This is a genomic window from Patescibacteria group bacterium (genome assembly GCA_041661505.1).
Classification (GTDB): Bacteria; Patescibacteriota; Patescibacteriia; order Patescibacteriales; family JBAZCA01; genus JBAZCA01.
This window is the reverse complement of sequence record JBAZUF010000002.1, coordinates 57,672-115,342: the sequence shown is the minus strand read 5'-3', so window position 1 is coordinate 115,342 and position 57,671 is coordinate 57,672. Positions and strand designations below refer to the sequence as shown.

The following is a 57,671-nucleotide window of genomic DNA, read 5'->3' as shown; positions in this document are numbered from 1 at the left end:
GAGGGGGTATTAAACCGCCTAATCGCTTACCACGAATTCAACAACACCAAGCCGACAGTTGATTCAACTAAGCAAATTCTAGGCGATATTATCACTGTTTCCGCCCGGCCGACTTCAACTAAAAGAATTCTAGAAGCGGTTTCCGGATTTTATGAGACCGAAGTTAAAGACATTATTGGTAAAAGCCGAAAAAAAGACCTGGTAAAGCCCCGGCAGATTGTTATGTATTTACTTCGTTCCGAATTAAATATTTCTTACCCGACTATTGGGGATGAATTGGGCGGCCGCGACCACACCACTGCCATGCACGCCTTTAGCAAAGTTAGTAAAGAGATAGAAGATAATAGCCGGATTAAGCAGGAAATTGAAGCGATTAAGCAGTTAATTAAGGATGGATAAGCTGGGGAGATAGGGGTGTATAACTCCTTAGTTGATAACAGGTTATACCCGGCGATTTCAGAATGCCGGGTTATCCACTTTTCTTCAACAAGCTAGATTAAGAGGTTTTCCCGGGATTATTAAGGCGGGATTAAGGCTAAGATTAAGATTAAATTAAGATTATTAACAGTTATCAACACCGCTTATTACTATTACTATCTTATATTATATTAATTTATTAATTTTTTGCCGCTGGGTTAAAGCCGTAATTTAAACTCACAAGCGATCTCAAATTCATATATGAAAATTTCAATACTGGAAAAAAACTTTAAGCGGGGATTGGGTTTGGTTGGCAATATTACCAGTAAAAATATTAACCTGCCGATTTTAAACAACGTTTTAATTAAGGCTGAAAAGGGAATGATTACTTTAGTTTCGACCAACCTTGAGATAGGAGTAACCCATTCAATTCGGGGGAAGATTGAAAAAGAGGGCGGCTTTACGGTCGACGCTAAAATTTTAACTAATTATATCGGCCTCCTGCCTAACGAAAAAGTTGACTTAGAACAAAAAGACAACCATATTGCCGTGGCCTGCGGCAAATATAAAACTAAAATAAACGGACAGCCGTCAGACGACTTTCCTTTAATTCCCAGCGTGGAAAAAAATACTTATTACGCTATCGCCAGCGCCGAGGAATTAAAAAGCGCCCTTTCACAAGTAATATTCGCGGCTTCAGGGAATGAGTCCCGCCTTGAATTATCCGGAGTGTTTTTTACTTTTAACCGAGAAAAATTAACTTTAGCCGCCACTGATAGTTATCGGCTGGCCGAGAAAAAAATTATCGTAAAAAGCAACGCCGATAAAGATATTGAAGACAGAAAAATAATCGTTCCAGCGAGGACGGTCCAAGAAGTAATTAGAATTTTAAGCAATATTGGCGAAGAAGATGAGATGCTGGACGGGGAAAAAGACGTAAAATGCTACATATCGGAAAACCAGATATTGTTTAAGTTTGGATCAACTGAATTGGTTTCGCGCCTGATTGAAGGCCAATTTCCCGACTATACACAGATTATCCCCAAGGCAAAAAAGACTGAAATTTTAATCAGCCGGCAGGAGTTATTGCGGGCCACCAAGACCTCTTCGATATTCTCCCGAAGCGAAGTGAATGATATTAACATGGACATTCCCGAGGGAAAGAATAAAATTATTATCTCTTCATGTTCGGATTATATTGGAGAAAATTTGGCCGAGATCGAAGCCGCCACCAAAGGATTGGATAATGCCCTGGTTTTGAATTATCGGTATCTTTTAGACGGGCTAAATAACATAAAGAGCGATATGGTTAGGCTGGAAGTGGTAGATAATAATTCGCCCTGCCTCTTAAAGCCCGAAGGGGACCCGGATTATTTATATATAATCATGCCGATAAAAAGATAGGTGGGTGAAGCGTAAAAAAATGTTTTCAAAAAAGAGTCTGGTAAAACACCAGACTCTTTTATATTGGCTCGTTCTATAGGCTATTTAATAAACACGTTTCTTTCGTCTGATTTTTTGACCGCGCCGTTTTTGGAGTGGATAATGGCGTAAACTTTATAATCACCCGATCCGGTCGTCGGCGGCTGGGCCCAGGAAGCGTTTATAATGCTGTTTTGGGGGGATGTAACCGATCCTATCAGGGTTGGCGAAGAACCATCAGCTTTAGCAAAATAAAAATTAACCTTTTTTATGTCTTTATAGTCATCGGATTTTAAGGCTAGATTAATAGGAAAGTCATTTACGCTCAATACCGCCCCGTTAGCCGGCTCAATCCATTTTAAGCTAAATTTTTGAGTTTGATTGCTTAAATTAATATTTAAATTTAATTCGCTTTCCGCGCAGTTGTTCGCGTCGTCGCAAACCCGAACTTTTAATTTATGGAAGCCGTTAGAAAGGAAGTCAATCTCCTGGTTAAAGTTAAAAGGAAATTGGGTGTTAGTAAAAGCCAATGATCCGTCAAAATAATATTCCGCCTTGGCGATCCCGCGCGGCGCTTGGGCATTAATAGAAATATCGAGTAAAGAGGAAGTAATGGTTTGTCCGTCTTCAAGGTTGGTAATGAAAAGCGCGGGCTTGTTTTCAGGCAAGTGGATATTGTCCTTTTCGGTCGGAGGCGTCGAGGTGGCAACAACACCCGTTCTCTTAGCCCAAGACTGCACAGCGCCCTCCCACAGGCTAAATTGGGGGTCGTCAGCGGGACTTTTGGGGTAAGCGCCTCTTGGGTCGTTCTTGTTGACATAGTAAAGGATGCAATGCGGGTCTTGAAAGGTTTTTTCGATCACTTGGTCTGGCGGCGTATTTTCCGTGGCTAAAAGGCCGGAATACTTGTCGATTTTTACCACCTGTCCGGCACTGCCATCCAAAACCGGCTTGCCGGTTCTAACCGGGTCCGGCGCTTTAAAATATTCAACCGGCGTATCGCCTAAAACTCTTTTCATATAGGCATTCCAGATGGGCGCCGCTACCACTGATCCGTCCGCGCCGCGCTTCATCGGCGAATTATTATTATTGCCGACCCAAACCCCGGTTACTATAGACGGGGTGAACCCGAGCGTCCAGGCATCGCGGTAGTCGTTGGTAGTTCCAGTCTTGGCCGCGACCGGCCGGCCGCCTAAAGTAAGGTAATTACTCGGACTAAAGATGTATGAGCGGGCGTTATTATCGGACAGAATGCTGTTTATTTGCCGGGCAACCTGGGGATTTAAAACTGTGCTTTCCTGGTTTTTATACTCTTCCAGGACATTGCCGTTTTTATCCTCTACTTTTAAAATCAGCGAAACCGGATGATAGACTCCGTCCCGGGCAAAAACTCCGTAAGCGTTAGTATGCTCCAGAAGCTTTACTTCGCCTCCGCCTAAAACCAAAGATAACCCAAACCGGTCTTTATCTTTTAGGGTGGTATAGCCCAGGTCATTAACTACGTCAATAACATTTCCGATTCCGGCCAGATAAATCGTTTTTACCGCCGGAACGTTTAAGGAGCCGGCCAGCGCCCGGCGCATGGAAATCGGCCCGTACTCTTTTAAATTGTAATTATGCGGTTCATAAGGATTGGACGGGTCAGTCGAAAAATTAGTAACCACGTCATAAAGGATGGTGTCCGGAGTATAGCCTCTTAAAAAGGCGGTGGCATATACGGCTGGTTTAAGGGACGAGCCGGGCTGGCGCAGGCGCAAGGCTACATTGTCATTAGGCTCAAATTTGCAGCTCTTTCCGGAAACGCAATTAGCCGGCTGTGATTCCCCAAAAAAGTCTTTGGAGCCGACCATGGCCAATACTTGGCCGGTTTTAGGGTCAATCGAGACCAGGCTCGCGTTCCAGGCGTCGTACTTAGACTGGTTAGCCGGCGCTTTTTCCGCGATCACTTCTTCGGCCGCTTTCTGCTTATAGAGGTCTAATGTGGTATAAATTTTTAAACCGCCCTGTTCAACCATTTTTTCCCCATACTTATCCGATAAAAGCGCTTTAATATACATGACAAAATGCGGGGCTAGAATATTATTGTCTTGTTCCTTGAAGACAATTTTTTCATTTTTGGCAGTTTCGGCCTGGTCTTTTGAAATGTATCCTTGCTCGGCCATTAAACCCAAAATATATTTTTGGCGGTCAAAAAGCCTGTCCAGATTCGGGCCGTAAGGCGAGTAAAAACTGGGGGCCTGGGGCAGGGCGGCTAAAATTGCCGCTTCGCCCAGGGTTGCGTTTTTTACCGGTTTGCCAAAATATTTTTGCGAGGCGGCTTCGACTCCGTAAGCCGTAGAGCCATAGGGAATTTCATTAAAATACATCTGGAGAATTTCGTTTTTGGTGAATTTTTTTTCCGCCCGGTAAGCCAAAATCAACTCCTTTAGTTTTCTGGTAACGGTTTTTTCGTTGGTTAAGACCGCGTTTTTTATGAATTGCTGGGTCAGGGTTGAGCCGCCGGCTTTTTTCCCGAATAAAACGTCCGTAACCGCGGTCCTAAATATCGCCCACAAGCTAAATCCTCCGTGCTTGTAAAAATCCTTGTCTTCAACGGCGATAGTCGCGTTCTTCACGTAATCCGGAATGTCATTCAGGTTGACTAAAGTTCGCTTTTCGTCTCCATATACTTCATAGAGCACGGTTTGTCCGGTGCGGTCGTAAATTTTTGTGCTTTGGGCAACTTCGCGGGTCATCAAGCGTTTGGGATCAGGCAGGCCGCTGGACAAAACGGCGATAGATATTAGGATAAATAAGGCTGTTCCCGCAAACAAGTAAAAATAGGCCTTGAACATTCTCCGGGAAAGAAGAAGGGATAATATAGAGGTCTTTTTACGCCGCCCGCCACCGCCCGGCCCTTTGACGTAGTATTTTTTAGAATCTCTCCAGTTTTGATTGGTTCTGGTTTTATTGGCCAAATGTCTGAAAGTCATAAAATATGGATAAATGGGCAACGCAGGCTGGAATGAAAATTAATTGCTATTAAAAAATAATTGCCGATTTAAGTAAAGTATATCAGCAATTAACATTCTTTTCAATTTCAGCCTTATTGTTTATCAAAGGCGTTTATTTTTGATAGAATTCGGCGGCTTTTTCCGGAGAAACAGAATTAATTACCAGCCCCGAACCGAGTTCAACGCCTCCCCAGATATTTTTGTCGCGGGGCTGGACTTTAATATAGAAATGCTGGTCTTTTTGCGAAACAACCTGGTGAAGGAAAAAATTATAATCAATGCCGGCGGAATTAAGTTTCTCTAGTATCAGCTTCAGGCATTGAGCCAAAGATTCTTTTTCTCCGGCGGTTGTTTGGGAAATATTATCTACGTGCCGCTTGGTAAAAATCCAGGCTTCGTAATGGTATTCGGGCGCGAAGGGCGCGAAAGCTCCGGCTAGCCTGTCTTCGTAAATTTTTCTCGGGCCGGATAGCTCTTTTTTTAGAATATCGCAATAAGGGCAGGCGTTGTGCTCAATTTTATAATTTTGCGCGAGTTTTAATTCTTCTAAAATATCCGGCGGCAGGATGTTAGTGGCGAAAATTTGGGAATGTTCGTGCTTAATCGAAGCGCCGGCTTTAGAGCCGTGGTTTTTAAACTCTAAAACATATTCAATTTTTTTGTCTTTGGAGATTTCTTTTAGCCGGTCGGCTAACACCTCAAAATAAAGAGTGAGATGTTCGATATCGAGGCTGGAGAATTGTTTTTCATGGATCGGAGTTTCGACGATTATTTCTTGGACGCCGTAAGCCTTATCGTTTTTTAATTCAACTGCCGGAAATTTATTTGACAAGACTGCCAGGCTCCAGGGCTTTTCTTTCCCGTAAGTTTTTATCAATTCGCTTTTTTCAATCGCTTCGGGGCAGAACTCGCACTTAAAATTAGAAACTTCCAGGCTTTGTTCCAATATTTCATGCGGGCGCTTAGCCCGTCCCGGGGTAATTAAAACATACTTGTTTAAAAAATATTGCTTGCGGTATTCAGAAGTCATAAGTTTATAGTTACGGAATTAACGCGCTCAATTTATTTTAATCCTTAGAAATATCCGTTGTTAAAAACAACTGCTTGCGATTAAACATGCCATTAGCCTGAATTCATTATATCGCAGTGGGGCGCAGGGTCAAGAAAAGAAAACACCCCGCGTTTGTGCGAGGTGTTTTGATATGCGCAATAAATATTTAGAATCTTCTCGGAGGTCTCGAACCGCGATCACGGTCTCCGCCGCGTCCGCCGCCGCCAAAAGCCCGGCGGGGGCGGTGCTCGCCGCCATTTCCAAAGCCGTTGCCTTCCTGTTTTCCTTTTTCTCCGACCCAGAGGGCTTCGTTTTCCGGAATTTTCATTGTCAGGTTAACCCGGCCCTGGTCGTCGATTTCTTTTATTTTAACCGAAACAGTTTGGCCAATCTCTAAAAAGTCAGAAGGCTTGCCAACCCGGTAAGGGGCCATTTCCGAGACATGCACCATGCCGTCGCGGTTCGGGAGAATTTCAACGAAAGCGCCGAAGTCTAACATTCTGACAACTTTTCCGGTAAAGATTTCTCCGGGTTCGACTTCGCGGACAATGTTATTCACCCATTCGTAAGCTTCTTTGGCTTTCTCGGCGTCCGTGCCGCAGATCATTACTAATCCGTCGTCGTCGATATCGATCGATACGCCGGTCGCGGCAATAATCGCGTTAATGATTTTTCCGCCGGTGCCGATAACCTCGCGGATTTTATCCGGATGAATGCGCAAGGTAGTAATGCGCGGAGCGTATTTTGACAATTCCGGACGCGGTTCGGAAATTTCCTTTTCCATAACATCTAAAATTTTCATTCTTGCCTTTTTTCCCTGCTCCAGCGTCTTTTTTATTATATCTTTATCCAGCCCAATGGTTTTTGTATCAAGCTGGATAGCCGTAATTCCTTCGCGGGTGCCGGCGATCTTAAAGTCCATGCCGCCTTTACCGTCTTCCAAGTCCTGGATATCGGTTAGGACTTCCCATTTTGACATGTCTGGAATTGAAGCCAGGCCCATAGCGATTCCGGCTACGGCTTTTTTAATCGGTACGCCGGCGTCCATCAAAGCTAAAGAAGAACCGCAGACCGAAGCCTGGGAGGATGAGCCGTTTGAGCCTAAAGTTTCCGAAACTACGCGGATAGTATAGGGGAAAGTTTCTTTATCCGGAATCATGCCGGCTAGAGCTTTTTCGGCCAAAGCGCCGTGGCCGATTTCCCGGCGTCCGGTTGAGCCGATAAATTTAACTTCGCCGACCGAATAAGGCGGGAAAGTATAATGGTGCATGAACCTTTTAGTGCCAACGCCTTCAATGCCTTCCAAAGATTGTTCCAGTCCCGGCGCGCCTAAAGTTACGACCGACAAAACTTGGGTCTCGCCGCGGTTAAAGAGGCCGGAGCCGTGGTTTCTCGGCAAGATACTGGTCGAGGCTTCAAGTAAGCGGATTTCATCCAGCTTTCTTCCATCCACCCGCTGTTTTTTTTCTAAGATGCCGCGAGTCACTTCGGCTTCAATCGCCGGCTCGACTAATTCTTTAATAGCTTTATGTCTTAAGTCCTTATGCACTTTTTCGTTTAAGAGATATTCTTCCAGACTTTCTTTAATGGCGGCAACAGCTAATTTTCTTTCGCCCTTAGTATAGTGCTCTTTGTCAAAAAGAATTTTTTGGACATTTTTTTCCAGCCATTTGCGCGCTAATTCAAAAGCGGCGTCTTTTTCCGCTTCCTTTTTCATTTCCTCTTCGTCCAAAACTTTTTTCTTTTCCCGGGCTTCGTAAGTCTTGCCAATTTTTTTCTTTAATTCCTCAATCAGCTTGATTGAGCCCAGTAATTCTTTTTGTCCGGCTAAGATGGCTTCGTAGATTTCTTCTTCTTTTACTTCCGAAGCTCCGGCTTCAATCATGATTACTCTTTCCTTTGTGCCGGCGACAATTAAATCCAAATCGCTTTTTTCCCTTTCTTCGTAAGTCGGGTTAAATACGAATTTACCTTCAACGCGTCCGACCCGGACTCCGCCTAAGGGGCCGTGCCAGTTCAATCCGGAAATGGATAGGGCGGCCGAAGCGGCGTTTAAGGCGACGATATCATGGTCGTTTTCCCGGTCAGCGGAAAGGATGGTTAAAATAACCTGCACGTCCTTTTTTGATGCTTCGTCAAACAAAGGACGGATTGAACGGTCAATCATCCGGCCGGCTAAAACCGCGTCGTCAGTCGGGCGGCCTTCTCTTTTAACCCAGCGGGAACCTTTAATTACCCCGGCGGCGTAAAGCCTTTCTTCAAAATCCACCATTAAAGGGAAGTAATCAATCCCTTCCTTAGCCTGTTTGGCTTCGACTACGGTAGCCAAAACCACGGTCTCTCCGTATTGGACCGTTACGGCGGCGTGCGCTTGTTTCGCGAGCCGGCCGGTTTTAATTGTTAGAGGGCGGCCAAGCCACTCCATCTCGAAAACTTGCTCTTTTCCTTGCATAGTTTTTTGCCTGGCCGACAGATTGGAGACTATGAGATTATCTCACGAGCCTTTGTATCCGGCGGCCAAGTTATTTAGTTAACCTGCCAACGGCAGGATTTAATTGTTAATAAACGACTTTAAATGATTTTTTTATTTATGTAAACTGGTTCTTTAAAAGATTGCGGGCCAATGGTTGCGCCCGCTACAAAATGAGCTTATTCGCACTATTGTTTTGTAGTGTTCTCCGCCTTCATTCTGTTTTTTTGACCAGCTCCTTCAGGCGCGCCATGACATGGTCGAATAAGACATTGGCTTTGTAGCCACAGATTACTTCCACGTAGAGCGCTACGGGGAGATTGATTTCGGCCAGTCCAACTTTTTCCGGCCCTGGCCGTCCTTTCTCTTCTTCAATCCATATTTCATCCGCAATGTGTACTGCCAGACTGTTTCCGCTTTCCTGGGGAATGACAAGAATATTCAGTCCGGTTCTCATACCACAGACATCAGTCGCCAAAAAAGCCTTTTTGCTCATCTGTTTCCCTCCTTTGTTTTTGTAGCGGGCAAACCCGCCACGCGTTGTTGTCAAATGAACGATGAAAATATGTGAATCTATCGCTTACTTGTAATTGCCTTGATTCAGTAAAAATTTCTTGCTCTCGCTTAAATTGGTAAAATCGTCGGCGGCTTCTATGAGTTTGGATGAAGTAGTCTGGCGGAAAGCCATTACTTCAACGATACAGCCCATGGTGTTTTGCAGATAATTTACCAAGGGAATATAATCGCCGTCGCCGGAAACTAAGACGATAACATCCAGCTTGTTGCCTAATTTAATCGCGTCAATCGCGATACCGACGTCCCAATCGGCTTTTTTTATTCCGCCGGCGAAAATCTGCAGGTCTTTCATTTCAACTTCAAAGCCTTGCTGGCTTAAAGCTTCAAAAAAATGCGCTTCTTCTTCGGTTTCGGTGCGGATAACATAAGCTACCGCCCGGATTAATTTCCGGCCGGCCACGCCCGCTTTTAATATTTCCCCGAAGTTTACCCGTTTTTTATAGAGATTCTTAGCCGAGTGGTACATGTTGGAAACATCCACTAATACTCCCACCCGCTGTTCCTTGTGTTTAATCATGAATTTAAATTACTTTTTCTCTTTTTCTTCAGTCTGGGTTTCGACAGCCGTTTCTTCGGTTTCAACCTTGGGCCCCAGCTCTTCTTCCAGCCGTTTTCTTTCCTCTTCTTCGTCTTCAATCATTTTTTTGGCGATTTTCAGCTTGAGCTTTTTGGCCAATTCGCGGAAGGCCTCTTCACTCTCCTTTTGGAGATATTTTAAAAGTTTTCTTCTCTCGCCGACTTTCTTTAAGAGTCCCCGGCGGGAAGAATGGTCGTGTTTATGCGATTTTAAATGGTCAGTTAGGCGTTTGATTTCTTCGGTCAAAATTGCGATTTGAACCTGGGAAGATCCGGTGTCAGTCTCGTGGACTTTGAACTTGTTAATGATTCTTTGCTTAGTGTCTTTGTCTAGCATAGGTTTTTCCATTTTCCCAGGAGTGGCGTTAGTCCGCGCCTAAACCCGAGAAAGGGATAGAATTAATTTTTAAGATTACCCAAAGCATAACATAGATTAGGGGGAAAATCAAGGATCGTCCGCCCGGCGGAATGGGGCCGGAAATCGAGCCCCAGGTTGACTATTTTTCAAAAAGTAGTATAATTCTTCTATGTTTAATGCATAGTTTGATGCATATCCTGCTATTGGCGGGATTATTTTTGATTAACCTTGCGATTTTAATAAAATTTCATTAATTTTCGATTATGACCGCTACAAAAATAAAGGAAACAACCGAAAAAAAATCCGTTAAACTTTTTGACTTAAAACCGGGCATGACGGTCCGCATCCACCAAAAAATAAAAGAACTTTCAGTTAAAGGCGAGGAAAAGGAAAGGGTCCAGTATTTTGAGGGTATGGTGATCGCCTGCCGCCACGGAAAAGAACCGGGCGGAACCGTTACGGTCCGGAAAATGTCCGACGGAGTGGAGGTGGAAAAAATTTTTCCGGTCCATTTGCCGACCATCACCAAGGTGGACATAAAAAGGCAAGCTAAAGTCGGACGCGCTAAACTCTACTTCTTAAAACGCGGCTACAAAAAGAAACTTAAGGAGAAAAAGGTTAAATAATATGCCGGCGATAAAGGCCGCAGTGCTGAAACCGGTAGACAGGCCAGCTTGAGGGGCTGGTGCTCTCAAGAGCGTAAGGGTTCGAGTCCCTTCTGCGGCACATATAGCAGGCAATTGAGGTTCCCTGCCTGCCGGCAGGCAGGGAGTCCTCTCCCGCCCACTGTCGGGACAATTAGCTCAATTGGCTAGAGCACCTCGTTTACACCGAGGGGGTTATAGGTTCGAGTCCTATATTGTCCACACTAAAAACATCCTTTATAGGGTGTTTTTATGTTAGCAAGCTATCCTCATCAATATTTAATGAATGTGTTAGAATATTTATATTATGAATAGCTTCAAAAAAATTTTCTCCGGCATATCGCGGAATGTAATAATCCTCGGTGTAGTTAGCCTTTTGACTGACTTAAGCGGGCAGATGGTTTTTCCTTTACTGCCTTTGTTCGTGACGTCAGTTTTAGGCGGTGGCGCGGTGGCGGTTGGCGTAATAGAAGGGGCGGCGGAAGCGACCGCCTCATTATTAAAAGTAGTTTCCGGCTTTTGGTCAGACAAAATAAAAAAGCGGAAACCGTTTGTATTTTTCGGCTATACTTTATCGGCAATAATGAAGCCGGTTTTAGCTTTTGCCGCCAACTGGGGCGCGGTATTAGGAATCCGGATTCTGGATCGGGTAGGAAAGGGCCTCCGGGACGCGCCGCGCGACGCTATCATCGCCGAATCAAACGAACAAAAAACCATGGGCAAAGCTTACGGCTTTCATCGCGCCATGGACGGCGCCGGTTCGGTCGGCGGAGCCGTAGCCGCCGCTTTACTTCTCCCGATTTTTGGGTTTATCAGCCTGTTTAAGCTCGCGATTATTCCCGGCCTTATTTCCGTAGCCGTAATATTTTTTGTTAAAGAGCCAAAGCGCGCGGCGGCGGTTGAGAGAAAAAAAGTTTCCCTTAGGGTGGGATTTAAAGAGTTAACCCGGGAGCTAAAAATTTTTATTTTAATCGCGACAATTTTTACTTTGGGAAATTACAATTACGCTTTTTTAATGCTCCGGGCGAAAAATGACGGACTCGGAAATGAGAAAGTTATTATGCTCTACGCCCTTTTTTATTTAATTTACACTTTGCTTTCCATGAAAGCCGGTTCCTGGTCGGATAAAATCGGAAGAAAGCCCGTGCTTCTAGCCGGCTACGGCATGTTTACCGTCCTTTCCTTCGGGCTTTTTCTTTTTAGCGGAATGGTTTATACGATAATTTCTTTTATCCTTTTCGGGATATTTTTTGCTTTGGTGGACGGCGTCCAGCGCGCCTTTGTCTCCGATCTCGCGCCGGCCGATATCAAAGGTACGGCTCTCGGGACTTTCCATACCTTTACCGGCTTGGCGGCTCTTCCGGCCGGATATATTGCCGGCATGCTTTGGAGTAAAATAAATCCGGAAGCGACATTTTTATTCGGCACGGCCATCGGAGTAATCTCAATATTAGCTTTTAGCCTGGCTTTAAGAAAAGTAAAAGCTTGAAAACGCACCAGCCTAGTAAATTGGTTAAACTTAAAAAAAACGTCCCAGGCAAGGGGCGCTTTTTTGTTGATGATGAAAAATGGCATGGATGGGCTAATTATATGACGGCCCAGATATTAGAATTTCTTTTTGATTTTTTCTTCTTTGTAGAATTGCAGAATGTCGCCGGCCACGATTACCGGATCGCCTTCGTATTCAATTCCGCATTCCTGGCCTTCAGAACAATCCGGCACTTCCTGCTTTTGGATTTGTAGCTTTAATAATTTGCCCCGGGTTTTTATTTCATCGCCCTGGACGACTTCAATAAGCGAATCTTTTTCGATTTTTCCGTCAATAACTTTTCCGCCGACAACTTGCCGCGCCTTTTCGGTTTTAAATATTGCGAGCACTTTTAATTTTCCTAAATCCGTCCGCTTGATTACTGGTTCAAACAAATCCTCCATCTGCGACTTAATGTCATTAATCAAATTGTAGATGATGCTATACAAAGTTATTTTTACGTTTTTCTCGCGGGCCAATTCGATAAGCGCGGCTGGCACTTTTACGTTGAACCCTAAAATTTGCGCGCCGGTCGCTTCGGCCCGGGTGATATCTGATTCGGAAACATTCCCCAAACCCTTGAAGATGACATCAATTTTTACTTCCGGGTTGGAAATTTTTTGCAAGGATTCGTCAATAGCTTCGGCCGATCCTAAAACATCGCTTTTAACTACGACGTTTATCGTTTTGGCGGCCGACAATCCTTCAGCCGGTTTTTCCTTTCCGGCGCCCATTTTCTTCGGCAAGCGCAGATCGCGCATTACCGCTCTTTTCCCTTCGCCGACCTGCAGGATATCACCGACTGCCGGCGCGGCTTTCAAGCCGATGATTTTAGCCGGGTTGGACGGTCCGGCGGATTCGATATTTTCTCCCAAATAATTTTTTAAGGCCCGAACTTTCCCGAAGATCACTCCGTCTTTGGTAAGCTGATTGCCGACTTTTAGGCGGCCGTTTTGGACTAAAATCGTCGCGACCGGCCCTTCGCCTTTGTCGATATGCGATTCGATAATCGTTCCTACCGCGTCCGTGTCCGGATTGGCTTTAATCTTTTCCGGGTCAAGATCGGCGGTAAGCAGTATGATGTCTAGCAATTCTTCAATGCCGGTTCCGACTTTCGCTGAAACCGGAACAACGACGGTTTTTCCTCCCCAGTCTTCGGGCGTGATATTTAACTTTGTCGAAAGCTCCTGTTTGGTTTTGTTGATATCGGCTTCCGGTTTGTCGATTTTGTTGATGGCGACGACAAACGGCACTCCGGCGGCTTTGATAATTTGGAACGCCTCGGTTGTTTGGGGCATAACCCCGTCGTCGGCGGCAACAACCAAAATGGCAATGTCCGCCACTTTAGCGCCGCGCGAACGCATGGCTGTAAAAGCTTCATGGCCGGGGGTATCGATAAAAGTAATTTTTCGCTCTTTCCTTTCCACCTGATAAGCGCCGATATGCTGGGTGATTCCTCCGGCTTCCTTGTCGACGACGTTAGTGCGCCGGATGGCATCGAGTAATTTGGTTTTTCCGTGGTCAACATGCCCCATAACGACGATTACCGGCGGCCGGGGCTTTAAGTCTCCGACCACTTCTTTTTTTATCAAATCATCAATGGATATTTTGTCTTTCGCGGCATGGGCCTCGGTTTCAGGGAGCGCCTCAATTTCCAGACCAAGATCGGCGCCGATTACAGCGGCCGTATCAAAATCTATTTCTTCGTTCAAGGAAACAAAAACCCCGTTTTTCATGAGCTCGGCCAGTACTTTAGAAACCGGCAGTTGCGCCAAATCAGCAAACTCCCGGACTTTAATTTGCCGCGGAATCAAAACCTTCTTTTTCTCCGCGCTCTGGGCTTGGGCCTTATCCATTTCACCGGGCAGAATTGATTGGTTTAGCCTCCTCATTAGCTGGGGCCATTCGCGGATGATCCTTTGGGCCGTATGATCGTCTATTTTAATGGCTTTTAGTCCAATATGAATCCCGAGCAGAGGCAGTTTTTCCCTTAGCTCGACTGGGTTGATTCGGAGTCTTCTGGCTAGCTCGGAGATATTCATGGTTGATATTTTAGCCCCGGACATGCATAAAAGCAGACCCATGAGCGCTTAATTTTATTTAAGTTTACGGGAAAAAGAGGGTTTAGTCAACTCGCTTGATTTTCAAGCTTGCCAAGAAGCGGGCGATATGGTAGCTTTTAAGTAGTAATTTATTATTGTTCTGTTTTTAGAGGAAAATTCGGAATCGGGTATGAAATTATTTGAGAATTATAAAGCTATAATTAGCCAAATCTTCAAAACTTTAGCCAAAATGCTAATTACCGCGCCCGAACGTGCCGTTCGGTACGGGCGGGTCTATCAAAATCTCCTTTCGGGCAAAGCCAATTTGCTTAATTTTGCTTTGGCCAAAAAGTAATTCTCAAAAGTTGAAAACTGAATCAAACAACTGTTAATAAACAGTTCACACCAAACCTCTAAACGCGGAATTAAAGACTATGGAATATTTAATCGGATTAATTCTGGCTGTTGGCGGTTTTTTTGTTGGCTATTTTGCCATGAAAAAGCGGCAGGCCATGAGAACCAAAGGGGCTGAAGACAAAGCGGAAAAGATTTTAACCGAAGCCAAATCCAAACACACGGAAGTTTTACTCAAAGCCCAGGACAAGGCTTTAAAAATCATTGAAGAAGCCAAGCGGGATGAAGAAAGGCGCCGGCAGGAATTAAAAGGCCTGCAATCGCGTTTAGAAAAACGGGAAAGCACTTTTTCCCAGAAGCTTTTGGAACTGCAGGAAAAACAGCAGGCTTTGTACGACAAAGTTAACCGGGTGGAAGAAGTTAAGGCCAAAGTGAAAGAGATTATGGAGGCGCAAACCAAAAAACTTGAGGAAATTGCCGGAATGAATAAAGAAGAAGCCCGCGAAGTGCTGTATAAAAAAATTGAGGAAGAATCAAAAGAGGACTTAATGATTCGGATTAAGAAATTAGAATGCGAAGCGACAGAAATTTGGGAAGAAAAAGCCCGGTGCATAATGGCCGAATCGATGCAAAGGCTCGTTTCCTCCTATACTCCGGAAGTAACGACGACGGTCGTTGATTTGCCGTCAGACGAAATGAAGGGCCGGATTATCGGGCGCGAAGGCCGGAATATAAAAACTATCGAAAAATTGACCGGAACCGAAATAATCGTTGACGATACGCCAAACGCCATTACGGTTTCCGGATTTTCCGCGATTAGGAGGCATATTGCCAAAAGGACATTAGACAAGCTAATTTTAGACGGCCGGATTCATCCGACTAAAATTGAAGACGCGATTGAAGAATCAAAGCGGGAGCTGGCGATTGATATTAAAAAGGCCGGCGAAGAAGCTATGTTTGACGTCGGCGTAACCGGCTTTGATCCTAAATTAGTGCAAATTTTAGGAAGGCTCAAGTATCGGACCAGCTATGGCCAAAACGCTTTGCACCACTCGGTAGAAGTAGCGCATTTGGCAACGCTTTTAGCTTCGGAACTCGGAGCCGACGTAACTTTAGCGAAAAAGAGCGGACTTTTGCACGACATCGGCAAAGCCGTTGACCATGAAGTTAAGGGCACTCATCCGGAAATCGGCCGGGATATTGCCCGTAAATTCAACCTGCCCCAAGAAATTATCGATCCGATTGAAACCCATCATGACGACCGGCCTAAAGGCTTGGTGGCGGTGATTGTAAAGGTGGCGGATGCCATTTCGGCTTCAAGGCCGGGCGCCCGGTCGGATACTTATGAGCGCTACATCCAGCGGTTAGAAGAACTGGAGCGGATTGCCACCTCGTTTGAAGGGGTGGAAAAAGCTTTTGCAATACAAGCCGGACGGGAAGTCCGAATCTTCGTTACCCCAGAAACCGTATCCGACGTCGAATCCTATAATATGGCAAGAAACATCGCCAAAAAAATCGAGGAAGAATTAAAATATCCGGGTGAAATAAAAGTGAACGTCATCCGCGAGATGCGGGTAACCGAATATGCGAGATAATCAATTATAAATTTCCAATGATCAATTGAAAATTTATAATTGATAATTGTTAATCTATGTTAAAGGTTCTCTTTATCGGCGACGTGTCGGGCAGAGTCGGGCGGGAAGCCATTGCCAAACTTTTGCCGAAAATAAAAAAAGAAAATAAAATCGATTTGGTAATCGCCAATGCCGACAATATTGCGCATGGCAAAGGCGTTACCGAAGCAACGATTAAAGAGTTGATGGATTCTGGAATCGATTTTTTTACCGGCGGCGATCACGCCTTTGACCGGGAAAAAAGTTTGGAGAATGTATATCCGTCTGACTTACCGATTTTACGGCCGGCTAATTGGCCGCAATCGGCGCCGGGAAAAGGATTCTTTGTTTTGAAAAAAAACAAATTTAAAGTTCTGATTATAAATTTAATCGGCCGGGTTTTCTTCAAAACTCCATACGATTGCCCCTTCCGCGAGGTAGATAGAATTTTAGCTAATCCTAGCTTGCCTGCTAAAAACCTTTCTGCTATAATTATTGATATCCACGCTGAAGCCACTTCGGAAAAAGTTGCTTTGAAAAATTACCTTGACGGAAGGGTTTCGGCAGTGATAGGGACGCATACTCATGTCCAAACCGCGGACGAAGAAATTACGAAAAATAAAACGGCGTATATTACGGATGCCGGAATGGCTGGGTTCGCCGACGGGATAATTGGAGTGGAAAAAGAAAAAGTTTTGGAGACCTATTTGGATGGCATCAGCCGCGCCCACGTTATTCCGGATAGGGGGCGGGCGATATTCAACGCGGTGGTAATTGCGATTGACGAGAAAACCAGAAAAGCCAAGTCTATAAAAAGGATAACGGAGTTCGTAGAAATAAAGTAATTCAATATATCAATGATATAATTTTATTCGCTCGTCCGCACGCTGTCAGCGTGCGGACCCGCTCATATCAATTATGAACAAAGCCCAACTAATCGAAAAAATCGCAGCTGAAGCCCCGGCAACAAGAAAACAGGCCGAGTCCATGCTTGAAGCCTTGGTGACAATCATCATCAGCGAACTCAAGGCCGGAAATGAAGTCCGCATCGCCGGCTTCGGAACTTTTATTCCGAGAAAGCGCCATTCCCGCGGCGGAGTTAATCCGCAAAAGCCTAACGAAAGGATTCAGATTCCGGAAGTGACGGTCGCCAAGTTTAAAACCGGTAAAACCTTGAAGGACGCTTTAAAAGGGAGATAAAAGTGCGGAAAAAGAGAATCGCTTAAAAAAGCAGCTAGATTTGACTTTTTGAGAGATTTTGTTCTAATATCAAAATAGTCCCGGTATCGGGGCTATTTATAAATGACGAGTTTGTGTTAATAAGTATTGCGCGAACATTTCCCGCAAAGCGCGCCCGTAGCTCAATGGATAGAGTGCTTGGCTTCGGACCAAGTGGTGTGGGTTCGACTCCTGCCGGGCGCACAAAGAAAATTAAATATGGCTGGGTAGCTCAGCTGGTTAGAGCGTAGCACTCATAACGCTAAGGTCGAGGGTTCGATCCCCTCCCCAGCCACACACTTAATCTAAGATAGCTCAGCTGGTTACCCGCCCGAACGTACCGTTCGGTACGGGCGGGGAGCGTGGCACTCATAACGCCAAGGTCGAGAGTTCGAGCCTCTCCCCAGCCACAAAAAAATCCCCTCATTTTTTGAGGGGTTTTTGGTACGTAAGATTTTAAATTCAAACCGCGAAGGCAGGTTATAATTTTCTATTTTTGGTATCTTTCTGGCCAGGTAAAAGTTTGATAAAATTTTTACCCTCCTCATCCTGCACCATTAAATAATGCGGGCACAGAGCGCAAGTTTCTCTCTTCTTGGCAAAGGTTCCCTGGACAACGCCCCCGCAAAAGGTTCCGGCTACGGCCCAGCAAATCCGGCCCCGGTTTTGGCCGCCGTTAATTCCCTCGCCAATCCCGTCCTGGGCCACTGGACAATAGCCAAGCTCATGGACTTTTAAGCCGCCCGGCTCGCGGCCGCATTGTAAAAGTTCCCAGCAGTTAGTTTTGTTCATAGTACTGCTTGCCCGTTAAGTGAAATTAATAAATTAGAGGATGGCCAATAAAAATAATATGGCAATGGCAATCCGGTAAATTCCAAAAGCGATAAAACTGTGTTTTTGGATATAACTCATTAAGAATTTTATGGCAAGTAAGGCGGTGATGAATGACGCGACAAAACCGATAGCCAGGGAGTTGAATTGGGAAGCGGAAAAAGCGCTGGCATTTTTTAATAAGTCGTAGCCGGTGGCGGCGAGGACAGTCGGGACGGCTAAAAGAAAAGAAAATTCCACGATATTTTTCCGGCTAAAGCCCAAACCCAGTCCGCCGATAATCGTGGCGGCTGAGCGGGATACGCCCGGGATCATGGAAACCGACTGGATAACGCCAACCAGAAAATATTTGGCGTAAGAGATGTCTTCTAACTTTTGTTCCGAAACCTCTGGCCTTTTTTTATGCCAAAGTTCAAAAATGATAAGAAGGATTCCGCCGATAAGAAGCGTCCAAGGGACAATAGAAATATTGGAAAGTAAATTTTTTACGGTCTTATAAACGAAAAATCCGATAATTCCGGTCGGGATGAAAGCCATCGCAATCCGCTTCATCACTTCCCAGTTGGTAAGGAGACGGCGCCAGTAAAGGACGACTACCGAAAGGATAGCGCCTAATTGGATAGAGATTTCAAAGGTTTTTAAAAAGTCAGTTTGGGTAAGGCCCAAAACTATGGAAGTAAGCATTAGATGGCCGGTCGAAGAAATTGGCAAGAACTCGGTAATGCCTTCGACTAAACCGAAGATAAGGGCGTGAAGAGTGCTCATGGCATGATTCTGTTATTAATAACGCGCTCGGATATTTTAACCGCGGATTATTCTCAATACCTCGTCCCGCTTATTTTCCATCAGCTCTATTGACCTAGCCTCAAGATTTAAGCGGATGACTGGCTCGGTGTTAGACCCGCGGACATTAAACCACCAGTCGTCGTATTCAATAGTAACACCGTCCAGCTCATTAATCCGCGCGTCTTTATAAAGCTCCTTTATTTTTTCCAAAACCGCCGGAACGCTCGCCACTTTAGAATTAATTTCAGTCGAATGGAAATATCTTTTAAAGGGTCTTATATATTCGGACAGTGGCCGGTCAAAATCAGACAATTCTTTTAAGATTAGCAGGGTGGCAATGAGCGGAGTGTCGAAAAAGCCAAATTCCATTTTGGTGTAATAGTGCCCGGAAGATTCGCCGGCAAAAACCGCGTTCTCTTTTATTCCCTGTTCCTTAATTAACGAATGGCCGACTTTGGTGACAACGGGCACGCCGCCGTTTTCCGTGATTGTGTCTTGCGTGATACGGCCCGGCCGGATGTCGTAGCAAATTTTCGCGCCCGGATTATCCCGTAAAAATATTTTTGAAAGTATTGCCCGGACAATTCCCGGTTCGACGGTTACTCCCTGGTCGTCAATAAAAAATATCCGGTCGCCGTCGCCGTCGGTGGCGATGCCTAAATCGGCTTTTTCTTCAACTATTTTTTTAGAAATTTGGATAAGGTTTTCCTCCTTATAGGGGTCGGCTTCATGGGCCGGAAAAGATCCGTCTAATTCCCAGTTTATGCGGACCAAATTAGTATCAATATACTTAAATAATTCGTCAAAGTACTGCGCGCCCATTGAATTGGCCGGATCAATCATTATTTTAAAACGCTTGATTTTCGGCGAGCGGCAAAAAGCTAAATCATGCTTAACCTGATCGGCTAAAACTTCATTTTTTAAAACCACCTTGCCCTTATTCTCCTCTAGGACGCTTTCAACCGGATTATCGGCCGACGCCATTATTTTATCTCTTAATTCATATATCCCGGAATCGCCGGAAACCGGAATCGCCCTTTCACGTACCATTTTAAAGCCGTTATATTCGGCCGGGTTGTGCGAAGCCGAAACTAAAATTCCGCCGTCATAGCCGTAATTAGCTACGGCAAAATAAAAGGTCGGAGTGGAAGCGAGGCCAATATCAATAACGTCCGCCCCGGCGCCGATAATGCCCTGGATCAGCTTTTCTTTAATCGCCGGAGAAGAAATCCGCATGTCCATGCCGACAACGATCTGGAGCTTTTCTTTCCTAAGCTCTTTTTTCCTCATTTGGACAAATTGCGCGCCCAGTCTTAGCCCGAGCTCCTCGTCAAAATCTTTTCCGTAAACGCCGCGGATATCGTAAGCTTTGAAAATTCCCGGATTGATTTTCATACGAATATAGTTAACTTCAATATTCTAAATTTACACGAATAAAAGGCTAAATGCAAATCCCCGCCCGTCCGCCCGAGCTTCGGGCGGAGGACGGGGATTTTATGAACTAAATTTCTAAGCTCGGGATTTTCTATAGGCGATTAGCATACCGCCAAAGGCCCAGCAGACGGCGATGAAAGCCAAGAGCCAGCCGATAAACGGAATAATGGCAATCAGGGTAAAGATGAGGATACCGATAATCATCTGCCAGGTTAGGGAATCCTTTTTCGCCGGCCAATATTTTTGGATTAAGATCCGGCCGATGAAAATTCCGGCCATTACTTTACTGACCGCCAACGAGATAAGCCAAAGGGCCAGCAAAATTAAAGCCAAGGGGATGCCGACCACTGTTAGGGCAAGAAGGATTAACGCGATTGGACCTAAAATTATAGTCAAAAAACCTATGCCGATTGAAGAAGAGATTTTTTCCTGCATCACGCCGCTTATTGTTATAACCGGTTTTTTAAATAAGCCGATTAAGACCAAGCCGATGAGGATGGCCGAGAAGATGGAGAATAAAAGACCCCAGACGACGATTCGGCCAACGGCCCTCCCTTGCCAGTCGCCTTTATTATATTCCTTTCTCTCTGTTTTGCCGGCGACTTTAGCCTTGGAAGAAATAGACGCGTCTTTTTGCGCTTTATAGGTAAGGTTTCCTTTAATTTCCGCATTGTCGCCCAAGGTTAGGCTGGAATTCTTTTCACCCAAAGCTAAATTGACGTTTTTCCCGACTTTGCCGTTAATAATTACGTTAGCTCCGCCGCCGTGCAGATCTTTACCGATTTGGCCGTCTATATTAGCGCCCGCGGCGCCGATTAGCATATCCCAGCCGACTTTGGCGTTACTTCCCAAATTAACAGCCGCGCCAAAAACATCAACGTTTTGGCCGACTATGCTATTAATATTAACCGTATTGCCGGCAACGCGGACTGAACCGGAAACCGGGCCGTCCAGGTTAATCGACTGCCCGGCGCAAAAAACCGAGCCTTCAACCGGCCCCTTGATATTAATGTTTTGGCCGACGCAAAAGACGTCTCCCCGGATCCGGCCTTCAATCGTAATGCTTGACCCGGCGACGTAAAGGTTGTCGTTTATAATCTGGTCTTTAGGGATGGTAACCGCGTCCCCTTTCTTTAATTCATAGGCCGAGGCCTTAATCGGCAGGACAAGAAAAAAGGCAAAAAACAGAGTTAGCGCTAATATTGATTTTCTCATAATTTTATGGTTTAATTATAAGAATATTTAAAGAAGTTAAGATGCTGTTTTCCCGGCTGGGCCAGGAATGGCCGTCAGGAAAAGCATGAGCTTATTTGCCTTTATCTTAGCAATAAGCAGATTAAAAATCAATGAAAAAAAGAAGACCGGGCTTTGAGGTGCCCGGCCTATGACGTGATTCCTTGCGTTATGCAAGGGCGGCGGCTTTTTCAGCGTCTGGGGAAAGACAGAGTGTGCTGTTTTCCCCTTCGATACGCCAGAAGCAGAATTTCCTGCCCTTTTTGTAGTGATCAGCGTGAACGCAGGAGCCTATGAAACCAGGCTCTGTAGCCAAACAGTTATTTACCGCTGGCGTCCCCCTTTTTCTGCAAAAATTTTCCTTTCTCCTTGCCAAGAAACTCACCCCCTTTCATTTAAAATAGCAACGGTTTTAAGTAATTATGGGCATTAATTTAGGATATGTCAAAGGCAGAGACCAATAAAAAGGAAATCGTAAAATATCTACTGGATAATTCTGATATAAAAAATCAGGCGGATTTAATGCTGGCTAAAAGGAAAATTTCCAAAATGTTCGGAATGCCGATACTAAAAAATTCCGATATATTAAATGAGTTGCGAAATAGCGGAGTCAAACATGTCATGTTAAAACGCCTGCTGCGTAAACGGGCGGTAAGGACCATGTCCGGGATCGCGCCAGTAGCGGTTCTAACTATGCCTTATCCTTGTCCGGGTAAATGCGCCTATTGCCCGACGGAAAAAAACGTCCCCCAAAGCTATCTATCGAATGAACCAGCCGTAATGCGGGCGATCCGGTGCGACTATAATCCTTATCTGCAAGTTCAGCTGCGCCTACGCGCTTTGGAAGCCAACGGACATAATCCAACTAAAATTGAGATCATTGTTATCGGCGGAACCTGGAGCGTATTGCCCGTAAACTACAAATATTGGTATACCAAAGAGTGCTTCAGGGCGGCGAATGAATATAGCGGACAGAAGACGTTAAATAAAACAGAAAAAAAATTCAATTCAAAACTTCAGTTATCTAGGCTGAAAGCCGATCTGGAAAAAGAGCAAAAGAAAAACGAGAAAGCTGGATATAATATTATCGGGCTGACCCTAGAAACCCGGCCAGATTATATAAATGAAAAAGAGTTATGGGAGATGCGCGCACTCGGATGCACCCGGGTGGAGCTTGGCGTCCAGGCGATTGATGATAAAATTTTAAAACAAAATAAGCGCGGCCATGGCGTCGCGGAAATAGCTAAAGCGACAAAGCTACTAAAAGATTTTGGCTTTAAAGTAACTTATCATTTAATGCCCGGGCTTCCTGGATCGACCGCTAAAAAAGATTTAGCAATGTTCAAGAGGCTGTTTTGCGACGCGCGATTCCAGCCAGACCAGATTAAATTTTACCCGACCGTGGTAACGCGCGGCAGTTTATTATATAAATGGTGGAAACAGGGAAAATACAAACCCTATTCGGATAAAGTTTTGCGCCAGCTGATCATTGACTGCAAAAAAGCTGTTCCGCCTTACGTGCGTATTATCCGCCTGATCCGCGACATTCCAGGGGAATCAATCATGGCTGGCAATAAAATTACTAATTTGCGGCAGATTATGAAAGACTTAGGCGTGGAGTGCCATTGCATCCGCTGTCGGGAAGCTAAAGAGCGGCCGGCAAAAGCCTGGAAATTAAATGTTATTAAATACAAGGCTTCGGGCGGAGAAGAATATTTTTTAAGCGCTGATTCAAAAGACAAAAAAACGCTTTATGGGTTTTGCCGGTTAAGATTGTCGGGCGAGAATAATGGAATTTTTAATTCGGCCATGATCCGCGAATTACATGTCTACGGCGAATTAACCCAAATCGGCAAAGAAGGCCAGGTACAGCATGCCGGCTTAGGAAAGAAATTGTTAATGGAAGCGGAAAAAATCGCTCGGAATTGTGGGTTCAAAAAAATGATGATAATTTCCGGGGTAGGGGTGAGGGGGTATTATAAAAGGCAAGGGTACAGGCTGAAAGATAGTTATATGGTTAAGCAATTAAGATAAATTTTTGGATTCGCCCAATCTCTTAAGTTCGTCTTTTAGAAAAATAAGCGTTTCAGATTTTAAGTTTTTTCTAATTTTAATGAATTTATCGTAAGGCAGTAAAACGTTTAAATCCTGATCAATAATCGTAAGACTGATATTTTTTTCTACAAAGCTTATGAGTGAGGAAAAAAATTGTTTAATCCCGGTTTTTCTTCTTTCCGCGATAACTTTATCGTTATAACGGAAACCGCGGAGAAAAAAATAATGGATATCATATAAATCACGGCCGGCAATAGAGTTATTTTTTTCAAAGCGGTCCATTAAGGCCACAAGCTTATTAGCAAACATTGTCTCTACGGTCTGGCAATTCATTATCCGGTCAATATCGTTAAGCCGGACTGGCTCATACTTATTACTTTCCGGCGGATCGGTAGTTATGTCTATTTTAAGAGTATTTCTCTCCTCGGCGCCGGCCGGATATCTTAAGAAGTATTGCGGAACATTTCGGCTTTTATCTTTTATTTCCAGCCCGAGATTAAGAAAAATTTTTTCCAGATTTTTTCTTACTTTTACCGCCTCATCTCCCCGCGCCAGTAAATCAAAATCCAGGTCAATGGAAAAACGGTCCAAGAGCCCGCGCATAGCCGCGCAAGTTCCGCCCTTAAAATATAAAGCCCCGGTTAAAAAGCTATCTTCGGCTATGGCCGAAAGCAGGCGGTAAAGCCAGGCTTTATGGACTGCGTCTTTGGAGCTCGGTAAAATCATATTTTTTAAGCGGCATGAAGGCCGTTATTAAAATCTCTAATACCGCTTTGAGGTTGGCGGATAGCCGATTTCTTTCTGGAGATTTTTAACTTTTTTCCAGTCAATCATTATTTTTCCGTCAAAATGAAAGCGGGGGTTAAAGTAAAGAAGATCGGCGACCGCCCTTTCCAGAGCCGCGGATTTTACTCCAGCCTTTTCTAGAAGCCCGGCCGGATTAAATAAGAATTTATCGTCGAGCTTCCTTGAATAGTAGTTGCGGCCGGCCAGGGAAAAGCGTCTTGACTGGCTGCTTATTAAAGTTATTTTATCAAGATTTTGGCTGATAATTCCCTCTTTAGCCAGTATTGTTTCCGTGCTTACATAACCATAACCGTGCAAAGCTTTTATTCCTAATAAATAAGGGTCAATTTTATCAAGCGGTTTAAGGGAATAAAAACCCCGGTAAATCCTATACAAAAGCTCCTGATCGACATATCTTTTAAGAGTAGTGTGGAGAGTATTTTTTTCTCTAATGTTCCATAAATTTTGTAAGTCATCAATATGAAAAATCTCCTCATTCAGACGGGCGAGCAAGGCAAATCGGTTTTGTTTTACGTTTATTTTTACTGTACTCATATGTACAGCATAACAAAACGTAATATAAATGTCAAGCGCAAAGAATTAGATTATTCCATTTCCTTTAGAAGCCACCTAACGCTGTCTTTGTAGACTTTAATTACTTGCCAGTGCCATTTATTTTTTTTTCCTTCGTCAGCCTGGCTTAAAGCGCTAAAATAAGATTGCCGGTTTTGGTATAAAAAGAGAATTGGCGGATAGCCGTACCGCAGTAAGATATAATTAAAGATTAATCGTCCGGCCCGGCCATTGCCGTCGGAAAAGGGATGAATAAGCTCAAAGCGCTGATGAAAGTCCGCGGCCAGGGCCAAGGGGTGTTGCCGGCTTTTTTTATTTTTTTTCCACCAGCTTAAAAGCTCGCTCATTTCCGATCTGACCCGGCCTGTTCCCGCCGCATCCGCTGCACATTTTTATCTTAAAGGTATTCGCGATGTTTTTGGTGTCCACGGAAGCGTCGGTGAACGCGATGACGACATCGGACCGCCGCATGAGTTTGGTGGGTTTGAGAGTGTCGTGATCGGTCGCGCTATGGCCCAGCTGTAGGCTCTGGCGTGTCTTTCCGGGCATGTTGGGGACGCACAGCATTGGCGGCGTCACCAGCAAGTCGATTTGGAATGCACAAGGCATTCCCCAGAACGTTTTCATAGGTCATCTCCATCTCTTTGGTAGGCGGGGGCTGGCTCAAAATAATCCAGCCCCCTAAATCCGTGAAACACAAAAGCCCCGCAAAAACCCCGGGCCTCCACCTGGAGGCCTTGTTACGCCTTATCGCCATCGCCTATTCGTCGGTGGTAATTCCAAGTCCGCTCCTATCTCCTCCTTTCAAGGTGAGCGTTGGGCGATCAGCGACAAGGGCAAACTGCCGAAAAGATCCGGCAGGTAATGCCAAAAGTAAGAATATATATAATTTGAATGAACGCTATAAAATTGCTATAAAAAAATCAGCTGATAAAATAGCTGCCACTTCAAGCTGTACTATTAATATAAACCAAAATGATTTTTTTTGCAATTCTTAGTACAATTTTTCGACAGTTTTGACAAGTAGCCGCAGGTGAGGTAAAGTCTTAAAAGAAGAATGTTTAGGTTTTTTGCGTATTTACTGGGACAGTTAATTTGTTTTTAATAATCTAAAGCTAAGATAATCTTAAGAAAAAATTATGCCATTAATACCAACCGTAATCGAAAAATCAACCCATGGCGAACGAGCCTATGATATCTATTCCCGGCTTTTAAAAGACCGGATAATTTTCTTAGGCGAGCCGATTAACGACCATGTCGCTAATATCGTAATCGCCCAGCTTTTATTTTTAGCCGCCCAAGACCAGGAAAAGGAAATTAAATTCTATATTAACTCTCCGGGCGGTTCGGTTTCGTCAGGACTCGCGATTTACGACACTATGCAATATATCAAGCCGGATGTCTCGACGATCTGTGTCGGCTTAGCCGCTTCGATGGGTGCGTTTCTACTCGCCGCCGGAGCTAAAGGAAAAAGATTTGCCCTGCCTAATTCGGAAATTATGATCCACCAAATCATGGGCGGAATTGAGGGGCAGGCCACGGATATCAAGATCGGAGCGGAACGGATTTTAAGATTAAAAGACCGCTTGAATAATATTTTAGCTACCCATACCGGCCAAAAACTCGCGACGATTGAAAAGGATACGGACCGGGATAATTTTATGAACGTGGAAGAAGCGAAGAAGTACGGGCTGATTGATAAAGTGATAACTAAATAATAGATTAGATAGAAAAAACGAGGGTGATAAATCCTCGTTTTGTATTGGGTTTTTTGCTGATACGGTCGGTCAAGAAGCTGGCATCAAAAGCCACTTTATGTCGTCAGAAGTTTCGACTTCAATTTCGGGTGGAATTTCAAATGTAATTACCGGCAGACCTTTTGGCAGATAGCGGCGGATTCCCCGGAACTTGACCTCAATTACAAAGCTCTCGATGGGGCTCTCTATAATTCCTAGCTCTTTACTTGCGGCGTGGACTATCGTTCCCTCGCCGGTCGCAATACCGACGTGTCCTATCCGGTGTCCGTCATTGCCGTTGTTATAGTTTTTTATGCCGGTTGTAAAAATCAGGTCATTGGCGACTATGTATTTGAGCTCGATAGGAAATCCAAAGTCCCTCTGCTGGACTGAACGCCGCGGCAGCCAAATGCCTAGGTGAGCATAAAGCCATTTGGTAAAACTGGCGCAATCAATGATTTCCGGCGCCAGGCACATCTTCGCGCCCCGGACGAATTGGCTTTTGCCAATACATTGCCGGGCCAGGCTTATAAGGTCCACTTCCACTTTTTTGAAGCCTTTTAAGCGAAGCTGTTCCAGGGCTTCGCTGTCAGAGAGATGAAGACCCAGGCATCCGAGAATAACCGCGCACCGATTACCGACCGCCCTGAATATTTTATAAGTCATGGCAACTCCTTTTTTTAAAGACCGGAGAAGGATCAAGAAAAGAAAATAATAGTGGACAATGGAGGGCTCGAACCTCCGGCCTCACGCGTGTGAAGCGTGCGCTCTAACCAACTGAGCTAATTGTCCTTCGTTTCTATTCTCTTAAATCTTCGACAATTTTTTCGCCAGCCCGAGATAATTTTCCGGCCGGATTTTTTTTAATTCAATTTTGACCTCGCCGGATATTTCGAGGCCGTCTATGAATTCTTGAAAATCTTTCAAGGCCACTTCTTTTCCCCGGGTCAAAGCTTTTAATTTTTCATAAGGCATGCTCGCCCCTTCGCGCCGAAGTATGGTTTGGATCGCTTCGGCAATCACTTCCGGGTGGCTATCCAAATCAGCCAAGGCCTTATCCTTATTTATGACAATCCGTTCCAGTTGACGGCCTAAGTATTTATAACCGATAAGGCAGTGCCCAAAGGCCGCGCCGATATTCCGAAGCACTGTGGAGTCGGAAAGGTCTCTTTGCAGGCGCGAAATCGGGAGCTTCATGGAAAAAAAATCAAGCATTGCGTTAGCCATTCCTAAATTGCCTTCGCTATTTTCAACAAAAATAGGATTGATTTTATGGGGCATAGTGGATGAGCCGATTTCTCCGGCCACTTGTTTTTGCCCAAGCCAGCCGTCAGAAATATAGCGCCAAATATCCTGGTCCAGATCAATTAATATCGTATTCACCCTCCGCACCATATTGAAAAGCTCGGCATAACTGTCATGCGATTCGATTTGGGTAGTAAATAAATTTACTACCAGGTTAGTTTTTCTTTGCTTATTTAGCTTCCCGATAAAATTCCGCGAAAATTTAATCCAGTCGATTTTCGGGAAAGCCGCTACCAGGGCATTATAGTTTCCGGTCGCGCCGTTTAATTTAGACATTACCCGCTGACTCTTTATTTTATCGAACACGCTTTTAAGGCGCGCCTCGAAAACTTTAAACTCTTTCCCAAAGGTAGTCGGCGATGCCGGCTGGCCGTGCGTCCGGGCGAGGATCGGAGCGTCTTTGCCGGCCCTAACCAATCCCTTAATCTCTATAATCACTTTTTCCAAAGCCGGAATCATCACCTCTTTCAGACTCTCGCTAATCATTAAGCCGTAAGCGATATTATTCGCGTCTTCCGAAGTCAAACCAAAATGAATCCATTCGAGCGAATCTTTCAGGCTGGTCTTCCCCAGTTTTTCTTTTAGAAAATACTCAATGGCTTTAAAGTCGTGGTTAGTAGCTTTAATATTTTTATAGCCTTTTAGCTCGATGTCATTGATAATTTGGGCGTCTTCCAGACTAAAATCATTATAGAGCTTTCTTATGAGCGCTTTTTCGCTCCCGGAAAAGGCGCGCATTTTTATTCCCGGCGTCTCCGACAAAGCGATTAAATATTCGCACTCCATCAGTACTTTATATTTTGATAAGGCGTATTCGCTGAAATACGGCGCAAGAGCTTCCGTGTATTTCTTGTAGCGTCCGTCAACCGGTGAAATATTTTGCAAAGATTTCATAAATTTAATAATGCGCTTAGAGGCGCTAGATTATGTTAGTGAAGAAATTCAAATTCTGTAGGCGGAAAGATTCTTTTCTATTCTTTCTAAAATCGGGGTCTTTATATCGGTTTTATACTGCTCTCCGCTAATCTGCTCGTAAATTTGTATATAGCGGGAAGAAATTTCCGCTACTAACTCATCCGGCGCCTTAGGCAGAACCGGATCATTATACGGATCGCAATTGGCTTTAAACCAAAGCCTTAAAAACTCCTTGTCAAAATATTCCGGTTCAAGGCCGGCGCTGAACCTTTCATTATAAGTATTAAGTTTCCAATACCTGGACGAGTCCGGCGTATGGATTTCATCAATTAGCATAACATTTCCCTCCTCATCCATGCCGAATTCATATTTGGTATCAACCAGTATTAACCCTCTTTCGTTAGCCAGCTTAAGGCCGCGCTCATACAGCTTAACGGACGCCGAGGATATTTTTTTCCACACTTCTTCGCTAACAATCCCTTCATCAAAAATTTCTTTGGCCGAAATCGGCCGGTCGTGCTCTTCTGATTTAGTGGTTGGGGTTAAAACCGGATTTTCCAGTTTTTGGTTTTTGACCATTCCGTCCGACAAAATAAAATCTCCGAAATCCCTTTTGCCTTTTTGGTAGTGCGTCCAGAGAGAAGTGTCGGTCACTCCGCAAATATAGCCGCGGACAACCATTTCTAAAGGTATAACCCGGCATTTTTTGGCTACTACCACTCTTGGATCGGGAAAATCAATAACATGATTAGGCACGATGTCAGCCGTCCGCTCAAACCACCAGCGGCTGGTTTGAGTTAAGACCTCGCCTTTAAAGGGGATAAGAGCCAGATTCCGGTAATCAAAGGCTGAATAGCGGTCAGTGGCAATTAATATTATCTTATCCGGCTGGGTGTAAATATCCCTCGCTTTTCCCTGCCGCCTTTCGCCTAAATTTTTAAAATCGGTTTGGTCCAATACCTTGTTTAAATTTTTTTCGATTACGCTTTTATCCATAGCCAATATTTATAATAAAATTATTCTCCCGGCGGCGCTAAAGTTATATTTTCCGGTTCAAAAATTACCTGCCTTTTTCCTTCTTCAACTACTCCGACATCAGCTAATTCGTATCCGGCTTCTTTTCCGATTTCCAAAATCTGTTTTATCTGATCAGGTGAGGCATAAATATAATAGCCCGCTCCCCAATTAAAAGTTTTTAGGCAATCTTTCATCGGCACACCCAGAGTTTCCCGAAAATATTGCATCAAAGGAGGAATCGATAGCCAGGAATGGAGACGATAAGTTAAGGGGCGCTTATCAAAGGCGATTTTCCCGACGCCGTCGCCAGTGCCCGGAAGCAGGGCGTTTATTTTTACTTTGTTTTCCAGTAAAGTTTCAATTAGCTTAACGTAAGAGCGGGTTGGAATCAAAGCTTCCTCGCCAAGGGTTTTTCCATTAGGCAGTTTGGTTAAAAATTGTTCCGGCATTTCCAGAGCCTTTCTTATGACCAGGGAAATTCCGTTGGCGTGCAGGCCCGAAGAGGCAACGGCAATAATATGGTCTCCGGCCCCTAAGTCCCGGCCGGTTATTAAATTTTCCCTGGGCGCGATTATTCCGGTCACTGAACCGGATAAAGTCGCAATTTCCTTAACCGGAGGAGTGGGGTTGATTAAATATTTACAGCTGGCTGATTCGCCGGCCGGTAAAGCCATCCCGACTTCTTCGCAGATTTTTAGTAATCCGGCGGCAAAATCCTTAGCCCGTTTCTCGTCGCCATACCATTCGCTTCCCGACGCTTCGAGCTGGTCATTAAAAACTACCGGCATAGCGCCCTGGGCAATTACGTCGTTTACGACGATGAGAGCTGTGTCAATCGCGATCGAATCGTAATAAGTTTTACCGGTGTTTTGATACATCCACTCGGCAATCCAGTTCTTATTGCCTAAGTCTTCCTGGGTTTTGCACCAGATCGGCTGGTCTTTTCCCCGGTATTCGAAAACCGCGCCGTGGGCGTGGATAGCGTCTTTCACGATATATACTCCCCGCTTCTCGGGAAAGTGCAAGGTTTTTTTTCCGGTTTCAATCATAGCCATCTTAAACGGCTCCATAACGGTATAATCCACTCCTGATTTCGCGTATTCGGATTTTTGCATAAATTATTATTTAATCTTTTTTTTCAAATTTTTGGCCTTCATGTCTACCGCGTCCGCCATTTTCTTTTTGTATTCCACCAGCTTTTTTGTCAGTCCATCATCTGAAGTGGCTAAAATCTCCACCGCCAGTATCCCCGCGTTTTTCGCGCCGTCGATCGCTACGGTCGCGACCGGAATGCCGGACGGCATTTGCAGTGTTGAAAGTAAGGAATCAAGGCCATCCAATTTTGAATGGATCGGCACGCCAATAACTGGCAACACTGTTGAAGCCGCAATCACTCCAGCTAAGTGCGCCGCTCCTCCGGCTCCGGCAATAATAACTTTCAGACCGCGGGCATGAGCTGTCGCGGCATACTGATGCGCCCGGTCCGGCGTCCTATGGGCCGAACAGACCGTTATTTCATAACCCACGCCGAATTCTTTCAGTACTTTTGCCGCTTCCTGCATCACGCCCAAGTCAGAATCAGACCCCATTAATATACCGACAAGTGGTTTCATAATATTTTTGAAAATTCTATTTTCTATTTAATTTATTAATAATTCCGATCAACTCTTTCATGTTATGGATTAAAAAATCCGGTTTATGTTTTTTAAGCCGGGCAATAGTATTATAGCCGCCGGTTATGGCGACAGTATGATAACCGTAGTGTTTGCCGATTTCAATTTCTTCTTCTGTGTCACCGACCGAAATTACTTCGCTTGGTTTTAACTTATGCCGTTTGACATAATCATTTAATTTTTGCCCTTTACCTTTTTTATGCAGCGCCCCTTGTTTCGTTCCGTTTGCTAAAACTACGTCCATGTGATGCCCGATCTTTAATCTTTTAAGCTGGGCGGTAATGCCGACGATAGTGTGATTACTATAAATCATGGATTGGATACGGTTTTTTTTCAACCAAGCAAGAACTTCCCTTACGCCTCCGCGGGTCCGGCATTTAGCCGCCCGGGGCTCATAATAGCTATGAAAGGCGTTAGATAGTTTCTCGCTGTTTTTCAATACATACTTTCGCTCCACCCCGTTTTTTACCAGGCAGTCGATGAAAGGAATGGTAAAAGTCTGCCGGTATCTTTGCAGGCTCATCGGCTTTACGCCAGCCGCCATTAATTCTTCGTTGGCTCCTTCCCAGCAGGCGCGGGTATCGGAAAGCAAGGTGCCGTTCCAGTCAAAGGCGACAAGTTTAATCATAAAGTTAAGCTTAGGATTCTAATGATTTCTTCCCGATATCCGTTCGGTAATGCATGCCTTCGAAGTTTATTAACTTTATGGCCACATAAGCTTTATCTAAGGCGCCGCGCAAAGTATCGGCCGTGGCCGTTACCCCGAGCACTCTTCCGCCGTTCGTCAGCACCCGTCCGTTATCCAGTTTTGATCCGGCATGGAAAACAATTACGTCGGCCATCTTTTCCGCCTCTTCAATCCCAGTAATTTCTTTACCTTTTTCATATGGTCCCGGATAACCGCCCGAGGCTAAGGCAACGCAACAGGCAAAGCCCGGATACCATTCGATTTCCATTTCTGCCAGTTTGCCGTTCACCGACGCTTCAAATATGTCATACAAGTCAGTTTTTAGTAGTCTTATATAACTTTGAGTTTCCGGATCGCCTAAGCGGCAATTGAATTCAATGACTTTTGATCCGTCTTTAGTTTCCATCATCCCGGGATAAATCAACCCGACAAACGGCGCTCCGGCATTTTTTAAGCCTTCCAAGATCGGCTCGACCACCTGCTTCGCGACTTTATCCATCATTTCCAGAGTTACCCACGGCACGGGCGCGATTGTACCCATGCCCCCGGTATTCGGCCCCTTACCGTCGTCAAAAACCGGCTTATGGTCCTGGGCAGTCGGGAAAAGCTTGTAGTTCTTTCCGTCGCAAAAAGCATGGACCGAAAACTCCGGGCCGGTTAAACATTCTTCTATTACCACCGTAGCACCTGATTCGCCAAAAACTTTATCAACCATTGATTCTTTTAGCGCCTTTTCGGCCTGTTCCAGGGTCTGGCAAACAGTTACGCCTTTGCCAAGGGCTAGACCAGAGGCTTTTATAACGATTGGCGCCCCTTTTTCGTTTATATATTTAAAGGCCGCGTCATAATCAGTGAAAGTCTTATACTCGGCCGTAGGAATTTTTTGCCTGGCCATTAAGTCTTTGGCAAAAGCTTTTGAAGCTTCGATTTGCGCGGCCGCTTTTGTCGGTCCCCATATTTTTAATCCCGCCTCCTGGAAAGCGTCCACTACGCCTAAAGCCAAAGGGTCATCCTGGCCGACTACCGTTAAGTCAATATTATTTTCGTTCGCGAATTTAACGAGGCCCTGAAGGTCGGTCGAAGCTAAGGCTACGTTTTCACCTAAGGCGGCCGTACCGGCATTTCCCGGCGCGATATAAATTTTATCGACTTTCGGCGACTGCTTTAATTTCCAGGCAATCGCGTGTTCCCTACCTCCTCCACCGATTATTAGTACTTTTGCCATATTGTTTCTTGTTTAAATAATTTCTGAATGCGAGCATTAGAAAAATTTAGATTAGATTTTAAATAAAATTGAGGCAACAAATTTTCACTGTTTGATCCGCCTAGGGCGGGGAGTTTGAAAATTTGTCCGTAAATTTTATTTAAAATCCTAAATTTTTCTCTTTGCGAGCGGACAGAAATTATTTTAACTTCTATCCGTGCGGATATAATTCAATCGCTTCCTTTTTGCATTGTTCCAAAATCCCGTATTCCTCCGGTTTTACTAAAGGCTCGGTTCGCACTATTTCTTTAACTGTTCCGTCCGCAAAGTCCTGCAAAGTTTGAATTTGCGTTTTATACTCAGATGGAAAAATTCTTTCATTATAAAGGGATTCCACGGTGTCGTCGGTCAGGATAGGTACCCGTAACGCTTTCACTACCGCGCCCTTGTCATACTCTTCTTCTACCCTGTGGGCAATAGTTTCGTTCCACCAATCGCGGTTGGTTTTTTTTACGAAGAGAAGCCGGGCACAGACTGCCGCCCGGCCATGTATGCCTTTGCCGCCGAAATCGGGTCGGCCGGGATCTAGGGGAACCGGATGCTGGTTAATGATCATGCCTTCATATTCTTTTACTACATTCGCCGGCGTTAAGGGCAGCCAGCCGTATTGGCCGATAAATTCAACACCGCGTTTTTTACACTCATCAATTATCTTTCGGCCGAACTCTTCCCGCGTTAGAAAATCTTTCGGCCGAATTACCACTATGTCCTCTTTGGAAATTCCAAGGTTCAAAGCTTTTTCAATGCCGCCCGCTTCAGGCCTCGAAGCAATTACTAATGCCGGAAGGATGTTTTTTAGCCGACCTTCTTTTGCGGCAGTGATAATCGAGGCCATCGTCGTTCCGCCGCCGGAAATGAGCATTGCTATCTTCATATTTAATATTTTTTATACAAGGGATGAACTCGGATGCCGGTAATCTTTGGCGCGCTCTTTTAAGTCTATCGGGTAAATTCCGGTAAAGCAGGAGGTGGAAAAATTATCGGCCGGCAATCCGATGGATTCGATGAGTCCGGCTAAGGATAAATAGTAAAGGGAAGTGGCGCCTAAAAATTCCCGGATTTGCGGAACGGTTTTTTTCGAAGCGATTAATTTCTCCTGCTTTGGCGTATCAATGCCGTAAAAATCCGGATATTTAACCGGCGGAGAAGAAATAATCATATGGACTTCTTTGGCGCCGGCGTCGAACAAGGCTTGGGTAAGTTTTTGGGTAGTCGTTCCCCGGACAATCGAGTCGTCGATTACTACCACTCGCTTGCCCCTAAGCACATTGGCTAAAGGGATTAGTTTCATCTGGACACCCAGGTCGCGGGTATGCTGGTCCGGTTCGATAAAAGTGCGGTGGACATAGCGATTTTTGATTAGCCCCATTTCAAAAGGAATGCCGGTGCCTTTGGAATAGCCGATAGCGACCGGGATAGCGGTTTCGGGAACCGGAATGACTATATCGGCTTCAAGCGGGTTTTCTTTAGCGAGCGTCAAGCCGCAATTTCGCCGGACTTCGTAAATCAGCTTGCCGCAAATTTCCGAATCCGGCCGGGAAAAATATACAAATTCGAAAATGTCGATTTTTGGATTGGACGGCGCCGCCTGGATTGATTTCAAGCCGCCTTCAGACACAGCGACTATTTCCCCGGGATTAATTTCTCTTAAAAATTCGGCACCGATAAGTTTGAAAGCGCAAGTTTCCGAGGCAAAAACGTATCCGCCATTCAGCCGGCCTAAGGAAAATGGCCGGATACCGCACTGGTCGCGGAAAGCAACGAGCGAATCGCAAGTCATCGCTAAAGCGGAAAAAGCCCCCGTAAATAAAGGAAAGGCAGCTAAAACTGCCTCTTCCAAATTTTTCCCCTGATCTAAATACCAGGCGATCGCGTAAGCCATTAGTTCCGAATCCGAACAGCCCTGGGTTTCGACGCCCTTGTCTTTTAAAAATTCAATCAGGGCGGTAACTGAAGGCAAATTGCCGTTATGCACCAAAGCCAGCTTGTGGTCAATTACTATCGGATGGGCGTGCGCCAGGCCGGTGCCCTCGGAAGTTGAGTAGCGGTTGTGGCCGACCGCGATATGGCCTCTTAAGCTTTTGATAATGCGTTCATTGTAGACGTGGGTTACCAGGCCAGTGTCTTTATATGAGTCAATTTCCTGGCCGTCTGAAGTGGCGATGCCGGACGATTCCTGGCCCCTATGCTGGAGCGCGAAAAGTCCATAAAAAGTCAGGCGGGAAACATCCAATTCCCGGCCGTAAATTCCAAATACTCCGCATTTTTCGTTTAACTCTCTCATATTTCTCGCGTGAACGATGCGCTGATTAAATATTTTATATCTATAATAAAGTGTTTAGTTTTTGAAAGTTATTTAATGATAGTCTGGCTTCGATCCGGCCCGACGGAAATATATTTTACCCGGGCGCCCGACAGCTCTTCTAAACGGTTTAAATATTTTTTGGCGGCCTCGGGAAGCGCCGCGAATTCTCTTACTCCGGTGGTATCGGTTTGCCAGCCGGAAAATTCTTCATAAATCGGCTCTACGTTTTTAAGGATATCAATATCAGCCGGGAAGAATTCCAATTTTTCACCTTTATAATTATAGCCGGTGCAAATTTTTATAACAGCCAACTCATCCAATACGTCCAGCTTGGTAATGATTAATTCATCAACTCCGCTCATTTCGCAAGCATACCGGGAAACTACTGAATCAAACCAGCCGCAGCGCCGGGGCCTACCGGTCGTTGCCCCGAACTCATCGCCTTTCTTTCGGAGTTTTTCCGCCTCTTCTCCCTCCAGTTCAGTCGGAAACGGCCCTTCGCCTACCCGGGTGGTGTAAGCTTTTACCACTCCAAGTATTTTGTCAATAGATTTCGGGCCGATTCCTGATCCGGTAACCGCTCCGCCAGCCGTCGTATTGGACGAGGTGACATAAGGGTAGGTGCCCAAATCAATATCGAGCATCGCGCCCTGCGCCCCTTCGAGCAAGATTTCTTTTTTTTCTTTAACCGCGCGGTTTGCCATCGCTCCGGTATCGGCGATGAAAGGACTGATCTCTTTTTGGTAGTTTAAATAATCAGCGGCAACTTTTTCGGCGTCCAGCTCATCTTCGTTATATATTTTTTTTAAAAGCTGGTTTGCGAATTCTATATTGGCGCGAATTTTTTTCAGAAGCCCGTCCGGGTTTAAAAATTCCGCCGCCCTGATTCCGGTCCGGCAAATCTTATCCATGTAAGCCGGGCCGATCCCCCGTCCGGTTGTGCCGATTTTGCCTTTGGAATTTTTTTCTTTGGATTGGTCGATCATTTTATGGTAAGGCATTACCAAATGGGCCCGGTTTGAGATAAAGAGGCGGCCGGCCGGATCAAAGCCGAGTTTTTTCAAAAGATTTATTTCCTCTAAGAGCGTTTCCGGGTCGATTACCACTCCGTTTCCGATTATAGAAATTGTTTTCAAATTTAATATCCCGGAAGGAATCAGATGAAAAATATATTTTTTTCCTTCAATCACTACGGTATGGCCGGCGTTCGCTCCGCCCTGGGCCCGGATCACTAAATCAGCTTTCCCGGCCAAATAGTCTACAATTTTTCCTTTGCCCTCGTCCCCCCACTGGCAACCAAGAATTACTGTAATCATATTTTGAAAATATAAAAATAAATAAAATACTAATGCCAAAACGCCCGGCGACGGGTAAAGACCATCGCGATTCCGGCCGCGTCGGCGGCGGCGATGGATAATTTGTCGTTTATGGATCCGCCCTGCTGGACGATGGCTTTTATTCCGGCTTTGGCCGCCAGTTTAACTGAATCGTCAAAGGGAAAAAAACTGTCGCTGGCCATTACCGCCTCCTGGCTGAATTGTCCGGCTTGTTCTAGCGCGATTCTTACCGCCCGGACGCGCGAAGTTTGGCCAGTGCCGATTCCCCGGGTCATAGGCAATTTCGGGTCCATTACCAAAATCGCGTTGGAACGGATGCGGGTTAAAAATTTCCAAGCGATCCGCATTTGGTTTATTTGTTCTTCCGTTGGTTTTAATTGGGTGGGGAATTCCCAGGCGGAAAAATTCTCATCAATACCGTTATCGGCCGTCTGGACGACAAACCCGCCTTCAATCCATTTTAAATTTATTCCTTTGGGGTCGGGCGGATTAATTTTTCCCAAAGAATATATGCCCATGGTTTTGCGGACGCCTTTTAGAAATTCCAAAACTTCGGCGTCAACTTCCGGCACGGCGATAATATCGATATTGCCCCTCTTTTCGTCTTTAAAGCTCGCGATCAAATCAGCGCATTTTTTATCCATCGGCTTATTCAGTACGATTACTCCGCCAAAAGCCGATTCGCTGTCCGCCTCAATTGCCCGAGTTAAAGCCTCCTCGGCGGTTGATCCTAAGGCTAATCCGCAGGGGCTGTTATGCTTTATAACCGCGGCGGCCGGTTCGCTAAAAAGTTCAACCGCTATCAGGCCGGAATTGATGTCCGTTAAATTGGTCAAAGAAATATCCCGTCCGGCCAGGCATTTTAATCCGGAAATGGCTGTTTTTTTTCCGGGGGTAATATAGGCGGCGGCTTTTTGGTGGGGGTTTTCGCCGTACCTCAAATCTTTCATCTTTCTTCCGGCCAAAACGAATTCTTCCGGAAACATTTCACTCCCGAAATATCCGGCGATTTGAGCATCGTAAAAAGAAAGATGACGGAAAGCTTTGGCCGCCAGTTTTTGGCGCAGCTCTTTGGTAATCGCGTTTTCGGCAATGGCTTTAGCTACTGTTTCGTAGTCTTTTGGGTCAACTATGGGCAAAACGTGCAGATGGTTTTTTGCCGCCGACCGGATCATGGTTGGGCCGCCGACATCAATGTTTTCGATAGCTTCTTTGGCGGTGGAATTTTCGCTTGCCGAGGTTTTTTCAAAAGGGTAAAGGTTGCAAACTACAATATCAATCGGCTTGATAGAAAGCTCTTGCGCCTGCCTTACATGCTCCTCGTTAGCGCGGTCGAATAAAATGCCGGACATCACCTCAAAGCTTATGGTTTTCATCCGGCCGTCAAAACTTTCCGGGTTGCCGGTTATCTCTTGGATTGGAACCGGCGTCAAACCGGCTTCGGTTAAGGCCTTGGCCGTTCCTCCGGTAGCGATGAGCCGGTAACCGGCTAGGTCGAGCGACCGGGCCAGATCCGTTAAACCTTCTTTGTCCGAAACGCTTAAGAGCGCGTATTTTTCCATATAATATTAGTTAAAATATCTGACGGCGTTTTTGAAAATTTGAAAACCGGGGCCGTATTCCGGAAGCGGCTTTCCCTCCCGGATTAATTTCTCTTTTTTAAGCGGCCAGTTGGGAAGGTGGTGGAAAAACATACCCCTTTCCGGATGCGGCATTATTCCGAGCACCCGGCCGTTGTAAGCCGATACCGCGGCAATATCCATTATCGAGCCGTTGGGGTTAGCCGGCAGGTTCTGGTATTGGCATATTTCGCCTTTAATATATCGGGCGGCCAGGCCCAAAGATTTATTCAAGCCGGAAAGAACCTTTTTTTGCGCGAAATATTTGCCTTCGCCGTGGGCAATCGGCAAAGATAATTTTTTTATGCCCCGGGTCCAGGGGGACTCTCCGGTGATTTCCAAGTCTACCCAGCGATCAAGATATCTAGCCCCGTCGTTTACCGTAAGCGCGCCCGGCACCAGGCCGGTCTGGGTTAAAATTTGAAAACCATTGCAGATTCCGATAGCCAGCTTGTCTTTAGAAACAAATTCATTTATTTCATCCTTTAAATTATTGTTTAGCTTATTGGCGTAAGCCTTGCCCGATCCAGTATCGTCGCCGTAAGAAAAACCGCCGGGAATCGCCATGATTTCGTAATTTCCTAATTTTTTTATTCCTTCGGCCAAATCATTAATATGAACAATCTGGACGACGCTTCCGGCCAACTTAAAGCCAAGAGCCGTTTCTTCTTCGCAGTTTAGGCCATAGCCGGACAGGATGATTACTCGAGGTTTAATCATATTTTATCTTATCACTTTTCAATTTTTTCTGCAACTTTAGAGATTTTTAAGGGGTTTTTTATATGCTTCCAGGGCGTCTTTTAAAGCCAGGCTGGCGACTAACTTGTTATTATTATATATTTTTACCAGTTTTGAGTTTTCAACTTGCCCGATCCTTGCGAAATCCCGGCCGGACATTATTTTTTCAAAAAGCGGAGCTTTCTTTTTATCAACCGTAACCAGAATTCTTCCGGCGCTTTCGGAAAAAAGCGCCTCGTGATTGTTATTCCATCCCCCGGGCAAATTTTTTAAATCCAATTTTCCGCCTCGTCCGCCGCCGGATAAAGATTTTATGGCGGCTATGGCTAAGCCGCCGCGGTTTAAGCTTATGGCCGAGGCAACCAGATTTTTTTGGATTGCCTTGAAGAGCGTTTTGTAAAGCCGGTAATTTTTTTTGGCGTCAACCGCGGGTACGCCTTTTTCTTCCGGCTGATCGGGATTAACGCCGTTCGGCGATGTTTCGGATTTTAACATTTCCCGATATTGGCTTCCAGCCAGTTCGTTATTGGTATTGCCCAGGATGTAGATAATGTCTCCGGGCATTTTTGCCTCAAGCGACACAGCCTTGGCAATATCCGGAATTACACCAATGGAAGAAATCAAGAGGGTCGGAGGAATGGAAATTTTCAGCGGCCGGGCGTCCTTGTCAAATCCTTTGAAATCGTTATACATGCTGTCTTTCCCGGAAATAAAGGGCGTCCCCAAGGCGCAAGCCGTATTATAACAGGCGCGGGCCGCTTCTTTTAACTGCCACAGGCGGGTCGGGTCATCCGAGCTGGACCAGCAAAAGTTATCTAAAAGCGCCAAGTAATCGATATCCGCCCCGGCCGCTACGGCCGCCCGCACCGCTCCGTCAATCGCCACGGCCGCCATTTTATAGGGGCTAAGTTCAGTAAGGCCAGGATAAAGGGCGCATCCCAATACCAGGCCTTTTTTTGAAGAAAGGACCGGCCGGGTGACGGTCGCTTCAGAAACAATCCGGCCGCGGCCGGACAAAGGCTTTATGACTGAACCGGCCTGGACCTCATGGTCATACTGCTTAGAAATAAACTCAATACTCGCGATATTTAAATGGGAAAGAAGCGAAATAATTTCTTTTGAATAGCCGGTTTGGCGGCCAGCGCCTGTTTTTTGTAAAAGGCGTTCGTCGGCCGGGATAGCTTTTGGCTCTTTAGTCGTCTGCAATTTTTCCGGCCGGCCATGGTGCAGAAATTCCATATCTAAATCAAGCACATTCTCATTATTAAATTTAACCGTACAGCGTCCCCGGTTATTAAACTCCCCGATGACAGTAGCTTCCACTCCCCGGCGTCCCATTAATTCGGAAAATTTTGGCCATTTTTTTTCAGGTATAGCCAAAACCATCCTTTCTTGCGATTCGGAAATCCAAATTTGCCAGGGTGCGAGCCCCGGATATTTCAGCGGCACTTTTTCCAAATTAACCAGGCATCCTCCGGTCGCTTCGGCCATTTCGCCGACAGCCGAAGAAAGCCCTCCGGCGCCGCAATCGGTAAGGCTGGAATATAAATCCAAATCTCGGGCTTCTTTAATTAACGCGTCGGATAATTTTTTTTGGGTGATGGGGTCGCCTATTTGCACGGCTGTAGCCGGACTTTTTTCATCAAGCTCAACGGAAGAGAAAGTTGCCCCATGAATGCCGTCGGCGCCCACCCGGCCGCCGATCATGGCGATTAAGTCGCCCGGCCTGGCCCTTTTAATATGGGACGGCCGGTTATTTATCGATCTTTTTATCAGTCCCACCGTGCCGGCAAAAACTAACGGTTTGCCGCGAAAACGGGGATCAAAATAAATAAAGCCCAAGTTGGTTGGAATGCCGGATTGGTTGCCGCCGGCATTAATTCCCGCCACTACCCCTTCTAGTATTCTTCGGGCCGAAAGCATTTTTTGAGTTTTTCCTTTATCCCGGTATAATTCGGTATTATCTTTCGGGTCAGCCAGGCAGAAGCCGTAAACATTAGCTATTGGCTTGGCGCCGAGGCCGAATCCCAGACAATCGCGGTTAACGCCGACAATGCCGGTTATTGAACCGCCGAAGGGGTCAAGCGCCGAAGGGGTGTTATGGGTCTCAACTTTATGGGTAATCAAATAATCTTTATCAAAGCCGATAGCTCCGGAATTATCGGTAAAAACCGAAACGCAGAAATCCCGCCGGCCTTTTTTCCGGCGAATTTTTTCGGTTGCCCCTTTGATATAGGTTTTATAGATGCCGCGGGCTAGATCATCCATCGGGTCGGCAAAGATTGTGTGTTTGCAATGTTCGGACCAGGTCTGGGCTAAGGTTTCCAGCTCTACGTCGGTAGGTTTTCTTTTAAGGCCGTTGAAATGTTCGCGGATGGCTTTAAGGTAATTAAGGCTCAAAGAAAGCGGCCCCCGCCTTAAGCCGCTTTTGTCTTTAATGCCCTGTCGGCCCAAGGTTTCGAGCTCCCCGTCTTCGATATTGAGGTCGATATTTAACACCGTAGTTTTAGCAGAAAGTCTTACCTTGGGAATAATCATATCTAGGCCCCGGTTTTTTATGTATTCGGAAAAAGTTTTAAGGCCGGCCCGCTCGATAAGCGGATTAAAAAGACAGTCTTTAATTTTTTCGGCATCAGGAACCGCCGCCTTTCCTTCAAACGAAATAAAAAAAATCCGCGATGAATATACGGATTCTTGCGGTAAGAATTTTATTTTTAGCCCGTCTTCCAAAGACTCTTTGGCGGTCTGTCCGATGTTGTCGGTAACGCCGGGCAGATAGCCGATCTCAATAACGTAATCGAATTTTTTTGGGCCGTTTACTGCGGGCGATTCAGAAGCAGTTTCGAACAATGGATTGGAGAGAAGCCTCCGGGCTTTTGCTTTCTGATTTTTATCAAGCGCTTTGTCGATGGTATAGCAATCCGCCAGACAGACTGATTTTATTTTAGCGGCCAGGCCCAGGCTGTTAAAATGCCTTTTTTTTGATTCGGCCCGGGCATCGGCTATGGCTGGCTGGATGTAGATTCGGCAAGGCATAAAATTACTAAAGCCGGCTGTTTCCGGCATTTTTCCGCCAAAGATGTAGGGTTTTTTAAGCTTAATCTCCGGCAATTATTTACTGACCTTTTGAGACTCTTATTACTTATATTATAGGGCTATTAATAAGCTTCTGTCAAAAATATAAGCCGGTTTACAGACTCAAATTATCATGGTACAATAATTTACTATAATATGAGAAAATTTCAGCGTAAAATTGAAGATTTTATCTGCGAAAATTGCGGGGTAGAAACAAAAGGCGACGGCTATACCGACCATTGCCCGAATTGTTTGTGGTCAAAACACGCCGATATTAATCCGGGCGACCGGTTGTCGGAATGCCAGGGGATGATGCGGCCGATCGGCCTTGAATTAAAACATGGAGAAGAGCGGATTGTCTACCAATGCGAAAAATGCGGACATCGGCATAAGGTAAAAGCGTCTAAGAATGATGATTATAAAAAAATACTTGAACTTTCAAGACTCGAATACAATATATGAAGTTTGACCAAAAATTTGTCTTAAAATCAAAATACAAACCGACCGGCGACCAGCCTAAAGCGATTTCCAAGCTGGTATCCGGCCTGGCCAAAGGCTATAGGGAGCAGACTTTACTCGGCGTTACCGGTTCGGGGAAGACTTTTACTATGGCCGGGATTATCGAGGCCGTCCAGCGTCCGACTTTGGTGATATCCCATAATAAAACTTTGGCCGCCCAGTTGTACGGCGAATTCCGGCAATTTTTTCCAAAAAACGCAGTTCATTATTTTGTTTCCTATTATGATTATTATCAGCCCGAGGCCTATATTCCCCAGACCGACACGTATATCGAAAAAGAATCAACAATAAATGAGGAAATCGACCGTTTGCGGCATGCTTCGACCCAGTCGCTTTTATTCCGGAACGACGTAATCGTGGTGGCGAGCGTTTCCTGCATTTACGGCATCGGGGAAAAGGAGGATTATTTGTCCCTCGGCCGGTTTTTTTTCGCCGGGCAGAAAATGAAGCGGAACGCTTTGCTCTCGGAACTGGTTAAGATTCAGTTTGAAAGAAATGACAATGAATTTTACCGGGGCAAATTCCGCGTCCGGGGAGATACGATTGATATATTCTTGGTTAACGGCGAAGCGATTATCCGCATCATTATGCTTGGCGATACCGTAGAGCGGATAATTCAGTTTTCGGTTCATCCGGAAGACCCGAAAAAACCCTGGATGGAAGGGTTGCATGACAGCCAGGGTACCCGGCTGAAAGAGGTAATGATACTGCCGGCCAAGCATTACATGGCGCCGGATGAAAAGATAAAAAACGCGATGGGGTCGATCAGACTGGAGCTCGCGCAAAGGCTCGAAGAATTAAAGAAAGAAGATAAGCTGGTCGAAGCTTATCGGCTTGAACGGAAGACCAACTATGATTTGGAAATGATTGAGCAGGCCGGCTATTGCAACGGCATTGAAAATTATTCGAGGCATTTATCCGGGCGCGCAACCGGCTCTCCGCCTTCGACGCTAATGGATTTTTTTACCAAGGATTTTTTGCTATTTATCGACGAATCGCACGTAACTTTGCCGCAGATCCGGGGAATGTATTTCGGCGACCAGTCGCGGAAGCAAACTCTTGTCGACTTCGGCTTCCGCCTGCCTTCAGCCAAGGACAACCGGCCGCTAAATTACGATGAGTTCCGGAAAAAGATCAACCAGGTGATTTACGTAAGCGCCACTCCGGCGGATTTTGAAATAAGAAATTCCAAACAGGTGGTTGAACAAATCATCCGGCCGACCGGGCTTATGGATCCGCAGATTGAAGTCCGGCCGTCTAAAAACCAGATCCAGGATTTGATCGGAGAAATTAAATTAAGAGTGGAAAAAAAGCAAAGGGTTTTAGTTACGACTTTGACCAAGCGCATGGCTGAAGAATTATCCGAGTTCTTAACGGAAAATTTGATTAAAGTAACCTATCTTCATAGCGAGATTGAAACTTTAGAGCGGGTGGATATTCTGAACAATTTAAGAAGCGGAAAAGTAGACGTTCTGGTAGGTATTAATCTTCTGCGGGAAGGCCTGGATCTCCCCGAAGTATCTTTAGTCGCAATTTTAGACGCGGATATGGCCGGTTTTTTAAGGACAGAAACCTCGCTTCTACAGACCATCGGGCGGGCGGCGCGGAACGTCGACGGCAAGGTAATTATGTACGCGGAAAAAACTACCCCGGCCATGCGTTTTGCCATTTCCGAAACTAACCGCCGCCGCAAGGTTCAGGAAGAATATAACAAGGAGCACAATATAACTCCGACGACTATTAAAAAAGAGCTTTCTAAGGGATTAATTGAGGCCTAGTTCTTTAATCCGCGGGCCGCAAGAAAAAAAATTGAATTAGCCGCTCTTTACAGAAAGTTATTAATTCATTATAGGTTCGCTATTTATTTGACAGCCGGTATTTTTTCAGATATATTTCAAAGTCGAGAAAAAACTCCCCATTAAATATTTATGTTAAACGTGAAAGATCAGGCCGCCGAACAGATTAAGAAAGCTGAAGAAATTCTTTTAATTGCCCCGGGCGATAAAAATGGAGACTGCCTGGCCAGCGCCCTGGCCGTATTTTTATTTTTGGGGCGGATGGGAAAAAAAGCCGATTTAGTTATTGAGAATTTGGAGGAAAAAAAGGGCCTGGAATTTTTGCCGGGCTTTTCCGAAATTTTGGGCGCTCCGGACGGACTCCAAAAATTGATCGTATCGCTTGACGTCTCCCAAACTAAAGTCGGCGAGGTTAAGTATATAATGGAAGACGGCCGCCTTGATTTTATTATTACTCCCAGGGGCGGCCAGTTTACCGGCAATGAGGTATCGGCCTGCAATTGCGACTATAAATATGATTTAATTATTACGATCGGGGCGCCGGATTTAGAGTCGCTGGGTAAAATTTATGAGGATAATCCTGATCTTTTTTACAAAAAGCCGGTAATTAATATCGACAACGACTCGGCCAACGAAAGTTTCGGCCAGATTAACTTAATCGAACTGACGGCGGTTTCGGTTTCCCAGGTTTTATTCCCCCTTTTAAAATCACTCGACCAGAAGCTGTTAAATGAAGATATCGCTACCTGTCTTTTGGCCGGCATAATTTCTAAAACCAGGAATTTTCGGAGCCAAATTATTTCCCCCCAGGCCCTAGAGGCTGCTTCTGACCTAATCGCGCTAGGCGCCAGGAAAGAGGAGATAATTAATAAATTATTCCGCTCGCGGACATTAAACGTATTAAAACTCTGGGGAAGGGTTTTGGCCCGGCTGCAATCTTCATCTGGCGACCAATTGATTTGGTCGATTTTAAGCCAGGCCGATTTTGAAAAAACCCAGTCGAAAGAAAGCGACTTAAATGAAGTGATTGATGAGCTGATCGCCAACGTTCCGGCCGCTAAAGCAATTGCCTTGATTTTTGAAAATATTAACAGTAAAACCAGGGCCTGGATTTATTCGGGAAAAAGCCTTAACTCTCTGGAGTTGTCCGCCGGCTTTAATCCGACCGGGACAAAAACTTTAGCTAAAATCGAACTGGATGAGCCGCTCCAAGCCGCGGAAAAAGCGATAATAGGGCGATTGGAAGAAAGGCTAAAGAAAATTCTTGAAAAGGAATAACAGAAGTGCTAACCTAAATATAGTTCTTGAGTCGGCAAACGGGCTATAGCTGGCTGGCTAGAATTTTGCGAAGGCGCCCATAGCTCAGTTGGTTAGAGCACGGCTCTTATAAAGCCGGGGTCGATGGTTCAAGTCCATCTGGGCGCACAATTGAATAAATTCGGGCGGCTAGCTCACTTGGTTAGAGCGCGTCGTTGACATCGACGAGGTAATAGGTTCGAATCCTATGCCGCCCACATATTTGACAGGATGATTTTTCAAGATCAGAGTCCAGAAGTTCCCTGCCCGCCGATGAGGCGGGGAGCCCTCTCGCGTCCACATCAAAAACCCCCAATTAAATCCCAGGCAAACTCATGGAAAAAATTATCGTGAAAATCGGGTCGCAGCTTATAACTAAGGGCGACGGCAATTTAAATGCCGGGATAATCTCTGGCCTGGTAAGCGACGTTTCCCGGGTAATTCAGGCCGGAAAACGCATTGTAATAGTTTCGTCGGGAGCGGTAGCGAGCGGCCGGACCGCCCGGGAACTTAAAGGCGATTTTTCAGTTAGCTGGGGCAATCAGCCTAAGGCGATCGTCCGCGAACAGATTCTCGCGGCAGTCGGACAGCCGGAATTGATGGCGGTTTACAAGGCAGAGTTCAAAAAGCACGGCCTTGCTTGCGCCCAAATCCTCGTTACCCGATCGGATTTTGCCGACCGCAAAAAATATTTAAGCTTAAGGACAGTAACCGAAAATTTGGTGAATCTGGGCATTGTTCCGATTTTTAACGAAAACGACGTTTTATCCTCCGAAGAGCTGGCCTTCTCGGATAACGACCAGTTATCCGCTATGGTGGCCGCCATGCTTATTGCCGAAAAATTGATAATATTGACTAGCGTGGCCGGGGTTTATGATAAAAACCCTAAAGACCCGGAGGCGATGCTTTTAGATGAAGTTACTGACATAAAAAAACTTTTAAAGACGGTCGATAATACGAAAAGCGAAGTCGGCCGGGGAGGGATTAAAAGCAAGTTATTGACTGCCGAGCAGGCCGGCGCCCTCGGAATTGAGATGATAGTGGCTTGCGGCTCGGAGCCGGATATTCTATCAAGGCTGGTTATCGGCGCCGAAAAAATTGGAACCCGCTTCAAAGCCTCGGCCAAAAAAGCTAAGCCGTTAAAAAGCTGGCTGGCGGTTGCCGCTCATCCCAAGGGAAAGATTGTAACCAGCTGTTATCTTTCAGATATTCTAAAGACAAAGCAATTTTCCTCCATCCTATTGTCGGGCGTGGAAGAAGCCGAGGGTAATTTTAAAAAAGGCGACGTTATCGCGGTTTGCGACGTTGACGGGACGATCTTGGGAAAAGGGCAATGCCGCTACGGGAAAGACGAACTAATAAGAGAGATTAAAGATTATAAAAATATCCATACCGAAGGGGAAAAAATTGAGGGTGGAAGAAAAATCGTAATCCATTACGACTATTTTTCTTTTGAGTAGCGAGGCCTCGGGATGTGGGGTGGGAGGCGGTTATTTCCGTGTTTTGCCTTTGCTTTCGGCCAAATATTTGTAAGTAGTTAAAGCTTCATGGGCAAAGGGGCCGCGGGCATGGAGTTTTTGGGTCGAAATTCCGATCTCCGCGCCCAGTCCGAATTCTCCGCCGTCGGAAAATTGAGTCGAGGTGTTCCAATACAGGCAGGCGGCATCGACGGCTTTAAAAAATTTATCTGCTTTTTTCTTTGAGGTGGTAATAATCGCTTCACTATGGCCCAAAGTGTGCGCGCTAATATGTTCCAGGGCTTCGTCCAGGTCATTTACGACTTTTATCGCCAAGATATAATCCAAAAATTCCGTATCAAAATCAGCCGGTTTGACTGGTTTTAATTTTGGATATTTAATTTGTTTTAAAATCCTAAAGCTTGCCTTATCCGCCCGCAGTTCAACATTTTTTTTAGATAAATCCGCGGATAGTAATTCTAACATGGGCTCACAGACTTTTTTATTGAGGAGTAAAATATCCAGGGCATTGCATATCGACACTCTTCTGGTCTTGGCGTTAATTATCACTTTTTTCGCCAGCTCCAAATCCGCCTCCTCGTCAACATAAGCGTGGACTACTGAAGCGCCGGTCATTATTACCGGGACTTTGGCGTTCTCGCGGACGAATTCTATTAAGCCTCTGCCGCCTCGGGGAATCAGGCAGTCAATATTTTTATTGGCTAATAATTTTTTTGTTTCAGTTTTTTTAATCCCGCTCATATCCATTGCCGCGTTCGGATTAATTCCATTTTTTTTCAAAAGATTCTTAATTAAGCTGGCTAAAACCCGGTTGGTGTTTTTTATTTCTTTTCCGCCTTTTAAGATTACGGCATTGGAGCTCTTGAAGGCTAGGGCAAAAGCGTCAACGGTTACGTTCGGACGGGATTCATATATTATAGCTACCAAGCCCAAAGGCACCCGGATTTTTTTAAGGCGAATTCCCGATGGGCGGTTTTTCTCCTCCATTACCCGGCCGACATAGTCCGGCAGTTTGGCCACTTCTTTTAATGAACGGGCCATGCTTCTTATTTTTTCCCGATCTAATGCCAAGCGTTCGATAAAACTCGGAATTTTTCCCTCCGACTTTGCCGCCCGGATATCTTTATTATTGGCGCCAATAATACTGCTGGCATTTTTTAACAAAATATCAGCCAGGGAGTTTAACACCTGATTTTTTTGCCTGGAGGTTAAATTTTGCAGACCAACCGAAGCTCTTTTAGCGAGGTCAATACTCTTATCAATTTTACTTGGATAATTCCCCGGCTCTTTCATAGGCTTTTTTTAGGGCTTTTTCCCAATTTTTATAGAAATGATCTGTGCCTAAGCTTTTTAAGGCCGCTTCGGTGATTCCTTTTTTTGAAGTCACCCTTTTAATTAAAAGCGGCAAGTTTTCTTCCTCTTGCGAATATAATAGCGAGCCGGCGACGCTTTGGCGGACAAGAATTTTTGCCTCGTCTTTTTTAAATCCGAGCTTTACCGCCGCCTGGATAAGCGCATCCATAAAAAGGAAAACATAAGCCGGCCCGCACCCGGAAACGGCCGACAAAGCGTCGATTTTTTTCTCATCATTCAAAAATATTTCCTGGCCAAAAGCATTAAGGAGCTGGTTAACTAGCCGCAGTTCGGATGAGGTGAAGTTTTTTTTGCCGGCGTGCCAGCCGGTCATGCTCTCGCCCACCCGCAAGGCCAGGTTGGGCATGGTGCGGATGACTTTTTTCGAGCCGGTTGTCCGGCTTATTTCGGCTGTTTTTATGCCGGCCATTATAGAAATGAATATTTTATTTTTTTCTTTTAATTTTATTGCCGCTAAAGTTTTAAAGTCCTGCGGCTTGATGCATAAAAAAATAACATCGGATTTTTGAATGAGCGCTAAAAGGCTCGCAGCGCATTTCGCGCCTTTGACCCGGATGGTATTAATAGAGTGAATGTAGAATCCGGAGCTTTTAAAGTCTTTACTGGCTTTTAATGATTTAAAAATCGCCTGGCCCATATTGCCAAAGCCGAAAATCCCGATAGTCAGATGCTTTTTTTTCTTTTTCATAAATAAAAGGGGCACCGGCGGCGCCCCGATATCGGTTTATTTTATGGTTTCAAGGATATCTTTTTCTTTAACTATACTGCCTTTAGCCTCGCTTCTTTTTTTTATTTCCACCCCGCCGCCCTTAATTGATTTTTCGCTTACTATTATCCGGTAAGGCAAACCGATTAAGTCCGAGTCAGCGAATTTTTCGCCGGCCGTAAGATCGCGGTCGTCATATAAGACCTCGATTCCCGCCTGAACCAAATCATTATAGATTTTTTCCGCCTCTTCATCTTTGTTGAGGCTCACCAGATGGACTTTGAACGGGGCGATGGCTTCCGGCCAGATAATGCCTTTGTCATCGTGCAATACCTCGACTATCGTACCCATCACCCTTTGCGGGCCGATGCCGTAGCAGCCCATAACAACGTCATTAGGCTGGCCTGACATATTCATAAAACTAAGTCCGAGCGGTTTTGAATATTTGGTTTTGAGTTTAAAGATATTTCCGACTTCCACGGCCTTTTCTTCCTTTAAATCCTTATTGCCGCATTCGGTGCAGGCGTGCTTAACATCTTCGATAATTTCCCGGTTAATGGCCACATGGCACTTTTCGCAAATGTAGATTGTGTCTTCTCCGGCGCCGGTCAAGGTTTGAAACTCGTGGGAATATTTGGAAAAAGTTCCGCCTGAAGCAAAAGTCATATAGGTTTTTTCACCCAATCCCAGCCGTTTAAAAATATTAGTATAGGCGGCTTTGGCTTTTTCGTAATATTCGTCCAGGCCTTTTTCATCGGCGTGGAATGAGTAAGCGTCTTTCATTATAAATTCCCTAAGGCGCATCAGGCCGGATTTGGCCCGGGCTTCGTTTCTGAATTTCGTTTGAAACTGGTAAACGCATTTTGGCAAATCTTTGTAAGAGGAAATATGCTTTTTCAGCAGGTTGGTAAGCGGCTCTTCGTGCGTCGTCGCTAATCCCAGCTCGGTGTCATTTTTCAATTTGGTTTTAAACCAGACGTCATAAACCGCGTCATCCCAGCGGTTGGTTTTCTTCCAAAGTTCCGGGTTTTGCAGAGCCGTCAGCAATACTTCCTGGGCGCCGATTTTATTCATCTCCTCGCGGATAATGGCGATAATTTTCTCAAGGACTCTTAACCCCAGCGGCAAGAAATCATATATTCCCGCCATTTCTTTATTAATAAAGCCGGCCTGAATGAGCGCCCGGGCGTTAAAACTGGTTTCCTCCGAGGGCGCCTGTTTCGAAGTTTTGGTGAAAAGTTTAGATTGTTTCATAGCCGATGCGGGCCAGGGAATGGCTTTCGTCCAGCCATTTCCCGGCAAATGAGATTTATCATCTGATATATGCTTGAATTCTATTAAAAAAACGCCTGGTTGTCAAAGCGAAAACGCGCCAATGTAATTGAAATCCCGGTCCGGCGTCTTAGGAAGCACTGTTAACTTTAATGAAAATTATTCAATTGCCAGAAAGCTGGCGTTGATAATTTACTAAATTTATGAAGATGCTATCTTGCGCCGACCTGGGAGAAAATAGCTGCCATTACGTATCTAGGGGCAATACCAAGGAAGAGGTGGCCGACAATATGATGGAGCACGCGAAAACCGCCCACGCCGATAAAATGAAGGAGATGATGGCCGATAAATCGGAGATGGGAATCAAACAAATGATGATGGGAAAAGTCCATGAAGGTTGATTTTTGTTTTTATTGTTATAAAATGTATTTAGGCTTATTAAACGTAAATATTACATCGCTATGATCAAAGTCAACCAAGAAACCTGCATCGGCTGCGGAGCTTGCGAGAGCCTGTGCCCGGACGTTTTTAAATTAAACGCCGATACGGGAAAATCGGAAGTGGTTAGCCAGGGAAACGCCGAGTGCGGCAAATTGGCGGCGGAAAGCTGCCCGGTTCAAGCGATAACCGTCGATTAAGTTTAGTCCGGGGAGTAGGCGGAAGAATCTCCGAAAGAGCTTGTATCACGAAAGACAATCTCAAATATTGAGGTTGTTTTTTATTGGCGGAAGTGATAAAAATAACCTGTATGGACATAAAACAAGTAAAAAAATACAAGCTTCTTGCGTCGCCCGGCTGTTATCTTTTTTTTAATGCCGTTGGAGAAATTATATATATCGGCAAGGCCGTTAATTTAAAAAGCCGGGTACTTTCGTACTGGCAAAAAAGTTCGCAATTAAATCCCATGAAAGAGCAAATGGTTTTGGAGATTGCAAAAATAAAATGGATATGGGTGGAGAGCGAGGTGGAAGCGTTTCTGCTTGAGGCCAATTTGATAAAAAAACATCATCCAAAATACAACGTGCTCCTGCGCGATGATAAGCGTTTTTCCTATATAAAAGTTTCGACTGAAGAAGAATGGCCGCGGGTTTATTCGGCCAGAACCATCGATAAAGCTGGACGCTATTTCGGCCCTTTTACTTCCGGAGAATCGGTCCGGCAAACCCTAAAATTAATCCGGCGGATCTGGCCCTATCGGTCCTGTTCCCGGCTGCCGAAAAGAGCGTGCCTTTATTATCATGTGGGCAAATGCCAGGGCGCGTGCGAGGAAAAAATTACCCGCAAGGAATATTTGGAATATATCCGGCAGGTGATCCGTTTTCTGGAAGGCCGGAAAAAAGACATTGTCCGGGATTTAAAAAAAGAAATCCGGGCGGCGGGAAAAAAATTAAAAGAAGAATTGCCGGACGAACAAAGGCTGGCTTGGGAAAAAAAGCTGGAGCTTTTTAATTTCCGGCTTTTAAATATTGAAAGAGTTTTAGAGATGTCTAAAGTGATAACGGTCGGAGAAAAATATTTAAACGATGTAGTCGAGCTGGCTAAACTGCTCCGCCTGCCAAAAGTTCCGGACCGAATTGAAGGCTATGACGTATCTAATACTTTTGGCCTGGAGGCGGTGGGATCTATGGTAGTTTTTTCCGGCGGCGAAGCGGAGCGAAGCCAGTACCGCAAGTTTAGAATCAAGGCCCAGGAGCTGGACTTTAGTTTCTTAAAGGCCCGCGGCGGGGATATAAAAATGCTGGAAGAGATTTTGGAGCGGCGGTTTAGGCGCTATGCCGCAGCCAAAGCTGGCTCTGAAAACAAGAAACCGGCCAGCCCGAGAGATGCCGAAAAATCCTGGCCTCTGCCTGACTTGATAATTATCGACGGCGGCAAAGCCCAGCTGAATGTCGCCAGCCGGGTACTGAAAAAATATAAATTAGATATCCCGGTAATCGCCATTTCCAAAGGCGACGGATTGCGTTCGGCCAAAGCGCCGGACAAATTATTTTTTGCCGGAGAAAAAACCGCCCTGGAATTGCCGCTTGCTTCACCGGCCCTGCACCTAATCAAGCGCGTCCGCGACGAAGCCCACCGGTTCGCCATTTCCTACCACAAACTGCTTAGAAAAAAGAAGTTATTCGGCCGCTAGAGAATTAATATCTTTTTTGACACCTTAGCATTATTTTGATAGGTTGAAGTTATATAAACCTCTTTAAAAATAATGAAAGCCAAGAACCTGGCAAATTTTATTTTTGAGATTACTGATTTCGAGAAATGCGGCGTACGAAATTTACCGATTGGTGGAAGGGATTAAAAAAGATGACTTATAAAAAATTATATCAATAATATAATCTAATTCGCCCGCCCCGCATCATTCGGGGAGAGCTCATAACGATTATGGATTATCCAAATCTATCAAAACAGGATCCGGAAATAATGAAAGCGATTAGAAAGGAGATTCTGCGGCAGACTGAAGAAATGGAGCTTATTGCTTCGGAAAACTACGCGTCCAAAGCGGTTTTAGAAGCGATGAGCACTGTTTTAACTAACAAGTACTCCGAAGGCTATAGCGGCCATCGCTATTACGGCGGAAATCAAATTATTGACGAGGTGGATAATATCGCCATAGAACGGGCGAAAAAATTATTCGGCGCCGAACATATAAACGTCCAGCCCCTATCCGGTTCGCCGGCCAATGCCGCGGTTTACTTTGCTTTTCTGAAGCCGGGAGAAAAGGTATTAGGACTGCGCCTGGACCACGGCGGCCATTTATCCCACGGCCATCCGGTGAATTTTTCCGGCATGCTCTATAATTTTGTCCAATATGAGGTCAATCCGGAAACCGGCCGGCTGGATATGGACCAGGTAAGAGAGGTGGCTTTGCGGGAAAAACCGAAAATGATCGTCGCCGGCTATAGCGCTTATTCGCGGGAAATCGATTGGAAGAAGTTTAAAGATATTGCCGATGAGGTTGGCGCTTTTACATTTGCCGATGTTGCCCATACTGCCGGGCTTATCGCCGGAGGGCATATGAATAATCCTGTCCCGTTTTTTGACGTGGTTTCCACGACTACCCATAAGACTTTGCGCGGCCCAAGAGGAGCGATGATTATGTGCAAAGAGCAGTTTGCCAAGCAGGTGGACCGGGCGGTTTTTCCCGGCATGCAAGGCGGCCCGCACGACCACATCCAGGCGGCCAAGGCGGTAGCTTTTGGAGAAGCCTTACAGCCTGACTTTAAGGAATATGCCGGACAAGTGATAAAAAATGCCCAGGTTATGGCCGAAGAATTTAAAAAATGCGGCTACACTATAGTATCGGGCGGAACCGACAACCATTTGATGGTGGTTGATATGGCTTCAAAAAATTTGCGGGGAAAAGACGCCGAGATTGTTCTTGAAAAAGTCGGAATTTCTGTAAGCCGGTCAACTATCCCCAACGACCCCAACCCGCCGATGAATCCTTCCGGCGTCCGCTTCGGCACGCCGGCTATTACCAGCCGGGGAATGAAAGAAAAGGAAATAATTAAAGTAGCAACCTGGATTAACGCGGCAATTGAGCACAGGGACGAACCGGATGTTCTAGAACAGATAAGAAAAGAAGTGCGCGAAATGTGCCTAGCCTTCCCCATCCCAAGCGTATAATAAATTACTTATAACAGCACATGGCCAAGAATCTTAAAGAGTGTGTTTTTATCGCATGAAAATAATCGACGGAAAACAATTAGCGGAGAAAATCAATGACGCGACCGTGGCGGAAATATTAAAACTCGGGTCCCGGCCGAATCTAGCGGTAATTTTAGTCGGCGAAAATCCTGATTCAAAGATATACGTTAAAAAAAAGCTGGAAGCCAGTAAAAAAGTCGGGGTCGACACCCATTTTTATAAATGCGATGCCGATATGGGCGAGGCTAAGCTCGTCGAGATGATTGAATTTTTAAATAAGGACGACGCGGTTGACGCGATTTTACTCCAGCTCCCCTTGCCTAAAGAGGGAGGTTATAATACCGATGAAATTATAACCAAAATCAGCCCGGAAAAAGACGTTGATTGCTTCCATCCGAAAAATATTGAGCCCATAGTTACTGCCTGTAGCGATGAGCATATCCTGCCCCCGGTTTACGGCGTTATCTTTGACATGCTAAAGAGCCTTAAGTTTGATTTAAAAGGAAAAAAAGTCGTTGTAGTTTCCAAATCGGAAATTTTCGGCGGCAATTTAGCCAAAATTTTTAAGTGCAAAGGCGCCGTCGCCGAAAAAGTCCACCCGGACGACCCGGAATTGATTGCCAAGGCTTCGCAGGCTGACGTTTTAATCCCGGTAATCGGCCGGCCGAAGTTTATCAAAAAGGAAATGATAAAGCCCGGCGCGGTGGTCATCGACGTCGGTATAACCCGGGAAGAGGGCTTTACTTACGGCGACGTGGATTTTTCCGACGTTAAAGATTTGGACGGCTATATCTCGCCGGTTCCCGGCGGGGTCGGACCGATGACAGTAGCGATTACTTTACGCAACACATTGGATTTACATAAAAAAAGGCGAAATAAATAATTAATATGGAAAATAGATTGGATAAGCCGCGACCAAAAAGCTACGAGCAAATACGCGAAGAAAGCAGGAAAGAATTGGACAAGCTTTTTTCAAAAAGCGGGGTAAGCGATGAAGAGGGGCTTGCGGAAAAAACTAAAACGCCAGGGAGCGGCAGAAGAATGATAAAAATGGAGGGAAGGAGAAATGTACCGGGTAGTAATCGGGAGATTGAAGTTATAGAAAAATAATTTTTTCCCGGAAAAGCGGATGCGCTTACAGATTTTTGGGTATTAAAATCACCCTTACGGGGTGTTTTTTTGACTCTAAAGCAATAAGTTTGATAATCTAAAAACAGTTTAAACCAATATTTATCTCCATGCCGGATAACAAGAAAAAAATAAGCCAAGCGCTGAAAGAACACTTCAATTACAATCACTTCCGTCCCGGGCAGGAGCGGGCGATAGAGTCGGCTTTGGAAGGAAAAGACGCTCTGATAATTATGCCTACCGGCGGCGGAAAATCTTTATGCTACCAGTTGCCGGCTTTAATGCTCCCAGGCATAACAATCGTCATTTCGCCCTTAATCGCTTTAATGAAAGATCAGGTGGACGGCCTCGAAAAAAGAAATATTCCCGCCACTTTCATAAATAGCTCCATAACCCCGGAAGAGAGCGCCAGTCGCATCTCCGGTGCTTTGGCCGGGACAGTAAAGCTACTTTATATCGCGCCGGAGCGATTTTATAACGCGGATTTCTTAAGGGCTTTGAAAGATTTGAAGGTAAGCCTTTTTGCCATCGACGAAGCCCATTGCATTTCCGAATGGGGGCATGACTTTCGGCCAAGCTACATGAGGCTTTGGTCGGCTATTTCCGCCGTCGGCCGCCCGCCGGTTATGGCTCTTACCGCGACCGCCACCCCTGAAGTGCGCGATGACATCGCCCGGCAGTTAAAAATGGATAACCCGGCGTCAATTATTACCGGTTTTAGCCGTCCGGGCCTGCAGTTCGGCGCTATTCAGGCTAATGATGCCATGAAAATAAACATTATCTCCAATACTGTCGGTTCTATGGAAGAAGGCGGGGGCATAGTTTATGCCGGTACGCGCGCCAAGGCCGACGGAATTTTAGCCGAATTATTAAACCAGGGAGTGGAGGCGGTCGGCTATCACGCCGGAATGGACTCGGAAGAAAGAAAATGGGTGCAAGAGGATTTTATGAATGGCCGAGCCCGGGTTATTGTCGCTACCAACGCTTTTGGCCTGGGGATCGACAAAAAAGACATCCGCTTTGTCATCCACCATGACATGCCTGGAACGATTGAAGCTTACTACCAGGAAGCCGGCCGAGCCGGCCGGGACGGCAAGCCAGCTTTATGCCTTTTACTTTACGCGCCCCGCGACCGGTATTTGCGGGAATTTTTTATCAAAGGCGACAACCCGCCGCCGGCCATGGTTTTGGATCTGTATGAAGCCTTAAAATCGATTGACGCCAATCCTATTTTGGTTACTTACGCGACCCTGCGGGAGATGCTAAGCCATGATGTTCCGGAAATGGCGGTCGGCACCGCCCTAAAAATATTGGAGCGCGAAGGCTATATCTCCCGCGCCAGGGAAAAAAACGGAAACGCCTATTTGAAATTTTTAGAAGACTCCCGGCGTTTCCGCGGCCTGGTCAATAGCCGCGCTAAACGCCGGATTGAGATTTTGGAAAAGCTTTTTAACTATTTTGACGGGCGGCTAAACGAGCGGCTGGATTTGAATATCGATGAGGCGGCCTCGATTATTGAAGTAAAAAAGGACGTTTTAACCCGGGCTCTGCGCAAATCAGCCGATGAGGGATTACTGGAATATGAGCCGCCCTTTAAAGGAACCGAAATTTCTTTATTGAAAAACGTATCCAGGGACGAGGTAAAAATAGATTTCTCCGCCATGCGTGAAAAACTGGAGCGGGCCTATGAAAAACTGGAAGCCATGGAAAATTACATCTATCATTTTGGCTGCCGGCAAAAATACATTCTGGATTATTTTGGAGAAGAAAATCCCGGCGATTGCAAAAAATGCGATAATTGCCTGGTAGGCGGCGGTTACGCGAG

The 57,671-nt window shown here is 45.4% G+C and carries 49 protein-coding genes, 8 tRNA genes and 2 pseudogenes (2 of these 59 cut by a window edge); 27 read left to right on the top strand and 32 right to left on the bottom strand.

Annotated features, from left to right (window positions below; all coding sequences use genetic code 11):
* Positions 1–399 carry the final stretch of a chromosomal replication initiator protein DnaA gene (gene dnaA / locus WC715_02920; protein MFA6171379.1) on the top strand. The gene continues 945 nt to the left of window position 1, outside the view, so 399 of the gene's 1,344 nt are visible here — the last part of the coding sequence; its start codon lies off the left edge, out of view; it ends in the stop codon at positions 397–399.
* A gap of 279 nt (positions 400–678) precedes the next feature.
* Positions 679–1,821 (top strand): DNA polymerase III subunit beta, encoded by a 1,143-nt coding sequence (gene dnaN, locus WC715_02915; protein MFA6171378.1) that lies wholly within the window; start codon positions 679–681, stop codon positions 1,819–1,821.
* A gap of 80 nt (positions 1,822–1,901) precedes the next feature.
* Here dnaN and WC715_02910 read toward each other — a convergent pair whose 3' ends face one another.
* The 6 genes and pseudogenes from WC715_02910 to rpsO all read right to left on the bottom strand — a co-directional run bounded on the left by WC715_02910 (position 1,902) and on the right by rpsO (position 9,842).
* On the bottom strand, positions 1,902–4,811 hold the full coding sequence (locus WC715_02910; protein ID MFA6171377.1) for a transglycosylase domain-containing protein: 2,910 nt from the start codon (positions 4,809–4,811) through the stop codon (positions 1,902–1,904).
* Between the two features lie 133 nt (positions 4,812–4,944).
* A complete protein-coding gene (locus WC715_02905; GenBank protein MFA6171376.1) occupies positions 4,945–5,862 on the bottom strand; it encodes a DUF4931 domain-containing protein in 918 nt (305 codons plus the stop codon).
* 187 nt (positions 5,863–6,049) lie between these two features.
* Positions 6,050–8,335 (bottom strand): polyribonucleotide nucleotidyltransferase, encoded by a 2,286-nt coding sequence (pnp, locus tag WC715_02900; protein MFA6171375.1) that lies wholly within the window; start codon positions 8,333–8,335, stop codon positions 6,050–6,052.
* Between the two features lie 232 nt (positions 8,336–8,567).
* The gene (locus WC715_02895; protein ID MFA6171374.1) at positions 8,568–8,903 is read right to left on the bottom strand and encodes a hypothetical protein; all 336 of its coding nucleotides are present in this window, start codon (positions 8,901–8,903) and stop codon (positions 8,568–8,570) included.
* Positions 8,904–8,933: 30 nt separating this feature from the next.
* Entirely contained in the window at positions 8,934–9,446 is a 513-nt protein-coding gene (locus WC715_02890) for an NYN domain-containing protein (protein MFA6171373.1), read from the bottom strand.
* Positions 9,447–9,581: 135 nt separating this feature from the next.
* Positions 9,582–9,842, bottom strand: a pseudogene (gene rpsO / locus WC715_02885) (30S ribosomal protein S15).
* Between the two features lie 284 nt (positions 9,843–10,126).
* Here rpsO and WC715_02880 point away from each other — a divergent pair.
* The 4 genes from WC715_02880 to WC715_02865 all read left to right on the top strand — a co-directional run bounded on the left by WC715_02880 (position 10,127) and on the right by WC715_02865 (position 11,996).
* The gene (locus WC715_02880) at positions 10,127–10,489 is read left to right on the top strand and encodes a 50S ribosomal protein L19 (protein MFA6171372.1); all 363 of its coding nucleotides are present in this window, start codon (positions 10,127–10,129) and stop codon (positions 10,487–10,489) included.
* 16 nt (positions 10,490–10,505) lie between these two features.
* Positions 10,506–10,589 (top strand) — tRNA-Leu (locus WC715_02875).
* A gap of 66 nt (positions 10,590–10,655) precedes the next feature.
* Positions 10,656–10,729, top strand: a tRNA-Val gene (locus tag WC715_02870).
* Positions 10,730–10,814: 85 nt separating this feature from the next.
* A complete protein-coding gene (locus tag WC715_02865; protein ID MFA6171371.1) occupies positions 10,815–11,996 on the top strand; it encodes an MFS transporter in 1,182 nt (393 codons plus the stop codon).
* A 116-nt stretch (positions 11,997–12,112) separates the two neighbouring features.
* Here WC715_02865 and infB read toward each other — a convergent pair whose 3' ends face one another.
* Positions 12,113–14,119, bottom strand: a complete 2,007-nt coding sequence (gene infB, locus WC715_02860) for a translation initiation factor IF-2 (protein ID MFA6171370.1) — start codon at positions 14,117–14,119, stop codon at positions 12,113–12,115.
* Between the two features lie 392 nt (positions 14,120–14,511).
* Here infB and rny point away from each other — a divergent pair, with 392 nt between their 5' ends.
* From rny to WC715_02830, 6 genes are all read left to right on the top strand, one after another.
* The gene (gene rny, locus WC715_02855) at positions 14,512–16,026 is read left to right on the top strand and encodes a ribonuclease Y (GenBank protein ID MFA6171369.1); all 1,515 of its coding nucleotides are present in this window, start codon (positions 14,512–14,514) and stop codon (positions 16,024–16,026) included.
* 56 nt (positions 16,027–16,082) lie between these two features.
* On the top strand, positions 16,083–16,889 hold the full coding sequence (locus tag WC715_02850) for a TIGR00282 family metallophosphoesterase (GenBank protein MFA6171368.1): 807 nt from the start codon (positions 16,083–16,085) through the stop codon (positions 16,887–16,889).
* A 73-nt stretch (positions 16,890–16,962) separates the two neighbouring features.
* Positions 16,963–17,244: an HU family DNA-binding protein gene (locus WC715_02845; GenBank protein ID MFA6171367.1), complete on the top strand. Its 282-nt coding sequence runs from the start codon at positions 16,963–16,965 to the stop codon at positions 17,242–17,244.
* 150 nt (positions 17,245–17,394) lie between these two features.
* Positions 17,395–17,466 (top strand) — tRNA-Arg (locus WC715_02840).
* 17 nt (positions 17,467–17,483) lie between these two features.
* Positions 17,484–17,557: transfer RNA gene (locus tag WC715_02835), tRNA-Met, on the top strand.
* A gap of 17 nt (positions 17,558–17,574) precedes the next feature.
* Positions 17,575–17,672, top strand: a tRNA-Met gene (locus WC715_02830).
* Between the two features lie 70 nt (positions 17,673–17,742).
* Here WC715_02830 and WC715_02825 read toward each other — a convergent pair.
* The 4 genes from WC715_02825 to WC715_02810 form a co-directional block, all read right to left on the bottom strand.
* Complete coding sequence (locus tag WC715_02825) at positions 17,743–18,054, bottom strand: hypothetical protein (GenBank protein ID MFA6171366.1); 312 nt, start codon at positions 18,052–18,054, stop codon at positions 17,743–17,745.
* A gap of 33 nt (positions 18,055–18,087) precedes the next feature.
* Positions 18,088–18,858: an undecaprenyl-diphosphatase UppP gene (gene uppP / locus WC715_02820; GenBank protein ID MFA6171365.1), complete on the bottom strand. Its 771-nt coding sequence runs from the start codon at positions 18,856–18,858 to the stop codon at positions 18,088–18,090.
* A gap of 36 nt (positions 18,859–18,894) precedes the next feature.
* Positions 18,895–20,274, bottom strand: a complete 1,380-nt coding sequence (locus tag WC715_02815; GenBank protein MFA6171364.1) for a phosphomannomutase/phosphoglucomutase — start codon at positions 20,272–20,274, stop codon at positions 18,895–18,897.
* Between the two features lie 114 nt (positions 20,275–20,388).
* Entirely contained in the window at positions 20,389–21,528 is a 1,140-nt protein-coding gene (locus WC715_02810) for a hypothetical protein (protein ID MFA6171363.1), read from the bottom strand.
* A 459-nt stretch (positions 21,529–21,987) separates the two neighbouring features.
* On the opposite strand from WC715_02810, the gene WC715_02805 reads away from it, so the two are divergent.
* The gene (locus tag WC715_02805) at positions 21,988–23,580 is read left to right on the top strand and encodes a tRNA uridine(34) 5-carboxymethylaminomethyl modification radical SAM/GNAT enzyme Elp3 (protein MFA6171362.1); all 1,593 of its coding nucleotides are present in this window, start codon (positions 21,988–21,990) and stop codon (positions 23,578–23,580) included.
* Here the strand turns inward: WC715_02805 and WC715_02800 are convergent.
* From WC715_02800 to WC715_02785, 4 genes are read right to left on the bottom strand one after another with little or no spacing between them, the layout of a single operon-like run.
* A complete protein-coding gene (locus tag WC715_02800) occupies positions 23,572–24,327 on the bottom strand; it encodes a nucleotidyl transferase AbiEii/AbiGii toxin family protein (GenBank protein MFA6171361.1) in 756 nt (251 codons plus the stop codon). The two genes, WC715_02805 and WC715_02800, sit on opposite strands and share 9 nt — an antisense overlap.
* 36 nt (positions 24,328–24,363) lie before the next feature.
* Positions 24,364–24,942, bottom strand: coding sequence for a hypothetical protein (locus tag WC715_02795; protein ID MFA6171360.1), 579 nt, complete (start codon positions 24,940–24,942; stop codon positions 24,364–24,366).
* Positions 24,943–24,992: 50 nt separating this feature from the next.
* Positions 24,993–25,307, bottom strand: coding sequence for a Fic family protein (locus WC715_02790; protein ID MFA6171359.1), 315 nt, complete (start codon positions 25,305–25,307; stop codon positions 24,993–24,995).
* The gene (locus WC715_02785) at positions 25,273–25,587 is read right to left on the bottom strand and encodes a hypothetical protein (GenBank protein MFA6171358.1); all 315 of its coding nucleotides are present in this window, start codon (positions 25,585–25,587) and stop codon (positions 25,273–25,275) included. Before WC715_02785 ends, WC715_02790 begins: the two co-directional genes overlap by 35 nt.
* A 512-nt stretch (positions 25,588–26,099) precedes the next feature.
* On the opposite strand from WC715_02785, the gene clpP reads away from it, so the two are divergent.
* Positions 26,100–26,678 carry an ATP-dependent Clp endopeptidase proteolytic subunit ClpP gene (clpP, locus tag WC715_02780; GenBank protein ID MFA6171357.1) on the top strand — a complete coding sequence of 193 codons (579 nt, stop codon included), beginning with the start codon at positions 26,100–26,102 and terminating at the stop codon, positions 26,676–26,678.
* Between the two features lie 69 nt (positions 26,679–26,747).
* Here clpP and WC715_02775 read toward each other — a convergent pair whose 3' ends face one another.
* The 14 genes from WC715_02775 to WC715_02710 form a co-directional block, all read right to left on the bottom strand.
* Positions 26,748–27,362, bottom strand: coding sequence for an NlpC/P60 family protein (locus WC715_02775; GenBank protein MFA6171356.1), 615 nt, complete (start codon positions 27,360–27,362; stop codon positions 26,748–26,750).
* Between the two features lie 52 nt (positions 27,363–27,414).
* Positions 27,415–27,488: transfer RNA gene (locus tag WC715_02770), tRNA-Val, on the bottom strand.
* Between the two features lie 15 nt (positions 27,489–27,503).
* Entirely contained in the window at positions 27,504–28,895 is a 1,392-nt protein-coding gene (gene purB / locus WC715_02765) for an adenylosuccinate lyase (GenBank protein MFA6171355.1), read from the bottom strand.
* 48 nt (positions 28,896–28,943) lie between these two features.
* A complete protein-coding gene (locus WC715_02760) occupies positions 28,944–29,912 on the bottom strand; it encodes a phosphoribosylaminoimidazolesuccinocarboxamide synthase (GenBank protein ID MFA6171354.1) in 969 nt (322 codons plus the stop codon).
* A gap of 20 nt (positions 29,913–29,932) precedes the next feature.
* Positions 29,933–31,048: an AIR synthase related protein gene (locus WC715_02755; protein MFA6171353.1), complete on the bottom strand. Its 1,116-nt coding sequence runs from the start codon at positions 31,046–31,048 to the stop codon at positions 29,933–29,935.
* Between the two features lie 6 nt (positions 31,049–31,054).
* On the bottom strand, positions 31,055–31,549 hold the full coding sequence (gene purE / locus WC715_02750) for a 5-(carboxyamino)imidazole ribonucleotide mutase (protein MFA6171352.1): 495 nt from the start codon (positions 31,547–31,549) through the stop codon (positions 31,055–31,057).
* Between the two features lie 13 nt (positions 31,550–31,562).
* Positions 31,563–32,234, bottom strand: coding sequence for an HAD family hydrolase (locus WC715_02745; GenBank protein ID MFA6171351.1), 672 nt, complete (start codon positions 32,232–32,234; stop codon positions 31,563–31,565).
* A gap of 10 nt (positions 32,235–32,244) precedes the next feature.
* Positions 32,245–33,519: a phosphoribosylamine--glycine ligase gene (purD, locus tag WC715_02740; protein MFA6171350.1), complete on the bottom strand. Its 1,275-nt coding sequence runs from the start codon at positions 33,517–33,519 to the stop codon at positions 32,245–32,247.
* 190 nt (positions 33,520–33,709) lie between these two features.
* A complete protein-coding gene (locus WC715_02735; protein MFA6171349.1) occupies positions 33,710–34,432 on the bottom strand; it encodes a formyltransferase family protein in 723 nt (240 codons plus the stop codon).
* Between the two features lie 12 nt (positions 34,433–34,444).
* Positions 34,445–35,842, bottom strand: a complete 1,398-nt coding sequence (gene purF / locus WC715_02730; protein ID MFA6171348.1) for an amidophosphoribosyltransferase — start codon at positions 35,840–35,842, stop codon at positions 34,445–34,447.
* 68 nt (positions 35,843–35,910) lie between these two features.
* Positions 35,911–37,179, bottom strand: a complete 1,269-nt coding sequence (locus tag WC715_02725) for an adenylosuccinate synthase (GenBank protein ID MFA6171347.1) — start codon at positions 37,177–37,179, stop codon at positions 35,911–35,913.
* Positions 37,180–37,208: 29 nt separating this feature from the next.
* Entirely contained in the window at positions 37,209–38,762 is a 1,554-nt protein-coding gene (gene purH / locus WC715_02720; GenBank protein ID MFA6171346.1) for a bifunctional phosphoribosylaminoimidazolecarboxamide formyltransferase/IMP cyclohydrolase, read from the bottom strand.
* Positions 38,763–38,768: 6 nt separating this feature from the next.
* A complete protein-coding gene (locus WC715_02715) occupies positions 38,769–39,539 on the bottom strand; it encodes a phosphoribosylformylglycinamidine synthase subunit PurQ (GenBank protein MFA6171345.1) in 771 nt (256 codons plus the stop codon).
* Between the two features lie 36 nt (positions 39,540–39,575).
* Positions 39,576–42,593 carry an AIR synthase-related protein gene (locus WC715_02710; GenBank protein MFA6171344.1) on the bottom strand — a complete coding sequence of 1,006 codons (3,018 nt, stop codon included), beginning with the start codon at positions 42,591–42,593 and terminating at the stop codon, positions 39,576–39,578.
* 195 nt (positions 42,594–42,788) lie between these two features.
* On the opposite strand from WC715_02710, the gene WC715_02705 reads away from it, so the two are divergent.
* From WC715_02705 to proB, 6 genes and pseudogenes are all read left to right on the top strand, one after another.
* On the top strand, positions 42,789–43,094 hold the full coding sequence (locus tag WC715_02705) for an RNHCP domain-containing protein (GenBank protein MFA6171343.1): 306 nt from the start codon (positions 42,789–42,791) through the stop codon (positions 43,092–43,094).
* Positions 43,091–44,926: pseudogene (gene uvrB, locus WC715_02700) on the top strand (excinuclease ABC subunit UvrB). Before WC715_02705 ends, uvrB begins: the two are co-directional and overlap by 4 nt.
* A gap of 153 nt (positions 44,927–45,079) precedes the next feature.
* Positions 45,080–46,225: a hypothetical protein gene (locus WC715_02695; GenBank protein ID MFA6171342.1), complete on the top strand. Its 1,146-nt coding sequence runs from the start codon at positions 45,080–45,082 to the stop codon at positions 46,223–46,225.
* 73 nt (positions 46,226–46,298) lie between these two features.
* A tRNA-Ile gene (locus tag WC715_02690) sits at positions 46,299–46,372 on the top strand.
* A 15-nt stretch (positions 46,373–46,387) separates the two neighbouring features.
* A tRNA-Val gene (locus WC715_02685) sits at positions 46,388–46,461 on the top strand.
* A gap of 117 nt (positions 46,462–46,578) precedes the next feature.
* Positions 46,579–47,703: a glutamate 5-kinase gene (gene proB / locus WC715_02680; protein ID MFA6171341.1), complete on the top strand. Its 1,125-nt coding sequence runs from the start codon at positions 46,579–46,581 to the stop codon at positions 47,701–47,703.
* 30 nt (positions 47,704–47,733) lie between these two features.
* On the opposite strand, the gene WC715_02675 is transcribed toward proB, so the two are convergent.
* The 3 genes from WC715_02675 to WC715_02665 are packed head-to-tail and all read right to left on the bottom strand — an operon-like array spanning position 47,734 to position 51,055.
* Positions 47,734–49,014, bottom strand: a complete 1,281-nt coding sequence (locus WC715_02675) for a glutamate-5-semialdehyde dehydrogenase (protein ID MFA6171340.1) — start codon at positions 49,012–49,014, stop codon at positions 47,734–47,736.
* Positions 48,986–49,783, bottom strand: coding sequence for a pyrroline-5-carboxylate reductase (gene proC, locus WC715_02670; GenBank protein MFA6171339.1), 798 nt, complete (start codon positions 49,781–49,783; stop codon positions 48,986–48,988). Before proC ends, WC715_02675 begins: the two co-directional genes overlap by 29 nt.
* 36 nt (positions 49,784–49,819) lie before the next feature.
* A complete protein-coding gene (locus WC715_02665) occupies positions 49,820–51,055 on the bottom strand; it encodes an aminoacyl--tRNA ligase-related protein (GenBank protein ID MFA6171338.1) in 1,236 nt (411 codons plus the stop codon).
* Between the two features lie 221 nt (positions 51,056–51,276).
* On the opposite strand from WC715_02665, the gene WC715_02660 reads away from it, so the two are divergent.
* From WC715_02660 to WC715_02630, 7 genes are all read left to right on the top strand, one after another.
* Positions 51,277–51,474: a DUF1059 domain-containing protein gene (locus tag WC715_02660; protein ID MFA6171337.1), complete on the top strand. Its 198-nt coding sequence runs from the start codon at positions 51,277–51,279 to the stop codon at positions 51,472–51,474.
* A gap of 60 nt (positions 51,475–51,534) precedes the next feature.
* Positions 51,535–51,711 (top strand): ferredoxin, encoded by a 177-nt coding sequence (locus WC715_02655; GenBank protein ID MFA6171336.1) that lies wholly within the window; start codon positions 51,535–51,537, stop codon positions 51,709–51,711.
* 110 nt (positions 51,712–51,821) lie between these two features.
* Positions 51,822–53,204, top strand: coding sequence for an excinuclease ABC subunit UvrC (locus tag WC715_02650; protein ID MFA6171335.1), 1,383 nt, complete (start codon positions 51,822–51,824; stop codon positions 53,202–53,204).
* Positions 53,205–53,452: 248 nt separating this feature from the next.
* The gene (glyA, locus tag WC715_02645; protein ID MFA6171334.1) at positions 53,453–54,697 is read left to right on the top strand and encodes a serine hydroxymethyltransferase; all 1,245 of its coding nucleotides are present in this window, start codon (positions 53,453–53,455) and stop codon (positions 54,695–54,697) included.
* Positions 54,698–54,752: 55 nt separating this feature from the next.
* Positions 54,753–55,601: a tetrahydrofolate dehydrogenase/cyclohydrolase catalytic domain-containing protein gene (locus WC715_02640; GenBank protein ID MFA6171333.1), complete on the top strand. Its 849-nt coding sequence runs from the start codon at positions 54,753–54,755 to the stop codon at positions 55,599–55,601.
* Positions 55,602–55,606: 5 nt separating this feature from the next.
* The gene (locus WC715_02635; GenBank protein MFA6171332.1) at positions 55,607–55,828 is read left to right on the top strand and encodes a hypothetical protein; all 222 of its coding nucleotides are present in this window, start codon (positions 55,607–55,609) and stop codon (positions 55,826–55,828) included.
* Between the two features lie 128 nt (positions 55,829–55,956).
* Positions 55,957–57,671 carry the 5' portion of a RecQ family ATP-dependent DNA helicase gene (locus WC715_02630; GenBank protein ID MFA6171331.1) on the top strand. 421 nt of this gene lie beyond the right edge of the window, so the window shows 1,715 of its 2,136 coding nt (coding positions 1–1,715); the start codon lies at positions 55,957–55,959; its stop codon lies beyond the right edge, outside the window.

Coding starts and splice junctions, on each gene's coding strand:
- purB (MFA6171355.1), bottom strand. CDS start 28,895: ATGAAATCTTTGCAAAATATTTCACCGGTTGACGGACGCTACAAGAAA.
- WC715_02905 (MFA6171376.1), bottom strand. CDS start 5,862: ATGACTTCTGAATACCGCAAGCAATATTTTTTAAACAAGTATGTTTTA.
- WC715_02640 (MFA6171333.1), top strand. CDS start 54,753: ATGAAAATAATCGACGGAAAACAATTAGCGGAGAAAATCAATGACGCG.
- WC715_02635 (MFA6171332.1), top strand. CDS start 55,607: ATGGAAAATAGATTGGATAAGCCGCGACCAAAAAGCTACGAGCAAATA.
- WC715_02850 (MFA6171368.1), top strand. CDS start 16,083: ATGTTAAAGGTTCTCTTTATCGGCGACGTGTCGGGCAGAGTCGGGCGG.
- uppP (MFA6171365.1), bottom strand. CDS start 18,858: ATGAGCACTCTTCACGCCCTTATCTTCGGTTTAGTCGAAGGCATTACC.
- dnaN (MFA6171378.1), top strand. CDS start 679: ATGAAAATTTCAATACTGGAAAAAAACTTTAAGCGGGGATTGGGTTTG.
- purD (MFA6171350.1), bottom strand. CDS start 33,519: ATGGCAAAAGTACTAATAATCGGTGGAGGAGGTAGGGAACACGCGATT.
- WC715_02660 (MFA6171337.1), top strand. CDS start 51,277: ATGAAGATGCTATCTTGCGCCGACCTGGGAGAAAATAGCTGCCATTAC.
- WC715_02825 (MFA6171366.1), bottom strand. CDS start 18,054: ATGAACAAAACTAACTGCTGGGAACTTTTACAATGCGGCCGCGAGCCG.
- WC715_02755 (MFA6171353.1), bottom strand. CDS start 31,048: ATGCAAAAATCCGAATACGCGAAATCAGGAGTGGATTATACCGTTATG.
- WC715_02890 (MFA6171373.1), bottom strand. CDS start 9,446: ATGATTAAACACAAGGAACAGCGGGTGGGAGTATTAGTGGATGTTTCC.
- WC715_02795 (MFA6171360.1), bottom strand. CDS start 24,942: ATGAGTACAGTAAAAATAAACGTAAAACAAAACCGATTTGCCTTGCTC.
- WC715_02675 (MFA6171340.1), bottom strand. CDS start 49,014: ATGAAAGAGCCGGGGAATTATCCAAGTAAAATTGATAAGAGTATTGAC.
- WC715_02775 (MFA6171356.1), bottom strand. CDS start 27,362: ATGACTTATAAAATATTCAGGGCGGTCGGTAATCGGTGCGCGGTTATT.
- WC715_02865 (MFA6171371.1), top strand. CDS start 10,815: ATGAATAGCTTCAAAAAAATTTTCTCCGGCATATCGCGGAATGTAATA.
- clpP (MFA6171357.1), top strand. CDS start 26,100: ATGCCATTAATACCAACCGTAATCGAAAAATCAACCCATGGCGAACGA.
- WC715_02695 (MFA6171342.1), top strand. CDS start 45,080: ATGTTAAACGTGAAAGATCAGGCCGCCGAACAGATTAAGAAAGCTGAA.
- WC715_02710 (MFA6171344.1), bottom strand. CDS start 42,593: ATGCCTTGCCGAATCTACATCCAGCCAGCCATAGCCGATGCCCGGGCC.
- WC715_02815 (MFA6171364.1), bottom strand. CDS start 20,274: ATGAAAATCAATCCGGGAATTTTCAAAGCTTACGATATCCGCGGCGTT.
- proB (MFA6171341.1), top strand. CDS start 46,579: ATGGAAAAAATTATCGTGAAAATCGGGTCGCAGCTTATAACTAAGGGC.
- WC715_02760 (MFA6171354.1), bottom strand. CDS start 29,912: ATGGATAAAAGCGTAATCGAAAAAAATTTAAACAAGGTATTGGACCAA.
- WC715_02785 (MFA6171358.1), bottom strand. CDS start 25,587: ATGAAAACGTTCTGGGGAATGCCTTGTGCATTCCAAATCGACTTGCTG.
- proC (MFA6171339.1), bottom strand. CDS start 49,783: ATGAAAAAGAAAAAAAAGCATCTGACTATCGGGATTTTCGGCTTTGGC.
- WC715_02715 (MFA6171345.1), bottom strand. CDS start 39,539: ATGATTAAACCTCGAGTAATCATCCTGTCCGGCTATGGCCTAAACTGC.
- WC715_02655 (MFA6171336.1), top strand. CDS start 51,535: ATGATCAAAGTCAACCAAGAAACCTGCATCGGCTGCGGAGCTTGCGAG.
- WC715_02790 (MFA6171359.1), bottom strand. CDS start 25,307: ATGAGCGAGCTTTTAAGCTGGTGGAAAAAAAATAAAAAAAGCCGGCAA.
- WC715_02745 (MFA6171351.1), bottom strand. CDS start 32,234: ATGATTAAACTTGTCGCCTTTGACTGGAACGGCACCTTGCTTTCCGAT.
- WC715_02805 (MFA6171362.1), top strand. CDS start 21,988: ATGTCAAAGGCAGAGACCAATAAAAAGGAAATCGTAAAATATCTACTG.
- WC715_02705 (MFA6171343.1), top strand. CDS start 42,789: ATGAGAAAATTTCAGCGTAAAATTGAAGATTTTATCTGCGAAAATTGC.
- WC715_02650 (MFA6171335.1), top strand. CDS start 51,822: ATGGACATAAAACAAGTAAAAAAATACAAGCTTCTTGCGTCGCCCGGC.
- WC715_02800 (MFA6171361.1), bottom strand. CDS start 24,327: ATGATTTTACCGAGCTCCAAAGACGCAGTCCATAAAGCCTGGCTTTAC.
- WC715_02665 (MFA6171338.1), bottom strand. CDS start 51,055: ATGAAACAATCTAAACTTTTCACCAAAACTTCGAAACAGGCGCCCTCG.
- rny (MFA6171369.1), top strand. CDS start 14,512: ATGGAATATTTAATCGGATTAATTCTGGCTGTTGGCGGTTTTTTTGTT.
- purF (MFA6171348.1), bottom strand. CDS start 35,842: ATGAGAGAGTTAAACGAAAAATGCGGAGTATTTGGAATTTACGGCCGG.
- WC715_02725 (MFA6171347.1), bottom strand. CDS start 37,179: ATGATTACAGTAATTCTTGGTTGCCAGTGGGGGGACGAGGGCAAAGGA.
- pnp (MFA6171375.1), bottom strand. CDS start 8,335: ATGCAAGGAAAAGAGCAAGTTTTCGAGATGGAGTGGCTTGGCCGCCCT.
- WC715_02845 (MFA6171367.1), top strand. CDS start 16,963: ATGAACAAAGCCCAACTAATCGAAAAAATCGCAGCTGAAGCCCCGGCA.
- glyA (MFA6171334.1), top strand. CDS start 53,453: ATGGATTATCCAAATCTATCAAAACAGGATCCGGAAATAATGAAAGCG.
- WC715_02810 (MFA6171363.1), bottom strand. CDS start 21,528: ATGAGAAAATCAATATTAGCGCTAACTCTGTTTTTTGCCTTTTTTCTT.
- purH (MFA6171346.1), bottom strand. CDS start 38,762: ATGGAAAAATACGCGCTCTTAAGCGTTTCGGACAAAGAAGGTTTAACG.
- WC715_02910 (MFA6171377.1), bottom strand. CDS start 4,811: ATGACTTTCAGACATTTGGCCAATAAAACCAGAACCAATCAAAACTGG.
- WC715_02880 (MFA6171372.1), top strand. CDS start 10,127: ATGACCGCTACAAAAATAAAGGAAACAACCGAAAAAAAATCCGTTAAA.
- infB (MFA6171370.1), bottom strand. CDS start 14,119: ATGGGTCTGCTTTTATGCATGTCCGGGGCTAAAATATCAACCATGAAT.
- WC715_02735 (MFA6171349.1), bottom strand. CDS start 34,432: ATGAAGATAGCAATGCTCATTTCCGGCGGCGGAACGACGATGGCCTCG.